This is a genomic window from Streptococcus sp. 68 (genome assembly GCF_013277415.1).
GTDB lineage: Bacteria > Bacillota > Bacilli > Lactobacillales > Streptococcaceae > Streptococcus.
Genome location: NZ_VMMX01000010.1, coordinates 173014 through 215954, shown reverse-complemented (window position 1 = coordinate 215954; position 42941 = coordinate 173014). Strand labels below are relative to the sequence as shown.

Annotated in this window: 46 protein-coding genes and 3 pseudogenes (1 of these 49 running past the window's edge); 14 read left to right on the top strand and 35 right to left on the bottom strand. The window is 40.0% G+C overall.

Features of this window, described 5'->3' with window-relative positions; all coding sequences use genetic code 11:
- Positions 1 to 11 precede the first annotated feature (11 nt).
- The 12 genes and pseudogenes from HT720_RS05785 to tsaB form a co-directional block, all read right to left on the bottom strand.
- The gene (locus HT720_RS05785) at positions 12 to 335 is read right to left on the bottom strand and encodes an AzlD domain-containing protein (protein ID WP_050207620.1); all 324 of its coding nucleotides are present in this window, start codon (positions 333 to 335) and stop codon (positions 12 to 14) included.
- A complete protein-coding gene (locus tag HT720_RS05780; RefSeq protein WP_173274945.1) occupies positions 325 to 1020 on the bottom strand; it encodes an AzlC family ABC transporter permease in 696 nt (231 codons plus the stop codon). Before HT720_RS05780 ends, HT720_RS05785 begins: the two co-directional genes overlap by 11 nt.
- A 158-nt stretch (positions 1021 to 1178) precedes the next feature.
- On the bottom strand, positions 1179 to 2405 hold the full coding sequence (locus tag HT720_RS05775) for an MFS transporter (protein WP_173274944.1): 1227 nt from the start codon (positions 2403 to 2405) through the stop codon (positions 1179 to 1181).
- A gap of 150 nt (positions 2406 to 2555) precedes the next feature.
- On the bottom strand, positions 2556 to 2840 hold the full coding sequence (locus HT720_RS05770; RefSeq protein WP_173274943.1) for a bacteriocin immunity protein: 285 nt from the start codon (positions 2838 to 2840) through the stop codon (positions 2556 to 2558).
- Positions 2841 to 3070: 230 nt separating this feature from the next.
- Positions 3071 to 3286: pseudogene (locus HT720_RS05765) on the bottom strand (Rgg/GadR/MutR family transcriptional regulator); the annotation flags it as partial.
- Between the two features lie 73 nt (positions 3287 to 3359).
- Positions 3360 to 4027: pseudogene (locus HT720_RS05760) on the bottom strand (lysostaphin resistance A-like protein).
- A gap of 11 nt (positions 4028 to 4038) precedes the next feature.
- Complete coding sequence (locus HT720_RS05755; RefSeq protein ID WP_061766830.1) at positions 4039 to 4713, bottom strand: type II CAAX endopeptidase family protein; 675 nt, start codon at positions 4711 to 4713, stop codon at positions 4039 to 4041.
- 18 nt (positions 4714 to 4731) lie between these two features.
- The gene (locus HT720_RS05750) at positions 4732 to 4953 is read right to left on the bottom strand and encodes a hypothetical protein (protein ID WP_173274942.1); all 222 of its coding nucleotides are present in this window, start codon (positions 4951 to 4953) and stop codon (positions 4732 to 4734) included.
- Positions 4954 to 5238: 285 nt separating this feature from the next.
- Positions 5239 to 6102 carry an XRE/MutR family transcriptional regulator gene (locus tag HT720_RS05745; protein ID WP_173274941.1) on the bottom strand — a complete coding sequence of 288 codons (864 nt, stop codon included), beginning with the start codon at positions 6100 to 6102 and terminating at the stop codon, positions 5239 to 5241.
- A 106-nt stretch (positions 6103 to 6208) separates the two neighbouring features.
- Positions 6209 to 7219 carry a tRNA (adenosine(37)-N6)-threonylcarbamoyltransferase complex transferase subunit TsaD gene (gene tsaD, locus HT720_RS05740; protein WP_173274940.1) on the bottom strand — a complete coding sequence of 337 codons (1011 nt, stop codon included), beginning with the start codon at positions 7217 to 7219 and terminating at the stop codon, positions 6209 to 6211.
- Positions 7209 to 7646 (bottom strand): ribosomal protein S18-alanine N-acetyltransferase, encoded by a 438-nt coding sequence (rimI, locus tag HT720_RS05735; protein ID WP_173274939.1) that lies wholly within the window; start codon positions 7644 to 7646, stop codon positions 7209 to 7211. Before rimI ends, tsaD begins: the two co-directional genes overlap by 11 nt.
- Positions 7643 to 8326 carry a tRNA (adenosine(37)-N6)-threonylcarbamoyltransferase complex dimerization subunit type 1 TsaB gene (gene tsaB, locus HT720_RS05730; protein WP_050136988.1) on the bottom strand — a complete coding sequence of 228 codons (684 nt, stop codon included), beginning with the start codon at positions 8324 to 8326 and terminating at the stop codon, positions 7643 to 7645. Before tsaB ends, rimI begins: the two co-directional genes overlap by 4 nt.
- 177 nt (positions 8327 to 8503) lie before the next feature.
- On the opposite strand from tsaB, the gene cibA reads away from it, so the two are divergent.
- Both cibA and cibB read left to right on the top strand, forming a co-directional pair.
- Positions 8504 to 8689 carry a fratricide two-peptide bacteriocin subunit CibA gene (cibA, locus tag HT720_RS05725; protein ID WP_000180841.1) on the top strand — a complete coding sequence of 62 codons (186 nt, stop codon included), beginning with the start codon at positions 8504 to 8506 and terminating at the stop codon, positions 8687 to 8689.
- A gap of 1 nt (position 8690) precedes the next feature.
- On the top strand, positions 8691 to 8843 hold the full coding sequence (gene cibB / locus HT720_RS05720; RefSeq protein ID WP_000974044.1) for a fratricide two-peptide bacteriocin subunit CibB: 153 nt from the start codon (positions 8691 to 8693) through the stop codon (positions 8841 to 8843).
- A 302-nt stretch (positions 8844 to 9145) separates the two neighbouring features.
- On the opposite strand, the gene HT720_RS05715 is transcribed toward cibB, so the two are convergent.
- Positions 9146 to 9361, bottom strand: coding sequence for a hypothetical protein (locus HT720_RS05715; RefSeq protein WP_050973707.1), 216 nt, complete (start codon positions 9359 to 9361; stop codon positions 9146 to 9148).
- Positions 9362 to 9640: 279 nt separating this feature from the next.
- Here HT720_RS05715 and HT720_RS05710 point away from each other — a divergent pair, with 279 nt between their 5' ends.
- A complete protein-coding gene (locus HT720_RS05710; RefSeq protein ID WP_000639571.1) occupies positions 9641 to 9874 on the top strand; it encodes a DNA-dependent RNA polymerase subunit epsilon in 234 nt (77 codons plus the stop codon).
- A 1-nt stretch (position 9875) separates the two neighbouring features.
- The gene (locus HT720_RS05705) at positions 9876 to 11555 is read left to right on the top strand and encodes a ribonuclease J (protein ID WP_050205233.1); all 1680 of its coding nucleotides are present in this window, start codon (positions 9876 to 9878) and stop codon (positions 11553 to 11555) included.
- A gap of 37 nt (positions 11556 to 11592) precedes the next feature.
- Here HT720_RS05705 and mnmG read toward each other — a convergent pair whose 3' ends face one another.
- The 11 genes from mnmG to HT720_RS05650 form a co-directional block, all read right to left on the bottom strand.
- Entirely contained in the window at positions 11593 to 13506 is a 1914-nt protein-coding gene (gene mnmG, locus HT720_RS05700) for a tRNA uridine-5-carboxymethylaminomethyl(34) synthesis enzyme MnmG (RefSeq protein ID WP_173274938.1), read from the bottom strand.
- Between the two features lie 9 nt (positions 13507 to 13515).
- Positions 13516 to 13971, bottom strand: coding sequence for an NUDIX hydrolase (locus HT720_RS05695; protein ID WP_173274937.1), 456 nt, complete (start codon positions 13969 to 13971; stop codon positions 13516 to 13518).
- A gap of 140 nt (positions 13972 to 14111) precedes the next feature.
- The gene (gene mnmA / locus HT720_RS05690; RefSeq protein WP_173274936.1) at positions 14112 to 15233 is read right to left on the bottom strand and encodes a tRNA 2-thiouridine(34) synthase MnmA; all 1122 of its coding nucleotides are present in this window, start codon (positions 15231 to 15233) and stop codon (positions 14112 to 14114) included.
- A 381-nt stretch (positions 15234 to 15614) separates the two neighbouring features.
- On the bottom strand, positions 15615 to 17006 hold the full coding sequence (gene argH, locus HT720_RS05685) for an argininosuccinate lyase (RefSeq protein WP_173270164.1): 1392 nt from the start codon (positions 17004 to 17006) through the stop codon (positions 15615 to 15617).
- 28 nt (positions 17007 to 17034) lie between these two features.
- Positions 17035 to 18231 (bottom strand): argininosuccinate synthase, encoded by a 1197-nt coding sequence (locus tag HT720_RS05680; protein ID WP_173274935.1) that lies wholly within the window; start codon positions 18229 to 18231, stop codon positions 17035 to 17037.
- A gap of 16 nt (positions 18232 to 18247) precedes the next feature.
- Positions 18248 to 19054: an ABC transporter substrate-binding protein gene (locus tag HT720_RS05675; RefSeq protein WP_001038472.1), complete on the bottom strand. Its 807-nt coding sequence runs from the start codon at positions 19052 to 19054 to the stop codon at positions 18248 to 18250.
- A 206-nt stretch (positions 19055 to 19260) separates the two neighbouring features.
- A complete protein-coding gene (locus HT720_RS05670; RefSeq protein WP_049513039.1) occupies positions 19261 to 19902 on the bottom strand; it encodes an ABC transporter ATP-binding protein in 642 nt (213 codons plus the stop codon).
- Positions 19899 to 22007 carry an amino acid ABC transporter permease gene (locus tag HT720_RS05665; RefSeq protein ID WP_049513038.1) on the bottom strand — a complete coding sequence of 703 codons (2109 nt, stop codon included), beginning with the start codon at positions 22005 to 22007 and terminating at the stop codon, positions 19899 to 19901. The genes HT720_RS05670 and HT720_RS05665 overlap by 4 nt, the downstream gene beginning before the upstream one ends.
- 285 nt (positions 22008 to 22292) lie before the next feature.
- Positions 22293 to 22880 (bottom strand): hypothetical protein, encoded by a 588-nt coding sequence (locus tag HT720_RS05660; protein ID WP_049513036.1) that lies wholly within the window; start codon positions 22878 to 22880, stop codon positions 22293 to 22295.
- 503 nt (positions 22881 to 23383) lie between these two features.
- Complete coding sequence (locus HT720_RS05655) at positions 23384 to 24112, bottom strand: ABC transporter permease (protein ID WP_049513034.1); 729 nt, start codon at positions 24110 to 24112, stop codon at positions 23384 to 23386.
- A 15-nt stretch (positions 24113 to 24127) separates the two neighbouring features.
- On the bottom strand, positions 24128 to 24973 hold the full coding sequence (locus tag HT720_RS05650) for an ABC transporter ATP-binding protein (RefSeq protein ID WP_080976835.1): 846 nt from the start codon (positions 24971 to 24973) through the stop codon (positions 24128 to 24130).
- 180 nt (positions 24974 to 25153) lie between these two features.
- Here HT720_RS05650 and HT720_RS05645 point away from each other — a divergent pair, with 180 nt between their 5' ends.
- Complete coding sequence (locus HT720_RS05645) at positions 25154 to 26017, top strand: helix-turn-helix transcriptional regulator (RefSeq protein ID WP_049513032.1); 864 nt, start codon at positions 25154 to 25156, stop codon at positions 26015 to 26017.
- Positions 26018 to 26067: 50 nt separating this feature from the next.
- Here the strand turns inward: HT720_RS05645 and HT720_RS05640 are convergent, their stop codons facing one another.
- On the bottom strand, positions 26068 to 26691 hold the full coding sequence (locus HT720_RS05640; RefSeq protein ID WP_023934467.1) for a LysM domain-containing protein: 624 nt from the start codon (positions 26689 to 26691) through the stop codon (positions 26068 to 26070).
- Between the two features lie 240 nt (positions 26692 to 26931).
- Here HT720_RS05640 and sdaAB point away from each other — a divergent pair, with 240 nt between their 5' ends.
- Genes sdaAB through HT720_RS05625 form a run of 3 tightly spaced genes read left to right on the top strand, consistent with a single transcriptional unit; the run spans position 26932 to position 29138 of the window.
- Positions 26932 to 27603 carry an L-serine ammonia-lyase, iron-sulfur-dependent subunit beta gene (sdaAB, locus tag HT720_RS05635; RefSeq protein WP_000838912.1) on the top strand — a complete coding sequence of 224 codons (672 nt, stop codon included), beginning with the start codon at positions 26932 to 26934 and terminating at the stop codon, positions 27601 to 27603.
- An 8-nt stretch (positions 27604 to 27611) separates the two neighbouring features.
- Positions 27612 to 28484: an L-serine ammonia-lyase, iron-sulfur-dependent, subunit alpha gene (gene sdaAA, locus HT720_RS05630; protein ID WP_049521384.1), complete on the top strand. Its 873-nt coding sequence runs from the start codon at positions 27612 to 27614 to the stop codon at positions 28482 to 28484.
- Between the two features lie 21 nt (positions 28485 to 28505).
- Complete coding sequence (locus HT720_RS05625) at positions 28506 to 29138, top strand: HAD hydrolase-like protein (RefSeq protein ID WP_173274934.1); 633 nt, start codon at positions 28506 to 28508, stop codon at positions 29136 to 29138.
- 111 nt (positions 29139 to 29249) lie between these two features.
- Here HT720_RS05625 and HT720_RS05620 read toward each other — a convergent pair whose 3' ends face one another.
- The 3 genes and pseudogenes from HT720_RS05620 to HT720_RS10405 all read right to left on the bottom strand — a co-directional run.
- Complete coding sequence (locus HT720_RS05620; RefSeq protein ID WP_173274933.1) at positions 29250 to 31100, bottom strand: nucleoside-diphosphate sugar epimerase/dehydratase; 1851 nt, start codon at positions 31098 to 31100, stop codon at positions 29250 to 29252.
- 191 nt (positions 31101 to 31291) lie between these two features.
- Positions 31292 to 32092 (bottom strand): glycosyltransferase, encoded by an 801-nt coding sequence (locus HT720_RS05615; protein WP_188111078.1) that lies wholly within the window; start codon positions 32090 to 32092, stop codon positions 31292 to 31294.
- Positions 32072 to 32219, bottom strand: a pseudogene (locus HT720_RS10405) (glycosyltransferase family 2 protein); the annotation flags it as partial. The gene HT720_RS05615 and the pseudogene HT720_RS10405, both read right to left, overlap by 21 nt.
- A gap of 57 nt (positions 32220 to 32276) precedes the next feature.
- Between HT720_RS10405 and HT720_RS05610 the strand changes: the two are divergent.
- The 5 genes from HT720_RS05610 to HT720_RS05590 all read left to right on the top strand — a co-directional run bounded on the left by HT720_RS05610 (position 32277) and on the right by HT720_RS05590 (position 36519).
- Positions 32277 to 33443: an MFS transporter gene (locus HT720_RS05610; protein WP_173274931.1), complete on the top strand. Its 1167-nt coding sequence runs from the start codon at positions 32277 to 32279 to the stop codon at positions 33441 to 33443.
- A gap of 138 nt (positions 33444 to 33581) precedes the next feature.
- Positions 33582 to 33908: a PadR family transcriptional regulator gene (locus HT720_RS05605; RefSeq protein ID WP_023941403.1), complete on the top strand. Its 327-nt coding sequence runs from the start codon at positions 33582 to 33584 to the stop codon at positions 33906 to 33908.
- Positions 33895 to 34488: a DUF1700 domain-containing protein gene (locus HT720_RS05600; RefSeq protein WP_172925421.1), complete on the top strand. Its 594-nt coding sequence runs from the start codon at positions 33895 to 33897 to the stop codon at positions 34486 to 34488. The genes HT720_RS05605 and HT720_RS05600 overlap by 14 nt, the downstream gene beginning before the upstream one ends.
- Positions 34481 to 35392 (top strand): DUF4097 domain-containing protein, encoded by a 912-nt coding sequence (locus tag HT720_RS05595; protein ID WP_173274930.1) that lies wholly within the window; start codon positions 34481 to 34483, stop codon positions 35390 to 35392. Before HT720_RS05600 ends, HT720_RS05595 begins: the two co-directional genes overlap by 8 nt.
- A gap of 62 nt (positions 35393 to 35454) precedes the next feature.
- Positions 35455 to 36519 (top strand): DUF6574 domain-containing protein, encoded by a 1065-nt coding sequence (locus tag HT720_RS05590; RefSeq protein WP_173274929.1) that lies wholly within the window; start codon positions 35455 to 35457, stop codon positions 36517 to 36519.
- Positions 36520 to 36695: 176 nt separating this feature from the next.
- Here the strand turns inward: HT720_RS05590 and HT720_RS05585 are convergent, their stop codons facing one another.
- From HT720_RS05585 to HT720_RS05555, 7 genes are all read right to left on the bottom strand, one after another.
- Positions 36696 to 37556, bottom strand: a complete 861-nt coding sequence (locus HT720_RS05585; RefSeq protein WP_173253419.1) for a DUF4299 family protein — start codon at positions 37554 to 37556, stop codon at positions 36696 to 36698.
- Between the two features lie 121 nt (positions 37557 to 37677).
- The gene (locus HT720_RS05580; protein WP_173253420.1) at positions 37678 to 38664 is read right to left on the bottom strand and encodes a rhodanese-related sulfurtransferase; all 987 of its coding nucleotides are present in this window, start codon (positions 38662 to 38664) and stop codon (positions 37678 to 37680) included.
- A 195-nt stretch (positions 38665 to 38859) separates the two neighbouring features.
- Positions 38860 to 40053 carry an OFA family MFS transporter gene (locus tag HT720_RS05575; protein WP_173270177.1) on the bottom strand — a complete coding sequence of 398 codons (1194 nt, stop codon included), beginning with the start codon at positions 40051 to 40053 and terminating at the stop codon, positions 38860 to 38862.
- 538 nt (positions 40054 to 40591) lie between these two features.
- Positions 40592 to 40840 (bottom strand): immunity protein BlpZ, encoded by a 249-nt coding sequence (gene blpZ, locus HT720_RS05570; RefSeq protein WP_112444786.1) that lies wholly within the window; start codon positions 40838 to 40840, stop codon positions 40592 to 40594.
- 79 nt (positions 40841 to 40919) lie between these two features.
- Complete coding sequence (locus HT720_RS05565; RefSeq protein ID WP_173213201.1) at positions 40920 to 41138, bottom strand: hypothetical protein; 219 nt, start codon at positions 41136 to 41138, stop codon at positions 40920 to 40922.
- 5 nt (positions 41139 to 41143) lie between these two features.
- Entirely contained in the window at positions 41144 to 41518 is a 375-nt protein-coding gene (locus HT720_RS05560) for an immunity protein (RefSeq protein ID WP_173253422.1), read from the bottom strand.
- Between the two features lie 51 nt (positions 41519 to 41569).
- Positions 41570 to 41797 (bottom strand): Blp family class II bacteriocin, encoded by a 228-nt coding sequence (locus HT720_RS05555; protein ID WP_112444780.1) that lies wholly within the window; start codon positions 41795 to 41797, stop codon positions 41570 to 41572.
- 307 nt (positions 41798 to 42104) lie between these two features.
- Between HT720_RS05555 and blpA the strand changes: the two genes are divergently transcribed.
- On the top strand, positions 42105 to 42941 hold the 5' portion of the coding sequence (gene blpA, locus HT720_RS05550) for a peptide cleavage/export ABC transporter BlpA (RefSeq protein WP_173274928.1). Its footprint extends 1317 nt past the window's final position; 837 of the gene's 2154 nt are visible here — the first part of the coding sequence; it begins with the start codon at positions 42105 to 42107; its stop codon lies beyond the right edge, outside the window.

Here is a 42941-nt window from a genome sequence, read left to right as displayed (position 1 = left end):
TTCGAAGAGTATTAAAAGACCAAACGCAAGACTGCAATTAAGACCACTCCAAAGAGAACCGTACCGACTAGATTGCGGTAGCGAAAGGCCACCCAAGCCGTTGGAAAGACTGCTAAGAAGTCCAGCCATTTGATTTGAGGAAGGTTCCCAACCTTACCTGTCACTACGCTTGAAAGAATCAAGGCAAAGATAATAGAAACGGGCAAGAACTTCAAAAAACGCTCAACGATTGCAGGCAAACCCTTATACTTGACCAAGATGAAGGGAATCATACGGGGAATCCAAGTCACAAGACCAGAGAAAATAACTGCTAATAAAAGATACTTACTGACCATCTAACACCACCCCCATGCTACAACCAAGTAGCGTCGCAAAGAGAACAGCTAGTGACTGAGACACCACTGTCAAGAGTAAAAAGAAGGACACCGCAACAACTGCTAGAATAATAAGCAGATCGCGGACAGGAATCCGTCTTTGCATAATCTGGAATTGCGAAGCAAAAATGCCGATGAACATCCCAACCAGGGCAAAATCCAATCCAAAGATTTCTGGATTTGGCAGCAGGCCACCCAGAGCCGTTCCGACTACTGTTCCCACAAACCAAGCCACATAGCTGTTGAGATTGTTTCCGTGCATCCACATAGGATTGACCTTGTCTGTATGGGCCAATTCACCCATCAAAACGCCATAAGTCTCATCTGTCAAGAGGCTAGACATACCGATATTTTGCCAGAGACTGGTATGACGGAAATAGGTTGACGCATGCAAGCTCAACAAAAAGAGACGCAAATTGATCAAAAAAACCGTCATAGCAATAGCTGCTACAGGTGCTTGAACCGCAATCAGGGCCAACATGGCAAACTGGGCACTCCCAGCATAAACAAAGAGGCTCATCAAGCCCATCTCTACAGGTGTCACATAGGGCGCACCGATAATTCCACAGGCCAGCCCGATACTGACATAACCAAGGGCCGTTGGCATAGCTGCCTGCGCTCCCTCCCAAAATCCTTTTTCTTTCATCTTTCTCCTCATATTATCTTAATAAATGGGCTGAATCAGTTCCAGCCACAGCATGGACTATTATAACACATTCAGGAAAGAGAAAAAAGTCTGCTGATTGTAGCTATCATAAAAAGACTGGCAATCCAGTCTCAAACATATATTATAGAAATTCTCCGCTAGATACTTTCACGAATATTCAAGAGCATGGCAAAGGCAACTAGAAGAAATAGCAATAAAACAAAGCTAACTGCCAGAGTTCCAAAGCTAGTAGCAATGGTCACCAAAGCTATTGTAAATAAGCTAGGTAAAACAACCGTAATGGCACCGATAGAAGATTGAACTGCTCCCATTGACTCCTCAGGTATTTGTTTAAAGACGACTTCTTGCAATCTAGGAGAGAGAATACCCGCGAAAAAGGCATCCAAGGTACTAAAGATGAGAATCCAATCAAAACGAACTGTGGCAAATCCTACTAGAAGAAGCAACTGGATGACAAGTGAGGCATAGAGAGCTGTTTTTATAGAAATCATATTTTTCAGATAGCCACTTACAAGGCTTCCGACAATCAGGGCTGACAGTTCAAAAGTGGATAGCAAGGCAAGAGATTGACCTGTTTGTAAATTCAAAAAGGGTTGATTTCTCAAAAACAGAGTAGAAACAGGAACTGTAACATTTATCACTGCTTGACTAATAGAAATAATAAACAAAACCAAGAGCACCTTATTCATATTCCATATCAATTTCGATGATTGGAGCAAATGCTGGCAAAAGGATTTTACAGAGAGTCCTTTTTGATAGCTAATCGTTTTTTCTACTTTCAAGAGGTCAGTTTTTATGAATAGGATACCTAAAAATGCGATTAAAAATGTAAGAGCGTTCAGTAAGGAAATAAACTGGATAGATAGAATACCTAGTAAGACTCCTCCTAGAATATTACTGATTGTTTTTACTAAGCTAACAGTTGACTGTTTAAATCCAATAGCTTCTGCCAGATGGTCTTGTCCAATAATTCTAATGAAAATCGGAGTGAGCATGGCGCCTGAAAAATAACTCAATGTGTCAGACAAGAGGTTAATCAGACAAATAAATGCTACTAATACTAAGGAAAAGGACTGCCCTGAAAGTGATAAAGAAACGATAGAGTAAAGCAAAAATTTTGCAAAACTAATGACTGTGTATTTCAAGACACGATGATGTTGAAAATCCGCCAAAACTCCCAGAAAGATTTGTAGAACTTGGGGAAGAGTTTCTGAAATCGTGATGAGTAAAATCGCCAGAGGGGCAAAAGACGCATCTGCCACATAATTCAGGAAGGCCAGATAAAAAATCGTATCCCCAAGTGTTGAAATCCACTGGTTGATGGTTAATTGCCTAAAATCTCTATTTTGAAGAAATACTTTCATCACAACTCCTTTTTAAATTCCAGTTGGAATTTTTATTCCAGTGTATCAAAAACAAGACTTGGTTTGGCATTGAAATCCAAGTCTTGCTCATATATTTTTCATGTTAGATTCATTCATTATATAACCGTTAATACCGTATTTTATAATAAATCATATCTTAAAAATACCAGACCACACTATTCCCTGCTTGTATTTAGCTTCTTTCTTTTGTACAAATTTTGCTAAATCCAACAACTCTGTCGGCGGTTTACCTTTAAATCCCAACAATTCTTTAGAGATGGCAAATGAGAGACGTACAGCTAGCAAATCTTCATTACTACTAGAAAACTGTTTCGCTGTCTCCAGCAATTGCTTCCTAAATTCTTCCGTCAAGCTAATTTCTTTATTATTGTACAGGGAATGAATTAAAATTTGTAACTGACTCTGTTTTCCCATCGTTTACCTCATTTTATCTAGGACGCCAAGTTTCACTTTTAGTCCAACTATTTACAGTATGCTCAGAATTAAACATATACTGTCCGAATTCCCATCTATAAACCGCTTCTGCGACTTAGGATTTGCTTCAAGTGCTTTACAAGGATAGTATAACACAGAAATTGGCTTATTTTAGAAAATCGCATATTTGACATTTTTTCTCACAAAAATATCACATTTGCGATTGTTGACTAATCAATAAGTTCTTTGTATTGCTTCAAACGCAATTCGAAGAGGGCTAGCAATTGTGGATTTTCTAATACTTGCAGAGATTGGATAAAGTGTTCAATCTCTTTTTGATTGCTTCCTTTGGTTTGAAGGAAAATCTGCATTTTCTTTAAAAACTGCCACAATACTTTTTCAAAAACATCATACGGTCGTAACATCCTCTCCAGCTCAGCTTCAAATGAAAATTTCTTCATAGTAATTCAAAACTTTTTACCAAAATCAAATACTCTGAAATTTTCATCTTTTTAAATCCTAGTGTAATAACATCAAAATCTGACCAATGCCATTGTAGACTATATGCAGTCCAATAGGCCAATAAATGGACTTTGTCACTCTAAATAAGACTGCAAATATGAGTCCGCCACCCATATAGAAGACAAAGTCTGTCAATACCCAACCGTGATTACTAATGTGCGAGACCCCAAATAAAACAGCGGAACCAAGTACATCTAGCCCCCATTTCTTTCCTTTTTCCAGAGCAGTCATCACTAATCCACGATAAATCATGTCTTCAAAAATGGGACCTGCAATCACAGGATAAAAAAATACATCAAAAATGCCGTAGCTCCTGTAAAAGTAGGAGCAGCATGTTGATAAGAAATTTCATTTCGAGTAGGTGGGAAAAGAAAAAAGGTGACAAAATTCCAAGCAACAAAAGCAAGCAGAGCTAGGAAGGAATAGAAAAGATAAGATCCTTTAAACTTTCTACTATTGATTTTCTGCCATTTCCCAGACCAAATCATAGCAATAAGAGCAAATAAAACCACAAGAAAATTCAACATCATATCCGACAGATAATAGCCAAAGTCAGATAGCCCAGTAACAAGGTCGCTGCGTAAAACTAGAACACTGAACTTCTGGTCAGCAATGATAAGCAGAACAACTACAATAAAATAGTATTTAGAAATTATCTTTTTCATATTTCATCTTTCTAATATCCAAACACCAATAAGCTCACAATAATTAAAAAGGTATTCCACAAGATGTGAAGTGCCATTGACCAATAAATTGAACGTGTATAACGAAAAAGAATACAGAGTAGCAGACCTGCTCCTGCATAAACGATGAAGTCTGTTAACACCCATCCATATTGTAAAACATGGATGAGACTAAAGAGTGCGGAAGAAATAATGGCATCAATATAGTATTTTTTAAATTTAGATAGGGCTGTCATCAGAAGGCCACGGAAAACTAACTCCTCAACTATCGGAGCAATAAGACTGCCATAGAGAATACGTGTCACAAAATAACTAATTCCCGTCAAATTGGCTACGGCTTCTTTTATAGCACTACTATTTTGTGTGCTGGGAAAGATCCTAGTCGTTATATTTACCCACAAAAACATCAATATAAAGGAAAGAAAGAAGATACCCAGATAGGACCAACGAAACTGAAATCGACCGTAATCTTTCCAACGTTGACTCTTAACAAGAAGCACAGTACTAGCAATTCCTTCAATTACTATCAATAAAATTTGAATCCCATAAAATCCAAAATCTGATAATTGATCCACAAACTCTAATCTCACTACTAAACTAAAAATCAAGTAATAAGACATAAGTACCAAAATGGTTCCTAGGTAAAATTTCGTTTCTCCCCTTTTCATAGTTTCTTCTCCTAAATATTAGTTACGGCGTTTTCCAAACAGTCCTTCAATCAGCCCATTAGTCCAATCAAATGCCCCATAAGGTCTGGGACTAATACCTCTACCTCCCCAAGCAGGCAAAGCACTGCCACCACAACCAATATTTTCACCTGCGCAAACCGTAGTGAAATTTCCACCATAGACCTTCTCCAACTCAGTTTCTGTCAATTCCATTGTTTCTGCAAATTGTAAATTTAACATCTTTTACACTCCTTCAATTATTTTATTTGTAAACCACTTCTGCGACCTAGGATTTGCTTCAAGTGCTTTACAAGGACAGTATAACACGAAAATTAGCTTATTTTAGAAAATCGCATATTTGACATTTTTTCTTGTAGCAATTTCTTATTTGCGATTTTGGTAGATTTGATTATTTCCCTGCTATAATAAAGTTATTACTAATGAGGAGGAAAGTAATTATGAAGAAACAAGTTTTAACATTATTGACAATCATCGCTGAGATTATTATCTTTTTCCCATTTCTAACTAATCGATAAGTTCTTTGTATTGCTGCAAACGTAATTCAAAAAGGGCTATCAATTGTGGATTTTCTAATACTTGCAGAGATTGGAGATAGCTTTCAATCTCTTTTTGATTGCTTCCTTTGGTTTGAAGGAAAATCTTCATTTTCTTTAAAAACTGCCACAATACTTTTTCAAAAACATCGTATGGACGAAGCATGCTCTCTAGCTCAGCTTCAAAAATTGGGATATAAGAGAAAAGTTTACGCTCCATGAGTTCTGATATAATATTCAGAAATCCACTTTTCATATACAGTCTATTATGTACCAACTCTTTAAATTCCTTGGATTTTTCAAGTAAGGAGGTTGATAAAAATATCAAATCTTGGTTGCTCAAGAAGGGCATGGTATTGCAAAAGAGATAGAGTTCAAACCAGGTCCAAGACTCAATAGCATAGAGGTAGGTAGTCAAAAATTCGCTATCCTCCTCTGCTAGCGGATAGCTTTTATCTAAGGAATGGATGGCATCTTTGATTACAATAGCATTCAAACGACGATAGGTCTCTGCCATCTGTTCTTGCTTGACCTCCTCTAATAGTTGCTCTAAACCAGCTATATCTTGGTGGGCAAAGCGATCCACAACCTTTCTACCAATTTGCATATGTAGGGATTCTTGATAATTGTTGAGCTTATGACCAAACTCATCAAAATTCATATTGATCCCTTGGATGGCTAGGATCAACTTATCCGCAGATAGCATAGACTGCCCTAGTTCGAACTTGGATAGCTGAGAAGCTGTTAGTCCACCACAAGCCACATCTGACTGCTTGAGCTTTCTAGCCAAACGTAATTCCTTGTAAAATTCCCCCAATTCCATTTTTTCAATCATCCTACCACCTCCTAGCTTTTGCATATTATATCATTATTTTTATAGTTTTGTCAAAATATTCTGACACTTTGGCGATTAAAAAAGCCAGCCTTAAGCTGACTCCATTTTATTCCATCGTATCAAAAGCAAGACTTGGTTTGGCATTGAGATCCAAGTTTGCAAAGTTTTCTTTGTTCCACTCGCTGACGCTGGCATAGGCAATCATACCTGCATTGTCTCCGCAGAGGCGCAGAGGTGGAATGATAACATTGACATCTGTGATTTCAGTTGCTAGGCGTTCTCTGAGACCTTTATTGGCTGCCACACCACCTGCCACGACTAGGGTTTTAACAGGGTATTTCTCCAAAGCCTTCTTAGTTTTTGCCATAAGAATATCCAATACAGCTGCTTGGAAGGAAGCACACAAATCCTCTGTAGACAGACTTTCTCCCTTTTGCTCGGCATTGTGATGAAGATTGATAAAGGCAGATTTCAAACCTGAGAACGAAAACTCCAGATTATCTTCCTTAATCATGGCACGGGGGAAATCATAAATATCCTGTCCCTGATGAGCTAGCTCGTCAATCTCACGACCGGCAGGATAGGTCAAGCCCATGACACGGCCAACCTTATCATAGGCCTCACCAACCGCGTCATCTCGAGTTTCCCCAACAATCTTGTAGTCACCAGCCTCAGAAACATAAACCAACTCTGTGTGTCCACCGCTGACCAAGAGTGCCAACAAAGGAAACTCCAAAGGCTCCACACTCTGAGCTGCCATGAGGTGACCAGCCATGTGATTAACAGGAATCAGCGGAAGTCCATGTGCCCAAGCAAAGGCCTTAGCAGCTGACAAGCCAACTAGCAAGGCTCCGACCAAGCCTGGTCCATAGGTAACCGCCACAGCTGTCACGTCCTCTTCGGTAATCCCTGCTTCTGCTAGCGCCTCCTCGATGCAGGCTGTAATGACCTCGACATGGTGACGACTGGCTACTTCTGGCACTACGCCCCCAAAACGTTTGTGACTCTCAATTTGACTGGCAATGACATTGGACAAAAGCTCATCGTCGTTTTTCAAGACGGCGACACTGGTCTCATCACAGGATGTCTCAAATGCTAAAATATATCTATCCTTCATCTATTTCTCTCTTCATGATAATGGCATCCTCGACTGGATCATGGTAGTAGGCCTTTCGCTCAGCGATGACCGCCATCTTTTCTTTCTTGTAAAATGCTTGCGCTCGTTGGTTTGACTTTCTGACTTCAAGGAAAATCTCCTTGTCTGTTGGCAATTGAGCAAACAAGGCCGAGGCAATCCCCTGACCCTGATAGGCTCCTTTAACAGCGATTTGCAAGACTTCTGCCTCAAAGATATTTTCCTGCACAGCTAGAAATCCAATCACTTCTGCCCCATCATAAGCTAGAGCATACCAAGTCTGGTCTTGGGACAGGTCTGCTTGGATTTGTTCCAACGTCCAAGGACTGACTGGGTAAACAGCTGCCATGACAGCGTAGATGTCTTGAGCCAAGTCAGGCTGTTGTTGGATTCGTTTGATTTCTATCATAGGCGTTTAATGTAAGACTCACCAGACTCGGTGTGGTTCTTGAGCCAGTTTTCCTCAGCCTCGACTCGTTTGAGGTAATTCGGCACAAAATCATGCAAGGAGTCTGCTTCCTTGTCCCAGGCCCAGAGAGCTAGATTAGCTGCATTTGGCAAGGTTTCTTTGAGATTAGTCCTTGGCAAGTGTTCTTGAATCTGCTCCACAAAGGGGCCAACTTCTCCGACAAAGGTAACTTGACTAGCACCCTTGATTAGCTCAATGACTCGCTCAAAAGGCAGGTGTGCTTCTGGCATGACAGGTTTGGCATTTTCATAAAATCCTGCATAAACATTGTTGCGACGCGCATCCATCAAAGGAACGAACAGACCTTCTTGTTGGTATGGCACCAGAGCCAAGAGACTCGACATACCAACCAACTCAATGTTCAGAGTATGAGCCAGCGTCTTAGCAGTGGCTACCGCGATTCGCAAGCCTGTGTAGCTACCTGGTCCTTCCGCCACCACGATTCGGTCCAAGTCCTTGGGTATCCAATCCAAACTCGCCATCAAAAAATCGATGGCAGGCATGAGGGTAATACTGTGATTTTTCTTGATGTTAATCGTCGTCTCGGCAAGAACCTGCTTATCCTCTAAAATAGCGAGAGAAAGAGCCTTGCTAGACGTATCAAAAGCTAATACTTTCATAACACATTCCTATCTTTTTGTCTGCTTACTATTATACTACAAAAGCTGGCACATGGGAATTTTCTTTATCCCTAAACAAGAGTGCCCTCACTTAACTAAAAATAATTTAAAAAAATGTTCACTTTTCCTTTTCTTTTCCGAATATAAAAGTGAACAAGAAAAAAGGAGGAAAGTTCAATGACAAATTTTGACGTTCTTGACAATCAATTTTTATCCTTATCTGAAAATGAATTATCAGATATTGATGGCGGTCTCGCTCCCTTGGTTATCTTTGGAGTAGCAGTATCTTGGAAAGCTATTGCAGGTGGAACAGCACTTATAGGTTCTGGTTTGGCAGCTGGTTATTTTTTAGGAGGAGATTAATATGATGAAAGATTTGAACAACTATTGTGAAATTTCTAATAAGGAATTGCAAGAAATAAAGGGTGGCTTTGGTGTAGGTGTTGGTATCGCTTTATTTATGGCAGGTTATACCATTGGAAAAGACCTTCGTAAAAAGTTTGGTAAATCATGCTAGATAAGAAACACATTTTTAGAAGGATAAATTTTATTATCTTTATCTCTTATAGTTTGCTCAGCATTCTCAATGATTTAAACATTACTACTATCCCTTTACCAATCGATTTATCTGTTTGTATTGTTTTATTTTTATGCTTCAACTCTATTTTTGAACAGAACAATGACTCCCATAAAAATAATAAGCTCTGAAAATTCCATTGTCATGTCATTTTAGAAAAATGCAAAGACCACCTCATCTTGATAGATGGGGTGGAATTTTCTTTATTCCCAAACAAAAATGCCCCAGCATGAGCAGGGCATCTAAGCATTTAATCCAAAGTAAAATACAAACCAAACGACATAGGTTACGAGGAGGAGAAAAATCGAGTAGAGAGTCACAAAGGTAATTTTCCACAAGAACTTGCTTTGTCGTTGTTCCAGTTTGGCAAATAGAAGATTCCCCGCATAAACGCAAGCAACAAAAACAATAAAAGCTACCAAGCGAGCTCCGATAGCAAAAGCAAATAAGTTATACATAGGGCAACCTCCTTGACTTAAAAACTATATGGAATTATGACAAACAATAAAACTCATTTCCATTATCAAAATAACATATTTTCTTTATTTTTGCAAACGTTTACTAAAGAAGCCGGCCTGTGACTTTCTCGTTTCCGTCTTTTACTAATTTTTCATTTTGTGGTATAATTGAAATAATTGTAACGAATCAAGGTCAATCTAGACACAAAATGGAATGAAATCAAGCAAATCTATGCTAAAAGTTTGGAATAAGCTGACCTGTAAATAGAAAGGAACTATATGATTTACAAAGTTTTTTATCAAGAAACAAAAGAACGTAGCCCACGTCGTGAAACTACACGCGCACTTTACCTAGACATCGATGCCAACTCAGAACTTGAGGGCCGTATCGCTGCTCGCCAACTTGTCGAAGAAAATCGCCCAGAGTACAATATCGAGTATATCGAACTCTTGTCTGACAAATTGCTAGATTACGAAAAAGAAACTGGCGCCTTCGAAATTACGGAGTTCTAATATGGCCTACACTCTTAAACCTGAAGAAGTCGGCGTTTTTGCCATCGGTGGTCTGGGAGAAATCGGGAAAAACACTTACGGGATTGAATACCAAGATGAGATTATCATCGTCGATGCTGGGATTAAATTCCCAGAAGATGACTTGCTGGGTATCGACTACGTTATTCCTGATTACTCTTACATCGTAGACAACATCGACCGCGTCAAGGCTGTCTTAATCACACACGGACACGAGGACCACATCGGTGGGATTCCATTCCTGCTCAAGCAAGCAAATGTCCCTATCTATGCTGGACCGCTTGCCTTGGCTTTGATCCGTGGGAAACTCGAAGAACACGGCCTCTTGCGCAACGCCAAACTTTACGAAATCAACCACAACACTGAGTTGACCTTTAAAAATCTCAAGGCAACTTTCTTTAGAACGACTCACTCTATTCCAGAACCTTTGGGGATTGTCATTCATACTCCTCAAGGGAAAATTGTCTGTACGGGTGACTTCAAGTTTGACTTAACACCAGTTGGTGAACCAGCAGATTTGCACCGTATGGCAGCTCTTGGTGAAGACGGTGTACTCTGTCTCCTGTCTGACTCGACAAATGCAGAAATTCCAACCTTTACCAACTCTGAAAAAGTCGTTGGCCAGTCCATCATGAAGATTATCCAAGGCATAGAGGGACGTATCATCTTTGCATCCTTTGCCTCAAATATCTTCCGTCTCCAGCAAGCAACAGAAGCTGCTGTTAAGACTGGGCGCAAGATCGCTGTCTTTGGTCGTTCTATGGAAAAGGCCATTGTCAACGGAATCGATCTTGGCTACATCAAAGCTCCTAAGGGAACCTTTATCGAGCCAAATGAAATCAAAGACTACCCTGCAGGAGAAATTCTGATCCTCTGTACAGGTAGCCAGGGTGAGCCGATGGCAGCCCTCTCTCGTATCGCCAACGGAACCCACCGTCAGGTACAACTCCAACCAGGTGATACAGTTATCTTCTCTTCAAGTCCAATCCCTGGAAATACGACTAGCGTCAACAAGCTGATCAACATCATTTCTGAAGCTGGTGTCGAAGTTATCCACGGTAAAGTGAATAATATCCATACATCTGGACACGGTGGTCAGCAAGAGCAAAAACTCATGCTCCGCTTGATTAAGCCAAAATACTTCATGCCTGTCCACGGTGAATACCGCATGCAAAAAGTCCACGCTGGACTAGCGGTAGATACTGGTGTTGAGAAGGACAATATCTTTATCATGAGCAATGGTGATGTGCTTGCCCTTACTGCTGACTCAGCTCGTATTGCAGGTCATTTCAACGCCCAAGATATCTATGTCGATGGAAATCGTATCGGTGAAATCGGTGCTGCTGTCCTCAAAGATCGTCGTGATCTATCTGAAGACGGTGTCGTTCTGGCAGTCGCAACTGTTGACTTCAAATCACAGATGATTCTATCTGGTCCAGACATCCTCAGCCGAGGCTTTGTCTACATGAGAGAATCTGGCGACTTGATTCGCCAAAGCCAGCGAATCCTCTTCAATGCCATTCGTATCGCACTGAAAAACAAGGACGCTAGCGTTCAATCTGTCAATGGTGCCATTGTCAACGCTATTCGCCCCTTCCTCTATGAAAATACAGAACGTGAACCGATCATCATCCCTATGATCCTCACACCAGATGAAGAATAAATCATAAAACAGCCCCGATTTTCGGAGCTGTTTTTCTCTATGCTTTCTTTTCTTGATTTTTAGAAATACTACGATTTTTACCTTCCAGATACACCATCAAAATAGAAATATCTGCTGGGTTTACTCCCGAAATACGGCTGGCTTGACCAATAGTTTCTGGATTGATAAGTTTGAACTTCTGGCGAGCTTCTGTCGCGATAGAATCAATATCATCCCAGTCGATATTGGCTGGAATGCGTTTTTCTTCCATGCGTTTCATCTTAGCAACCTGGTCCATGGCTTTGGAAATATAGCCTTCATACTTGATTTCTGTTTCAATCAATTCGATAATCTTGTCATCCAAGTCCTCTGCAGCTGGTCCGATGAAGGCCACCACATCTTGATAAGAAACTTCTGGACGGCGAAGGAATTCCTTGGCTGTCACTGCATCGGTCAACGGCTTGAAGCCCATCTCCTCAACCTTAGCATTGGTTTCTTTGACTGGCTTAAGTTTGATGCTATCTAGTCGCTTCATCTCATTTTCAAATTGATTTTTCTTGATTTCAAAGCGAGCCCAGCGTTCATCATCCACAAGACCAATCTCACGTCCCATCTCCGTCAAACGCATATCAGCATTGTCATGGCGGAGGATGAGGCGGTATTCAGCTCGACTGGTCAAGAGACGGTAGGGTTCAATGGTTCCCTTGGTCACCAAGTCATCAATCATCACTCCGATATAACCGTCACTGCGCTTCAAAATCAACTCAGGCTTGCCTTGGATTTTCAGAGCCGCGTTGATACCAGCGATAATCCCTTGGCCTGCCGCCTCTTCGTAACCTGACGTTCCATTTGTCTGACCAGCAGTGAAAAGTCCTGAGATTTTCTTGGTTTCCAAAGTCGCACGCAACTGGTGAGGCAAGACCATATCATACTCAATGGCATAACCTGTCCGCATCATCTCTGCATTTTCCAAACCTTTGATGGAATGAACCAAGTCACGCTGGACATCCTCAGGCAGACTGGTTGAAAGTCCTTGAACATAGACTTCCTCAGTATTGCGCCCTTCTGGCTCAAGGAAGAGTTGGTGACGTTCCTTGTCCGCAAAGCGCACAATCTTGTCCTCAATCGATGGGCAGTAACGAGGTCCCACTCCCTTGACCACACCTGTAAACATAGGCGCACGGTGGAGGTTATTTTGGATAATCTCATGACTGGTACCATTGGTATAGGTCAACCAGCATGGCACTTGGTCCTTGACATAATCCTCATCACGTGAAGTGTATGAAAAATGATTAGGCGCTTCGTCTCCTGGCTGAATCTCGGTCACGTCATAATTGATAGAAGAAGCCTTGACACGTGGAGGCGTTCCTGTCTTGAAACGACCGATTTCGAGGCCCAATTCCTTGAGATTGTCAGCAAGATTAATAGAAGCCAAGCTGTGGTTAGGACCTGATGAATACTTAAGGTCTCCAATGATAATTTCCCCACGGAGGGCGGTCCCTGTCGTCACGATAACAGCCTTGGCAGCATACTCTTGATGGGTCGCTGTACGAACACCGACAACCTTGCCATCTTCCACCAAAATCTCATCAATCATGGTTTGACGAAGGGTCAGATTTTCTTGATTTTCAACCGTCTTGCGCATTTCCTTGGAGTAAAGCTCCTTGTCAGCCTGCGCACGAAGGGCACGGACAGCTGGCCCCTTCCCTGTGTTGAGCATCTTCATCTGGATGTAAGTCTTGTCAATGGTTTTGGCCATTTCACCACCGAGGGCATCAACTTCACGCACGACAATCCCCTTGGCAGAACCACCGATAGAGGGGTTACAAGGCATGAAAGCCAGCATTTCAATGTTGATGGTCGCAAGCAAGACCTTACAGCCCATACGGCTAGCGGCCAAGGAAGCCTCGACCCCAGCGTGTCCCGCACCAATTACAATAATATCGTATTCTTCAGTAAAATGATAAGTCATATTTCTCTCCTATTCCTCAAGATGGATGTGTCTTAGTTGGCCGTCCCAATCTTGCAGGGCTATTTTTAAAAAGGCTGGAACTAGATTGATACCCTCAAGCTTGTCTATGTCAATCCATTCACAGGGCTGCCTTTTCTCATCTTCCTGCATGGTCAATGGGGCATCTTCAAGCAAGTCCGCCAAATAATGAAACTCGATATTGTGATAGGAAACACCGTCCTGTTCAAAACGATTTTCAACCACAAAAGCTAGCTGCCCAGCTTGAGCTTTGACACCCAGTTCTTCCTTCACTTCACGGACTACCGCGTCTTCCGTGCTTTCATTGACTTGAATCGCACCACCAATTGTGTAATACTTGCCCTTATCTTTGGTGACTAGAAGCTTACGATTTTGGACAATCAAAGCTGTCGCTCGAACACCAAAAACCGTATTTCCTACTTTTGTCCGAAAGTCTTGTTGAGTCATTTTTATCCTTTCCTCTAAACGACACAAAAACAGTCAAAACTCCAAAGAAGTGCAGGACAAAAAAGCCTGCAACATCCATGAGCTTTGACCATCATTTCTATTGCTTTTATTATTGTAGCAAATTGAGAAAATTTGTCAATCTAAATGTACTGACAAACTTGTCCATCGCGGTAGGCATTGTCAATCAAACCACCACCGAGACACTCTTCGCCATCGTAAAAGACAACTGCCTGTCCTGGTGTGATGGCGCGTTGCGGTTCTGCAAAGATAACCTCTGCCTTATCTCCTTTGACATGGACGGTCACCTTAGAATCAGGCTGACGATAGCGGAATTTAGCCGTACATTCGAGCGTAAACTCCTCTGGCATATCACGAGTAAAGTGGATTTGGCTAGCTTCTAGGCTGGTTGACATGAGCGAATCATGGTAGAAACCTTGGCCTACATAGAGAATATTCTTGCTTAGGTCTTTTCCGACAACGAACCAAGGTGCATTGTCACCACCGTGTTGCCCACCGATACCAAGTCCACCACGCTGACCAATCGTATAGTACATAAGACCTGTATGCTCCCCCATATCGCGACCATCCACAGTCATCATGCGACCAGGCTGAGCTGGCAGGTAGTTGCTGAGGAAGTTTTTAAAGTTCTTTTCTCCGATAAAGCAAATCCCTGTCGAGTCTTTCTTCTTGGCAGTTGCAAGGCCTGCTTCTTCTGCTAGTCTGCGAACTTCAGGCTTTTCCAAATGTCCTAGTGGGAACATGGTTTTTTGAAGTTGTTCTTGCGAAAGTTGGCTGAGGAAATAGGTTTGGTCCTTGCCATTGTCCACGCCACGAAGCATGTGAACAATGCCATCCTCATCACGCGCCACTCGAGCATAGTGCCCAGTCGCTACATAGTCTGCCCCCAAGGTCATGGCATAGTCCAAAAAGGCCTTGAATTTGATTTCCTTGTTACACATAACATCTGGATTTGGCGTACGCCCTGCACGGTATTCCGCTAGGAAATACTCAAAAACGCGGTCCCAGTACTCTTTTTCAAAATTGACAGAGTAGTAAGGAATGCCAATCTGGTCTGCCACCGCAGCCACATCCTTGTAATCTTCGGTCGCCGTACAGACGCCGTTTTCGTCTGTGTCGTCCCAGTTCTTCATGAAGATACCGATCACATCGTAGCCCCGCTCCTTGAGCAAAAGAGCCGTCACCGACGAATCAACACCACCACTCATCCCCACGACAACACGTGTTTTAGAGTTATCACTCATGGTAAGTCTCCCATCTATTCGTTTATTTATACCCCTCAAAATTCTATTTACTATGACTTTCAATAGAATTTCTTCGAGTATAGTCATTTCGTTTGCTTTTAATAGTAAAATGGTCTGGGAGACCATTTTAGCCTATCATCTTAAAATAAAAATATGATAGGTAACGAGTCGCAAGCATAACTTGAATTAGCTCAGCTTGCATCTCATTTCGAGTTAACGACGTAATAAAAGATAAACGAAATGACTAGTTCACGATTGAAGGTCGTGTGTGCTTCACGATTGAAGGTCGCTTGAGCAGTATTCATTATAACATGCTTGGTTGGAGAAGACAAGAAAGAGGCTGTCAATAGACCAACCTCTTATTCTAAACCTATCAATCTATCACTTTCTAGCTTCATTCGCTTTCTTAGCTACTGCAATTTGGTATTTCACTTGGTCAAATCCTGTACCTCCCAAGGAATTTCGTCTTTGAACAGCAGTTTTAGGTTGCAAGTAGACATAAATATCCTCGGCAATGAGGGAATGATAGGTTTGTAATTCCTCCAAAGTCCAATCTTGAATATTTTTAGCAGACTTGATAGAATCTAGCACTAATCTTCCCACAACCTCATGAGCTTCTCTAAATGGCAAGCCTTTCCCTGCCAAATAATCTGCTAACTCAGTTGCATTTGAAAAGTCCTTCTCTGTCGACTCTTGCATTTTTTCCTTGTTTACCTGCAAACTAGATAACATACCTGCCAACACATCGAGGGAATTTAAAATCGTTTCGACCGTATCAAACATTCCTTCCTTATCCTCTTGCAAATCCTTATTATAAGCTAAAGGCAAGGACTTCATGACTGTCAACAGTCCAAACAGATTCCCATAGACTCTACCAGTCTTTCCTCGAATCAACTCAGCCATATCTGGATTTTTCTTTTGGGGCATAATAGAGGAACCTGTTGTAAACGTATCTGACAAGGTAATGAATTGGTACTCAAAACTACACCAATTGATCATTTCTTCGCAAAAACGGCTCATATGCATCATGAGTATGCTGGCATTGGATAGAAATTCTAAGATAAAATCGCGGTCACTAACAGCATCCAAAGAATTTGTATAAGGTTGCTTAAACTCCAGCAAATCGCTAGATAATTGGCGATCAATGGGGAAAGTCGTTCCTGCCAAAGCTGCCGCACCTAGAGGGCATAGGTCTGTATGCTGCTGGTTAAATTCAAAACGTTCACTGTCTCTTTGAAACATATTGTAGTAAGCCATCAGGTGGTGGGCAAAACTAATAGGCTGGGCATGTTGCAGATGGGTATAGCCCGGCATGATCGTCTCCACATGATTTTCCGCCAAGTCTAATAAAACACCCTTGAGATGAGTCAGCTTATCTAGGACATGACCTAGTTGCTCCTTGAGATACAAGTGCATATCTGTCGCAACTTGGTCATTTCGAGAACGAGCCGTATGTAACTTCCCTGCAAGGGGACCGATTTTTTCTGTCAGCAACACTTCCATATTCATATGAATATCTTCGTTTGCAATATCAAAGTCAAGTTGGCCTGCCTCTAGCTCTTCTAAAAGCTCTTTCAAGCCTGCTTGAATCTTTTCTGACTCATTCAAACTCAAAATGCCCGTCTGACCCAACATCTGAACGTGGGCTAAAGAACCAATCACGTCAAATTTAGCTAATTTCTGGTCAAAAGATATACTCGCACCAAAGCGCTCTACCCAGTCTTCGACAGTACCTTCAAATCGACCACCCCATAATTTTGTATTCTTAGCCATATCACATCCACCTCTCTATCCAATCGCCCTATTTGGCACTTTTTTGAACCTCAGAATGAACCTTGGTTGGAAGTCCCCACAACTTAATAAAGCCAACAGCCGCATCTTGGTCAAAGGTATCTGCACTAGTATACGTCGCCAAATTTTCATCGTAAAGAGAATTTGGTGATTTCCGAGCCACGACCTGAGCGCTTCCCTTATACAGTTTGACTTTTGCAGTCCCATTGACAACTTTTTGAGTCTCTTTAATATAAGCAATCAAGGCTTGTGTAGCCGGACTAAACCACAAAGCATTATAAATGAGATTTGATAATTCATTTTCTATGATTGGTTTAAAATGAGCCACTTCTCTCACAAGCGTCAAATCCTCAATTTCCTTATGAGCTGTCAGCAGAGTCACTGCCCCTGGGCACTCATAGATTTCTCTTGATTTAATCCCAACCAAGCGATTTTCCACGTGGTCAATCCGTCCGACCCCATGTTTCCCAGATATTTCATTGAGTTTTTGAATCAAATCTGCCAATTTTAACCCTTCTCCATTGAGGGAAACTGGAACACCTTCACTAAACTCAATCTCAATGTATTCTGGCATATCTGGAGCTTGCTCTGGAGAAGTTGTGATGCCAAAGGCTTCTTCTGGAGCCTGATTCCACGGATTTTCCAAAATACCACACTCATTGGCACGTCCCCAAAGATTTTGGTCGACAGAGTAGGGATTGTCAAGGTCAGCAGGAACAGGCACCCCATTTTCCTTGGCATAATGTATTTCTTCCTCCCGAGACCATTTCCATTCACGAACTGGAGCAATCACTTTTAAATTGGGATCCAAGGCTGCAATCGATACTTCAAAACGTACTTGGTCATTCCCCTTACCTGTACAACCATGAGCAATTGTAGTCGCTCCTGTCTGATGCGCTATTTCAACCAATTTTTTAGAAATAAGAGGGCGGCTCAAGGCAGATACCAAGGGATACTTTTGTTCATAATAGGCATGTGACTGAAGAGCCACTAGCACATAATCTGTAGCAAATTCGTCCTTAACATCAATGACATGAGATTCGACTGCTCCAACCTGGAGAGCCTTATCATGGATGAAATCCAAGTCTTTCCCTTCACCCACATCCATACAAACTGCAACAACATCATAGTCTTTCTTTAGCCAGATAATAGCAACTGATGTGTCTAAACCGCCAGAATAGGCCAAAATTACTTTTTCTTTACTCATGTTCTTTTCCTTCTTTCTATTTTTCAATGGATGCTTTAAAGGCATCCTCAATGAGTTTGTCTAATTCTCCAGACTCCTTCAACTTTTGAATGGTTTTATCGACTGCCTCTTTCAATTCCTTGCTATCTTTTTTCATGGCGACCGCGTAGGAATCATCTTGCTCTTTTTCAAAATTGAGGTCTGCGATTGCTAAATCAGGATTATTTTCCACAAATCCCTTGGCAACTGGTTCTTCAAAGATAACGGCATCCACTTGTCCTGATTTTAAATCTGTGATTAAATTCCCATTTTTAGGCAGAGATACGAGGGAAGAATTTTGTAGCAAATCTTTCGCCATCGTCTCTTGAATCGAACCTTTCTGCGCTCCAACCTTTTTCTGCGCCAAGTCGTTTACAGACTGATAAGTGGCCAAGTCAGATTTTTTGACAATGAGTTTATTTTTTGAAGTATAGTAGGGAATTGAAAAATCGAACACCTTGCTCCGTTCATCTGTCTTAGAAACACCAGATATGGCAAGATCGGCTTTTCCTGATTGAACACTAGCCAGTACATTGTCAAAACTCATGGGAGATAGTTCCAATTCGACACCTAGTTCTGTTGCGATAGCCTTGGCTAATTCGATATCTGAACCCACAATCTGATTTTTCCCATCAACCACTTTTTGGTATTCAAATGGAGCAAAATCTGGATTGAGGGCTACAACCAATTTTCCTTTGGACTTGATAGCTTCAATTCCAGCCGATTGATTGTTACTACAAGCAAATAGTAGGGGGAGCATCACTAAACCAAACATCGTCATCAACACCTTCTTCATCTTATTCATAACAAAGCCTCCTTTATGTTTATTCTTTTTAGTTGTATAAATAATACTACTATCCTCATCGTTTGTCAAGCCTAAATTGAAAATTTTTTCAGTTTAAAACAAAAAAACCTAGAAATACTACATAAAAATGTCATTTCTAGGCGTATTTATGCTATTTCTCTCTGGAAAACATGAGTATTCAGTCAGTCAAAAGGAGCTGAACGAACTCATTTCCCCTCGCCCAATTCAATGATCCGATGACATTGTTGGGCTACATAAGCATCGTGGGTCACAATAATAACTGTTTTCCCTTCTCGATTCATCTCTAAGAGAAACTTCAAGACCAAATCTCTATTTTCAGGGTCCAGCGAACCTGTAGGTTCATCGGCTAAAATCAGCTGGCTGGGTTTTAAGATGGCTCTAGCAACTGCAATTCGTTGTTGTTCGCCACCAGACAACTCGGAGACCTTTTGATGCAAAGTAGCTGACAAACCTACTCTCTCTAAAATCTCTTCCACCTTTTTGAGCTTGTCTTTCTTGGACAATTTCACATATTTCAGCGCCAGCATAAGATTGTACTCGACCGTTTCATCATCAATCAGGGCAAAATTTTGAAACAGATAAGAGATATGTTCACGGATTATTGTTTGTGATTTAGCAGAATTGACCGCTAGATTTGTCTGACCAAAAATCTCATACCGTCCGCTATAATCACCATCTATCAAACCTAATAAATTTAACAAGGTCGACTTACCACTACCACTCTTGCCAACAATGGCTACCAAATCCCCCTGATCAATCCTGAGAGACAAGTGATCCAAAATCACTTTTCCCCCAATGATTTTGGTAATATTTTCCAACTCAATCATAAGATGCCCCCTTTCAATAACTCTACTAGACTTCTTTTCTCCATCCTAGAAGCCAAGCCTAGCACAAATAGTATATCCAAACATGTAAAACCTGCAAAAAGTAGGAGTGGCAAGAGCGCATGGGCAAAGAAAATCAAGACTAGAAGAGGCAGACTATAGCCCAGCAAGAGCAGAACGAGGAGAGGACGGTAGCGATCGACCAGTTTCCACCCCATAAACTTCTTGGTAATAATATCCCTGCGCTTCAACAAGAAAGTGGTAACGAGTAAAAAGTAGGAGACAATCATACTGAGAAGAGCAAATAAGGCAAAAAGAACGTTAAAATTACGAACAGAATCCCGATAGGTATCAACCATACCCTCTTGAATTGCTTGAATCGATGAAAATTTTAAATAATTTCCATCTGACAATTTCTCAACTAACTCTGTAATCTCTTTTTGATGTTGAACCGTATTTTCAATTTTAATCGGATTATTTAAGCCAGTTGTTGACAGGGAGGCTTTCTCATCCCACATCATATCAGAATCATTGACCAAGCTAATAATTGGATTGGAGAGATTTTCCTTTCGCTTATCACTATATGGGAAAAATGACCAATCTCCTTCATAATAGGCAATCTCGACATCCATCTCCTCTATCGTTCGTTTTTGCTGCTCTTCATACTTCATCGAATGAAAGGCAATTAACTTCCCCAAGAGCTGATTTTTATCTTCTTCACCTTTCGTACTTGCTGGCATCAAAATAACTTTTTTAATACCGGTATCTGGTAGCTTGAATCCCTTGCTCTTTAGAAAATTGCGATTGGCATAGTAAACATCCACCGTATCTGTTAACTGATATTGCTGAATCTGTTCTGATTGGACAAAATTTTTTACAGGAAGACTGCTACTCTGCACATAGCCCGCCTGCGTTTTTTCTACCAAATCCTGATAAAATCGATAGAAATAATCTGTAGATTTCCCTGACCCTGCTAGCTCTTCTTGCCACAGATTATCATTGAGTTTGAAGGTTTCCAAGGTCAGGTAATTACCTTGACTTACCCACTGTTGCTGATAAGCAAGTTCTTTGTTTTCTTGTTCTAAACTTCTGCCCACCCCAATCAGTAAGGCCGTCAGTAAAATAGTTGTCCCTATTTTCATCACATAATTGAAGATAAGACCAAGTTTGACAGATGAAAAACCTTTCAACATGGAACTGACTGTCATTTTCTGAATCATCAGGTAGGTCAGCCAACTGATGAACAAATACAACTGTAAAAGTAGAAATTGGGATAAGAGTAAACTTGGGAACAAAAGTTTTGGTCTATAGTCCAGCACTAAAAATAGTCCCAAGTCAATGACAAGACTTCCACCCAAGAGAAGATAAAAATTAGTCTTTACAAAACCAGCTAAAATCGCCCTGCTTTGAAAACCAAGTAACTTTTGAACCCCCACTCGTTTCATCTCCATCATCGGCTGATAAACTGTCATTAAAATCACAAGCAAGATTGCCAAGATAAAGATAATGATAGATAGTAACAACTCTTGATTTAGCACTCCAACCTGACTTCGGTAAGTGGGTTCTAATAAAATCGTCTTATCTATCTGGAAAAAATCACTCCACTTTTGTAGAATGGTATCACGATCTATCTCTTTGCTGGAGGTAATCATGTAGCGCCCATTTACAGTATGGGATTTATCCTCAATATAGGATCGAAAGGTCTGGAGTCGAATGAGTTTCACCTTTAAAAAGGTGGGAATGGTTCCTAGATTATTGGGAAGGTCCTGGTTGCTATAGACTCCCTTCTCATTCTTTGAAAAATCAAGAGAAGTCAGACCGAACTCCTGATAGGGGAAGGTTTCCTTATTAAAAACACCAGCCTTGACGGCCTCATCGCCATTATCTACTTTGATAATAGAGACCTTGTCTTGACTTGCAACCTCTTCAAAAAACTGGAGAATCGTTTCTGTCGGTTTAGTGACATCTTTCAAGTACAAGTCAAATGAATAAGTTGTCTTGCCCATCTCCTGAATCCGCACTATTTCTCGTGTAACATTTACATTCAGGACAAAAAACGTAGTACACAGCAAGAGCAAGAGCATACAAAGATGACTGATTTTTTTCATAGAGATACCTCCCGTGAAGAGACGAAAGCGAGATAGGTGCAGGTACTTTTTATTTTTTACTAAATTTTAAATAGGTGTAAATAAATCCTGCACTTATAGCCAGAGTTGTCCACCATTTAAAATCAATATTCAAAAGTGAAAAGATTACAAAACTGATGATTAGCGAGGCTAAAAGATAGACAATGATTAAAATTTTATTTTTCATAGGAATTGCCTTTCTAAATAGATTCTAGTATTTACAGCTCATTTGTAAAGTTTACAATAAGCCACTAGAGCAATCGTCTATCAGAATGTTCTTTTATCTGTTAATAATCCGAGAAAATCTTGTCGTTTCAAGTCGGAGAAATGTTTGGTAGAAAGACTTCCTTTTTGAAGTCCATCATCTCTAACCTGTAAATAATAGCTATGTTGGCTTGTTTTAATTGTCAAAAAATCGCCAAATATAAAAACTCTTTTCCAGTTACGAATCTCAAATTCTTTCATCTCTGATTTTAGAATGCGGATAAGTCCTTGCCGCAAATCACGATGATGCTCACTTGTGAAAGTCATCCCATTCCCAAGATTTCTTATCAGTAGTTCATCTGGAGTCACCATCACCAGCGCTATTTTAGTTAAGAAAATTTCAACTGTTGGTGGTAAAATCGCCAAATCAAACCAGGGATGTAGGTAGCGATAGGCTAAGAAATAATGAGGCTCCTCACCCAATCCTAGTTGTTTATATAAGTCCTTGACCTCACTATCTAACCTCGTTTCAAAAGACACATCCGAATGCGCTTCTTCCTTCTTCTGATTAAAATAACGCATCCAGACTAGGAAACCTATAAAGACTAGGACAAATATTCCTGATAAAAGATATTTTAAATTGTAGTTCATCACTTAACCTCCTGATTCACGCTTCTGCCTAAAACAGAGGCCTATCTATTTTGAAAAAATTTCCATAACAACTTTAAATAAGACTGGTAATATTGTATCAAGCTAGAATTCTTTCTTTTCTAGCTGCATCATAATTCTTTGCTGAATACAAAGTTAAGGGCACTGTATTTGTTAACGCTTACACAATCCCTACTTTACCTATATTATAAATCAACATATATAACCTGTCAAGCAATTAAAGAAAAATATTAAATATTTTCAAGTAGTTTCAGTCTTGAATACAATCAAGTTGAAAGGAATACCGTGTGGTTTTTGAATTTTTGAAGTTTCATAGGTCAGTTTGTTGGATAATGTTATAAGAAAATTCATGCTCATCAATAGAAGGCTTAATTCCCCTACAATTATCTGTTTACCTCTGTTATACATTCTAATTTTCTTTAGTCAGCGCAACATCTTTTTATTTTTTGCTGGATTTTAAGTCTTCAAAATAATACTAAACGAAACTAAAATGAATACTCCTTACTTTTCTTGAGAGTGAAAAAATACAATAAGATGATTGTAGTGATTACCACAAGATACTGACTAATAGACATCGTATTTGAAGCCACAAATACAGGTAAAGAATAAAAAGGAAGAAGTTCAATTGCTTTGATAAACAAATCATTACTAGTATTCATCATAATCGTATTTAATATATTAGGGACAAAGAGTAGTAAAGCTACTAAAATACCAAATACCAAGCCACTTTTCAATTTGTATAAATAGAAAATGTAAGATAATAGAAAATAAACTAGGACTAACAAAATTGTATTGACTACAATGGCTACTATAAAATCTAATCCTAAAGCACCTGGAACACCCAATTTACTTACGATGACTAGTAACACAATACCATTCAAAGCATAAATAATGGAAACTGAGATGGCATATAGAAAATTAGACAAGACGTAAATCATCCGATTTTTCTGTTGATTATAAAATAAACTGATCGTATTGTGGGAAAAATCCCTGCTAATAATTCGGTTAGCATGTATAACAGCCATTAACATACCGAGCATAGCATAAAAGTTTGAAATATGCTTAATACCAAGTGATGTCCCTTGAGTATTTAGAATAAAGAATGTAACCAATATCGGCGGTATAAACGAGATAATCAAACCGAGATATATTACGCCTGATGAATATAAATCCCTTATATTTTCTTTAAGAAAATTCAATTTATTTAATTTCATGATTATAACCTTCCTTTATTTTGAACGATTTAGATAAATATCTTTAAGCGTCTCTTTTTTAGTTTCAAAATCAACTACTTTAATAGAGTTTTCATTAAAAAATTTAAAAAGCTCACTACTTTGAATATTACCAGACATAGTAATTTTCAGTCCCTCTGCCTGAACAATATCCCCAAATTCTTGTTTGGTAATGAAAATGTCTCTATCTGTAGCTGATGAAAAAGCTATCTCAAACAAGCAATTATGACTATCTTTTCCTACTTTTTGAAATGTCAAAAGCCCGTTCTCCAAGAAAAGAACCCTCTCACAAATTTCTTCAATATCTTCTAATTTATGACTCGATATTAAAATTCCCACATTTTCATGTAAAGCTAAATTTTTTAGAACCGCTAAAACTATTTGTGACGATTCAATATCTAAACCATTAGTCGGCTCATCTAAAATCAATATATCAGGTTCCGTAACAAGAGTTAGAAGCAAAGCTAATTTTTGTTTTGTACCCAAAGAATAGGTCTTTACTTTTTTATTAATAGACTGAGTCAAATCTAACTCTTGGATCAAACTTCCAAATCTTTCTTGATTGTAGTCAACACCATATAAATTTGACAAATATTTTAAATTCTCTAAACCTGTTTTAGATAAAAATAATTTTGGTTCTTCGATTAAATACCCAACATTATCACTACTTATAATATTCCCTGAAGTCGGTTGATTATTCTGAACAAGAATTTTCATCAACGTACTCTTACCAACTCCATTTCTCCCTACTAGACCAACAATTTCACCCTTGTTAAGTGCAAAATTTATATCTTTGAGAATGATTGAATGACCATAATGCTTACTTACATTTATAACTTCCATTTTTTATTCCTCCCTGTATTTTGTATCTACAGTATACCTCTTCTTTACTCTATTTTAAAATTAGTTAACTTTTTTCACACATTATTTTAGTTTTCTTTTTTACTATTCCTGTTATTATGATACAATGTTTTTAATTGGATTTTATTATTTGTTAACTTTTTTCACGAAAAGGAGAAAATTATGCGTTATGATTTTGGAAAGGTCTATAAAGAAATACGTGAATCAAAAGGCTTGACTCAAGAAGAGGTCTGTGGAAATGTCCTCTCAAGAACTAGCCTATCAAAGATTGAAAGTGGCAAGGCAACTCCAAAATATGAAAATATGGAATTTCTTCTCCGTCAAATCAATATGAGTTTTGAAGAGTTTGACTACATCTGCCATCTCTATCAGCCGAGCCAACGAACAGAAATCATGCAAACTTATCTCAATATGACTTCTATAATTGGTAGTAGTAGTCTAGTTCATTTTTTTGAAACATGCCAAGACTATCTCAAAACCCACTACGACCTGCCTATAGAAGAAATAAGGGATATGCTGGAAATTGTCATTCATATCCGTCAACATGGTACAGAGCAACTGTCAGACCAAGTAAAACAGACTATCACAAAACTTTGGGAAAAAATTGAAAAACAAGATACATGGTATGAGAGTGACCTGAAAATCCTCAATACCATTCTTTTCAGTTTTCCCATTGAACACCTCCATCTCATCACTGGAAAAATATTGCAACGCTTGGAAATCTATAAAAACTATCAACATTTATATGACTTGCGAATGACAATCCTACTCAACCTTTCCACACTCTATCTATACAATCAAGATAAAAACATATGCCAACAAATCTGCGATACTTTACTAGAGGATGCCAAGAAAAAGAAAAAATATGATAGCTTGGCTATCGCCTATGTCCGTATCGGGATTTGTAGGGATGACGCTAGACTTATCCAAAAAGGGTTCTCCCTTCTGGAGCTGACCGAGGAAACTTCTATGCTGTCTCATCTCAAAAAAGAAGTGGAGATCTATTATCAATCGAAGAAAAGATAAAAAGTCGAGGGAGTTCCTCGACCTTTTCATATTATTCTGTTCGTTAGTTCTTAATACCAGCCGTTGTTAAGCCAGAAGTTTTTGGCGGCTGTCCATGAACCGTAACGTCCTGCAACGTAGGCATCTGCTACACGTTCTTGGTTTTCAGCTGAGTAGTCACCGTTCAAGTATGAATCTGTCAATTGGTAACGTCCGATGTAACGTCCATTTGTAGCTGTGTAGCTACCGCCTGATTCTTTTTGAGCGATCCATTCTTTAGCTTCTGCTTCAGATCCGCTGACAGTTGAAGCAACTGTTTCTTCTGCTACTGTTTCACTTACTACTGGAGTTTCTTCTGCTACTTCTGTAGTTTCTGTCACTGTAGCTGAAACAGCCTCATCTTGAGCTGCTGGAGCTGCATAAGTCGTTGGCGCTGGTGTTGAAGCAGGCGCTACAGGGCCATCAATAACCAACTCTTGACCAACATAAATCAAATGAATGTTTTCAATGTGGTTGTTTTCTGCTAATTTCTCAACAGTTGTGTTGTGAGTTTCAGCGATTTCTGAAAGTGTATCACCTTCTTTAACAGTGTAAGTTGATGATTCTTGAGCAGATACAAATGATGGAGCAAATACTGCAAACAAGGCAGCTACTCCTGCAAGAGTTGTTTTAATCTTTTTAGTTGTTGATTTCATATTTGAAAATTCTCCTTCTTTCTATAGTTCTATCATACCCTTTAAATATTACCGTTTCTTGACACTTTTATGTAGAAATATTACAAAATTATTTTTTATTTCCCTAAATAATGTGTTTTTTGTCATAAAAGATACTATTTTTATGCTATTTGTAGTGTAAAAAGGTTTTCATCCACAATTAAAGCCAAGACCCTCATTCTTTGATATAATAGAGATAAGAATTTTTATAAGGGGAAACTGATGAAATCACTTCGTTTTCAATCTGTCTTTGATATCATCGGACCAGTTATGATTGGCCCATCTAGTAGCCATACAGCTGGTGCTGTCCGTATTGGGAAGATTGTCTCTTCCATTTTTGATGATACTCCGACAGAAGTCGAATTCCAACTTTTTAACTCATTTGCCAAGACCTATCGTGGTCACGGGACAGACCTAGCCCTTGTTGCAGGTATTTTGGGCATGGATACAGATGATCCTGAAATCCCAAACAGTCTGGAGATTGCCCACAAACGTGGTATCAAGATTGTCTGGACTATTCAAAAAGACAGCAATGCTCCGCATCCTAATACCACTAAAATTACCGTTAAAAATGCCCATAAAACTATCAGTGTGACTGGCATTTCTATCGGGGGAGGGAATATTCAGGTAACCGAACTCAATGGCTTTGCCGTCTCTCTCAATATGAATACACCGACTATCATCATTGTTCATCAAGATATTCCAGGTATGATTGCCCTCGTTACGGAGGCCCTTTCACGCTATGGTATCAATATCGCCCAGATGAATGTCACTCGTGAAAAAGCTGGTGAAAAAGCCATTATGATTATCGAAGTTGACAGTCGCAACTGTGATGAGGCTATCGAAGAAATTCGAAAAATCCCTCATCTCCACAATGTCAATTTCTTTAAATAGGAGGAAGCATGTTTTATTCTATCAAAGAATTGGTCGAGCAGGCAGAACTAGACTTTCAAGGAAATGTCGCAGAACTCATGATTACAACAGAGTTTGAATTGACCGGTCGCGAACGTGAAGAAGTCTTCCTTCTCATGGAACGCAATCTGGAAGTCATGAAAGCCTCTGTCCAACTCGGCCTCAATGAAAATAAATCTCGTAGTGGCCTGACAGGTGGAGATGCTGCCAAATTGGATCACTACATAAAAAACGGAAAAACTCTGTCAGATTATACGATTCTCTCGGCTGCCCGAAATGCCATCGCAGTCAATGAACACAATGCCAAAATGGGCTTGGTCTGTGCCACTCCGACCGCTGGAAGTGCTGGCTGTCTCCCTTCCGTTCTCACTGCTGCTATTGAAAAATTAGACCTCAGCCATGAGCAACAACTGGATTTCCTCTTTGCTGCTGGTGCCTTTGGACTAGTCATCGCAAACAATGCCTCTATCTCAGGTGCTGAGGGTGGGTGTCAAGCTGAAGTTGGTTCAGCCTCTGCTATGAGTGCTGCCGCCTTGACTCTGGCTGCAGGTGGAACACCTTATCAAGCCAGTCAAGCTATTGCCTTTGTCATTAAAAACATGCTGGGCCTCATCTGTGACCCTGTTGCAGGTTTGGTCGAAGTTCCCTGTGTCAAACGCAATGCTATGGGAGCTAGCTTTGCCTTCATCGCAGCTGACATGGCCCTGGCAGGTATCGAATCTAAAATCCCTGTGGATGAAGTTATCGATGCCATGTACCAAGTGGGTTCAAGCATGCCAACTGCCTTTCGTGAAACAGCTGAAGGTGGACTTGCGGCCACCCCTACTGGTCGTCGCCTCCAAAAAGAAATTTTCGGAGAATAAGCTTATCAAATAGGAGAAACCATGACCTCTATCACAGCTATCTTTTTCGATCTGGATGGAACCCTCGTTGACAGTTCTATCGGGATTCACAATGCCTTTACCCATACCTTTAAAGAGCTAGGAGTGCCTAGCCCTGATGCCAAAACGATTCGTGGTTTTATGGGACCGCCTCTCGAAAGTAGTTTTACGACCTGCCTGCCTAAAGAACAAATCTCTGAAGCCGTGCAGATATACCGTTCTTACTACAAGGCAAAAGGCATCCATGAAGCTCAACTCTTTCCTCAGATTGTAGACTTGCTTGAGGAGTTATCGAGCAGTTATCCACTCTACATCACCACTACAAAGAATACTCCAACCGCTCAGGATATGACTAAAAACTTGGGCATCTATCATTTCTTTGATGGCATTTATGGTTCCAGCCCTGAAGCACCCCAGAAGGCAGATGTCATTCGCCAAGCCTTGCAGACACATCAACTAGCACCAGAACAAGCCATCATCATCGGAGATACTAAGTTTGATATGCTAGGAGCTCAAGAAACAGGCATTCAGAAGTTGGCCGTCACTTGGGGATTTGGAGAGCAAGCAGACTTGCTACACTATCAACCAGATTATATCGCCCACAAACCATTAGAGGTTTTGGCGTATTTTCAATAACATAGACTGGGTAACAACTCCATTTCAGAAGAAAATGAGGCAATCTATACATAACAACACGCATATTACCAAGGTTCTTATGAACAACTTGATAATATGCGTTTTTCTTTTTTATTCAACGTGGGTTGTTTGATTGGCAAAGGCGATAATGGCTTGCTTCAACTCATCTCCACTGAGAGTGCGGAACTCTTCAATTTTTTGATTGATGGATTCTAAAGGCATGACATTAACCTTACCAACGAAAATCTTATCCATAACCTGGTTATCAACCAATTCGGTCGAAACCAAGAGTTCTTCGTAGAGTTTTTCACCTGGACGGATTCCAACTTCAACGATTGGAATTTCGCTTTCGGTGTGGCCACTTAGAAGGACCATTTTCTTGGCCAAGTCATAAATCTTGACTGGTTTGCCCATATCAAGGATAAAGACTTCTCCATCTTTAGCATACGCACCAGCATGGATAACCAGACGACTAGCTTCTGGAATGGTCATAAAGTAACGGGTCATGCGGAAGTCTGTCACCGTTACAGGCCCACCTTCAGCAATCTGACGTTCAAAGACTGGAATAACACTACCACGGCTACCAAGAACATTCCCAAAACGAACTGCACAGTAGGTTGATTGGCTACGTTGGTTAAAACCAGTGACAATCAACTCAGCCACACGCTTGGTTGCTCCCATAACATTGGGTGGATTGACCGCCTTATCTGTCGAAATCATAACCATCTTAGGTACTTTGGCTTCATCAACAGCCTTAGCAACATTGTAGGTTCCACGAATATTGTTTTTAAAGGCTTCTTTTGGATTACGCTCCATCATAGGAACGTGCTTGTGGGCAGCCGCATGATAAACAATAGCTGGCTTGTACTGCTCAAAGACTTGCAACAAACGATCATAGTCTTGAATATCGGCAATAACTGGTACATAATCAATCCCTTGGAACTTACGAATCAATTCATGATAAACAAGGTAGATTGAATTTTCACCGTGACCAAGCAAGACGATGCGTTCAGGATTGAAACGACTAACTTGGCGACAGATTTCAGAACCAATTGAACCACCAGCACCTGTAACCAAGATTGTTTTTCCAGTAAGTTCTGCGCCCAGACGCGATTCGTCAAGACGAATTTCCTGACGTCCCAAAAGGTCTGTGATATCAATCTTCTGGAAGCCTCCACCTGCTTGGTGAAGTCCCTGAACAACCGTTTCAACTTTAGGCATCTTGTAACATTTGACACCCAGTTTGTTACACATCTGCAAGATACGTTCATATTCTGACGGGTCAAGCGACGGAATCGCAACGATAACACGCTCTATTTGATGACGTTTGGCTAATTCAGGCAGATCATCATATGAACCCAAAACAGGAATTCCACCAAGTTTTTGGCCCTTTTTCTTAGCATCCTTGTCCAAAATACCAACAAGTTCCAAATCACTGGTTGGATGTTGGTAACTATCCATAAAAAGGGCCCCACCATCACCAGCACCGATCAAGAAGGTCCGACGATGTTCTCCATCACCACTGCCTTTTTTGCGTCTAGAGTAGATTAACTGCCAAGTAATCCGCGGCAATAAAATCAGGAAGGTACTCAACAAGATAAAGAGAATGATGAAACGGATGGAGAAGAGTGGCAAGAAGGCATAGCAGATACTATATGACAAGACACTGCTGGCAGTCACACCAAAAAAGATTTTCATGAAATCCGTAATCTTGCTGTAACGACTGATACTAGCATTCAACCCCCAAAATCCAATCATCAATTGATAGAACAGGAAGGCCAAACTCGTATAGATAATGTAGTCAACAGGTGCTGGGTTAATTAGTCCGTAAAATAAGATATAAGATACAATGATGGAAACCACCATACTGAAAATATCAAATATGCCCCAGAAGACTTGTTTTTGTTGTTTATTTAAAATTTCCACCAGATCAATCACATAATCTGTGAGTTTTTTATTCATAGAAATTTACTCCTCCTTAAAAGAGCCGGATGATTATGCTCAATGAAAATCAAAGAGCAAACTAGGAAACTAGCCGCAGGCTGTACTTGAGTACGGCAAGGCGACGTTGACGCGGTTTGAATTTGATTTTCGAAGAGCATTATATTGTTATTATAACACTTTTTCTAAAGTTTACGATTTGCTACAATCTTTTACTTGCTTTTTCGTAACAGTTTCATAAAAATAAACTGTCTGACAAATCCTGGACAAAGGGCGACTACCATCTGAATCGCAACACTCTTGGCATACTCCATGTAAGAAATTTGCCCTCTCTTCAGCATTCGTTGACGAGCCTGACGATAGAGTTTGAGATAACGCAGTCCTCCACGACGCTCAAACATCCCTGCCCCGACACGAACCTTACACAAGATTTGATCCAAATTTCCAGTCTTGGCTCCTGCAGCAATCATATTGAGCCAGAGGAGGTCATCTTCCATATAAAGCCCATCCTCATAGTTGCCTGCCTTGAGAACCATATCCTTCTTGAACATGACAGTCATGTGGTTAAAGGCACTTCTCATCCTTTGATAAGCTACAATATCTGCATGTTGAGTCGGCACACGACGGTAAGAAACAATCTCATCAGGATTGTCAATAAACTCTGCAATATGTCCACCTAATAGGTCGAGGTTGTCCTTCTCCATTAGCTGAACCTGTTTCTCAAAACGATCTGGAACAGCTATATCATCCGTATCCATACGGGCAATAATATCGTACTGACACTGCAAAACACCCTGTCGAAGAGCCAGACCCAAACCTTGATTCTGCTCAAGAGGACAGCGTTTCACTGGAATTTCAGACTCAGCCTCCACCTGGTCTAACACCTGATAGAGCTCAGGTGTCAAAGGTCCATCCTCAACCAGAACCAACTCGCTCGGTTTCAGGGTCTGATTTTGAACACTCTCAATAGCATCCTTTAAAAATGTCGGATTTTCCTTGATATAGACCGACATCAATACGCTGATTTTTTGCTTTTCAGACACAGTTTTTCTCCAATGTATAGATTTCCTTCCACTATTTTATCATAATTTTCAAGACTTTCCCATTTTTATCTTGAAAGCCAGAAACCTTACTTGACATTATAGTGAAAAAGCCTTAAAATAAGCTGTTATTAAAATCAGCTAGAAGAGGTATTTTATGAAAAAGCAATCACTCTTTTTTGTTCCAGGTATTATCCTGATTGGTGTTTCCTTGCGGACTCCTTTTACTGTTTTACCCATTATTTTGGGAGATATTTCGCAAGGTCTGGGGGTAGAAGTTAGTTCACTTGGTGTCTTGACCAGCCTGCCTCTCCTCATGTTCACCCTCTTCTCGCTATTTTCTACCCGACTGGCTCAGAAAATCGGCTTGGAGCATCTCTTTACCTACAGCCTCTTCTTCTTGACCATTGGCTCACTTATTCGACTAATCAATCTGCCCCTGCTCTATCTAGGAACCTTGATGGTTGGGGCAAGTATCGCAGTCATCAATGTGCTGCTTCCTAGTCTTATTCAGGCCAATCAACCAAAGAAAATTGGTTTTCTGACCACCTTATATGTAACGTCTATGGGGATTGCGACAGCTCTGGCTTCCTATCTGGCTGTGCCTATTACACAAGCCAGTTCTTGGAAAGGACTTATCCTCCTCCTCACCCTACTCTGTCTAGCAACTTTTTTGGTCTGGCTCCCAAATCACCGCTACAATCACAGACTGGCTCCACAAACCAAACAAAAAAGCCAAACAAAGGTCATGCGTAATAAACAGGTCTGGGCAGTGATTGTCTTTGCAGGTTTTCAATCCTTGCTCTTTTACACTGCTATGACCTGGCTACCTACCATGGCTATCCACGCAGGCCTATCCAGCCACGAAGCTGGCTTGCTGACATCTATCTTCTCGCTGATCAGCATTCCTTTTTCAATGACCATCCCAAGCCTGACAACCAGCTTGTCAACTCGCAACCGTCAGCTCATGCTCACTTTGGTTTCACTAGCTGGTGTGGTCGGCATTTCCATGCTCTTTTTACCAGTCGGTAATTTCATTTACTGGCTTGCCATCCATCTCCTCATCGGAACCGCAACCAGCGCCCTCTTCCCCTATCTCATGGTCAACTTTTCACTTAAGACAAGCGCCCCTGAAAAGACTGCCCAATTGTCTGGCTTATCTCAAACAGGAGGCTATATTCTAGCGGCCTTTGGGCCAACCCTCTTTGGTTACAGTTTTGACCTTTTCCACTCTTGGGTACCAGCTGTAGCTGCCCTCTTGCTCGTCGATATTCTGATGACTGTGGCCCTCTTTACAGTGGACAGAGCTGATAAAATCCTCTAAACTTCTAGTTTTTCCTAGAAGTTTTTTATATATAAAAATTTTACACATTTCTCTTGACAGGGCTTTCTTTTAGATGTACAATGTATGTGTAGAAAAATTATATATAAAAATCCTACACATTAGAAAAGGAGGTTTCCCATGTACTTTCCAACATCCTCTGCCTTGATTGAATTTCTCATCTTGGCCGTACTGGAAAAAGGGGATTCTTATGGTTATGAGATTAGCCAAACCATTAAGCTGATCGCTAATATCAAAGAATCCACACTCTATCCCATTCTCAAAAAATTGGAAGGCAATAGCTTTCTGACAACCTATTCTAGAGAGTTCCAAGGTCGCATGCGCAAATACTACTCCTTGACAAATGGTGGTATAGAACAGCTCGTGACCCTAAAAGATGAATGGGCACTCTATACAGACACCATCAATGGCATCATAGAAGGGAGTATCCGCCATGACAAGAACTGAATACCTGACTCAGCTAGAACTCTATCTCAAAAAACTGCCTGAAGCTGACCAAATTGAAGCCATGGACTATTTCAGGGAACTCTTTGATGATGCTGGAGTCGAAGGAGAAGAAGAACTTATCGCTAGCTTGGGAACTCCCAAAGAAGCGGCCCACGAAGTCCTCTCTAATCTTCTCGATAAAAAAATCAATGAGGCACCCGCTCAAAAAAATAACCGACAAATTTTGCATATCGCCTTATTAGCCCTCCTTGCAGCACCCATCGGGATTCCTCTGGGAATCGCCATCCTCGTGACCCTGTTCGCAATCCTTGTGGCAGCCTTGACTGTCATCTTGGCTTTCTTTGCGGTTTCCATACTGGGTATCATCGGCGGATTCCTATTTTTAGTTGAAAGTTTCACTGTCCTAGCCCAAGCCAAACCAGCCTTTATCTTGATTTTTGGTTCTGGTTTACTGGCTATCGGTGCTTCTTCACTAGTCTTACTAGGTATTTCCTATGTAGCCCGCTTCTTCGGTCTACTCATTGTTCGCTTGGTGCAATTTGTTCTTAAAAAAGGAAAGAGAGGTGACCAGCATGCGTAAATTGACAAAAGGATTTCTCATTTTTGGTGTGGTGACTACCGTTATCGGCTTTATCCTGCTTTTTGTAGGGATCCAATCTGACGGGATTAAGAGCCTACTTGCCATGTCCAAGGAGCCTGTCTATGATAGTCGGATGGAAGAGCTGACCTTTGGTAAGGAAGTCGAAAACCTAGAGATTACTCTCCACCAACACGCGCTGACCATCACAGACTCTTTCGATGATCAAATCCACATTTCTTACCATCCATCACTTTCTGCTCACCATGATCTTATCACCAATCAGAACGATAGAACTCTGAGTCTCACTGATAAGAAACTGTCTGAAAGTCCATTTATCTCTTCTGGAATTGATGGGATTCTCCATATTGTAAGTAGTTCATCTAATCGTTTTAATGATGTCATCATCGGACTACCGAAAGGGAGAACTCTAAAAGGGATCAACATCTCAGCCAATCGCGGACAAACCACCATCATAAATGCTAGCCTTGAAAATGCGACCCTCAATACAAACAGCTATATCCTCCGAATTGAAGGAAGCCGTATCAAAAACAGTAAACTCACAACGCCCAATATCGTCAATATCTTTGATACAGATTTTACAGATAGTCAGCTAGAATCAACAGAAAATCACTTCCACGCTGAAAATATCCAAGTCCATGGTAAGGTTGAACTGATTGCCAAAGATTATCTCCGAATCATCCTAGACCAGAAAGAAAGCCAACGAATTAATTGGGACGTCTCAAGTAACTATGGGTCTATCTTCCAATTCACAAGAGAAGAGCCTGAATCAAGAGGCACGGAATTAAGCAACCCTTACAAAACTGAAAAAACCGATGTCAAGAATCAACTCATTGCGAGATCTGATGATGATATTGAGCTAATATCCACACCAAGCAGACGTTGACAAAAACGCTTACATCTGCTACTATGGAAGCATATTTATCTAACTAAAAAGGAGGTTCTACCATGAAACAAGAATGGTTTGAAAGTAATGATTTTGTAAAAACAACAAGCAAGAACAAGCCTGAAGAGCAAGCTCAAGAGGTTGCAGACAAGGCTGAAGAAACGATAGCCGATCTCGATACACCAATTGAAAAAAATACTCAAGTAGAGGAGGAAGTCTCTCAAGCTGAGGTCGAATTGGAAAGCCAGCAAGAAGAGAAAATTGAAACTCCTGAAGGCGGTGAAGCGAGAACAGAAATAGAAGAAAAGAAAGCATCTAATTCTACTGAAGAAGAGCCAGACCTTTCTAAAGAAACAGAAAAAGTCACTATAGCTGAAGAGAGTCCAGAAGCACTTCCTCAGCAAAAAACAACTACGAAAGAGCCACTTCTTCTCAGTAAATCCTTAGAAAGTCCTTATATTCCCGACCAAGCTCCAAAATCTACGGATAGATGGAAAGAGCAAGTGCTTGATTTTTGGTCTTGGCTAGTGGAGGCTCTCAAATCTCCTACAAGCAAGCTTGAAACAAGTAGCACACACAGCTACACAGCCTTTCTCTTGCTCATTCTGTTTTCTGCATCTTCCTTTTTCTTTAGTATCTACCACATCAAACATGCTTACTATGGACATATAGCAACTATGCATAATCACTTCCCTGAACAATTTGCTTCATTAAATCTCTTTTCGATTATCTCTATCCTAGTAGCAACAACACTCTTCTTCTTTTCATTCCTCTTGGGCAGTTTCGTTGTGAGACGATTTATCTACCAAGAAAAGGACTGGACGCTAGAAAAGGTTCTCCAACAATATAGTCAACTCTTGGCAATTCCAATCTTCCTAACTGCCATTGCTAGTTTCTTTGCCTTCTTTGATAGCCTACGATTTTCAGCCCTTTTGTGTGTGATTAGCATTGGAATCATTCTGCTTGCTAGCCTCCATATCATTACGAGACCTAGTCAAGCAAGTGAAACCGACTCCTTCTATCAGTTATTCTTATCTGTCCTTGTGAACGGAGTCATTATCCTCCTCTTCTTTGTAGCTGAAGTGGCACTGATTGGGGATTATCTCCGTATCTTAACCTTTCTTTAAACTTCATACTATTCGAAAATCTCTTCAAACCACGTCAGCTTCGCCTTACCGTAGATATATGTTCCTGACTTTGTCAGTCTTATCTACAANNTTTGATTTTCATTGAGTAGCAATCCTGTCTTCCATGGCAGGATTTTTTATATATCAAAAAGCAAGTCGATTGACCTGCTTCTGCTTTACTCTTCTTGTGCTAATGCTTTAAAATCTTTGTCTAAGATGGGTTGTATTTCTAATTGATTGGCATCTAGTTGGTGGTAAGATTCTGATGGTAATGACTCTAGGAATTTTGCATAGTCCAAGCGAGCGATGGCTTCATAGTCTTCTGGTTTAGAGCCATCTCCTGTAATTTGAACCAAGTCGATTTCCCACTGGACTTCCTTATCCACCAATTGCTCCATATAGGCTACAGGAACAAATGGTTCTCTCGGCAACACTGTCTTGACTCCTTGAGCCAGATGGTAAACGCCATGCACTTGCCCTCCTCCATCCTGATAGAAGGAAACTCTTGCAAAGTAGGCATCTGTCTCTTGAACCGCACGTACACGCGCTTCAAATTGAGCCAAGCCATCTTCCTCTAAAAAGCTTTTCAAATCCTCATGACTAAAGAAAACAGGATTAAAAATTCCTTGGCAAATCGTAAAATGGGCTACAGTGTCTGCTAGATAGGCTTGAATACTTGCCTGGAAATACGCTTCAAAATCAAAACCATCTAGTCCTTCAATCTCAGTTCCTGTATAAGCAAGCAGGGCATCTAAAAACGACTTGATAATCCGCCAGTCTGTCTTCGTTAATAGGTCAGGAAGATCGATACGGTAAGCCTTTTGACCATCAGCATAGCTAACTTTAAAGAGAAATTGTGATTGCCCCACTATCGCACACTCGATATATTCGAGACGGTTAAGAGGCTGACGGAGATAGACTGCATCATAGCTATGTGACTCCAAGCCATCTACCAAGGCCAAGATCGACTTGGCAGTCAAAATCTCCTGTTCTCCTAAAATGCTCTGTTTATTTGGAATAAAAAATGTTTTCGCCATAACTGGGCTCCTTTGAAATCGTTTACATACAGTATACCTTATTTTCCTGAAAGATACAGAAACAAACTTTAGATTTTTGAGTACAAAGCATAGAAAAACAGCCCCTGAGGACTGTTTGATCTTATACAGTAGCTGCTTGATCCAAGCTTTCACCGATAGCGGCTAGGCGCTCGATCACTTCAGCTTGTGTCAATTCATTTTCTGAAACATAGCGGTTACGTGGGTGAACACGGCACTCGTGTGAGCATCCACGAAGGTACTTGTCTTCATTTTCTTCTGACGTCAGGATGCGACGATTACAGAATGGATTTCCACAGTTGACATAACGTTCACATGGTGTTCCATCAAACCAGTCTTTCCCTACGATAGTTGGGTTGACATGGTTGACATCTACGGCGATACGCTCGTCAAAGACGTACATTTTCCCATCCCAAAGCTCACCTTGGACTTCTGGGTCTTTACCGTAAGTTGCGATTCCTCCGTGCAATTGACCAACATCTTTGTAACCTTCACGAACCATCCAGCCTGAGAATTTCTCACAGCGAACGCCACCTGTACAGTAAACCACGACACGCTTGTCCATGAATTTTTCCTTGTTATCACGAACCCATTGTGGCAATTCACGGAAGTTGCGGATGTCTGGTCGGATAGCCCCACGGAAATGTCCTAGGTCGTACTCATAATCGTTACGTGTGTCAAGGACAACGGTATCTTTATCAAGAAGGGCTTCTTTGAACTCTTTTGGAGACAAGTAAGCACCTGTTGTTTCAAGTGGGTTAATGTCATTGTCAAAGTCGTTGTCTTCCAAACCAAGGTGGACAATCTCTTTCTTGTAGCGAACAAACATCTTCTTGAAAGCTTGTTCACTTTCTTCGTCAATTTTGAACCAGAGGTCTTCCATGCCTGGGATGCTGTGAACGTAGTCCATGTATTTTTGAGTTGTTTCATAGTCACCTGAAACTGTTCCGTTAATTCCCTCGTCAGCGACTAGGATACGGCCTTTAAGGCCGATTGATTTACAGAAAGCCAAGTGGTCTGCAGCAAATTGCTCTGCATTTTCAATTGGAGTATAAAGGTAGTAAAGTAAGACACGAATATCTTTTGCCATAAGATTTGTTCTCTTTTCTATTCTTAAATTTTCTAAATTTTTTATTTATCCATACTAGTATACCTGCTTGAGAAAACGAATGCAATTTATTTGACTGGAAATTGCTATATTTCAATTTAGAAAAAAATTTCTTGTACACTACACTTAGTATCAATCATATTTTAAAAAATCCTTGGATTTTCCAAGGATTCATTTTTAAACTTTTTTAGCTTTAGCCATATAGAACAGTTGGAGTAGAATACCAAGGATAGCCATGCCGATAACGATAAAGAAGGCCATTGTATAATCTCCTTGGTTTTCCTGTGCAAGACGTGCTCCTAACTGAGGACCAGCAATAGCAGCTACGCCATAAGCAGTAAACATCCATCCATAGTTTGTCCCTACGTATGTAACTCCCCAGTTTTCAGCAGTAATTCCTGGGAATGAACCGAGGAAGCCTCCAAATGACAAGGCAACCATCATAATTCCAAGGATGGCCAAGATGCTTCCAGGACCTTTGAATAAGGCTGTGAGCAACAAACCAGTAGCAACCGCTCCAAACATGGCAATAACGGTAGGATAGCGACCAATCTTATCAGATACCGTACCCCAGAAGATACGACCAAATGTATTAGCGATAGATACCAGCATAACGAATAGTGTAGCTTCTCCTACAAGTTTATACTGGTCAGAAATTGATGCTGCAGTACCGATAATCATCATTCCACCAGTAGCACCAAGAACGTAAATCAACCATAGAAGCCAGTAATTTCCATCACGAAGCATTTCTTTGTAAGTTTTACCTTCTGGTTGAGCTGTTCCAGCTGCCGACGCTGCTGCAGGAGCTTTTTCCATTACCAATGAAGAAGTGCAAATAACAATTAGAAGAATGATACCCAATACTTTGAATGTTGAGTAAACACCCATAGAAGCAATCAAAGCTTTGGCAACTGGACCGATAATGAGCGGGCCTAACCCGAAACCTGCTGCTGTCAAACCACCAGCTAAACCTTTTTTATCTGGGAACCACTTAGTGGCAACTGAAGTAGATGCTCCATAAGCTGAACCAATACCAAGTCCTAGGACAACCCCGTAAGTGAGGTACAGGACTGGAAGAGAAGTAGCAAATCCAGTAGCAAACATACCAGCACCGAATAGAATACCACCTAGGAATACAAATTTCTTAGGTCCTGCTGAATCAACCTTAGGACCGAAAATAATCATACCAACAGGTACCATTGCAAAAGAAATACTAAAGGCCAAAGAAGTTTGGGCTTGAACCCATCCTTGACTAGCATTGGTTTCTAGCAGCGCCTTTTGAAAGACTGACCAGGCGTAACCAGCACCTAGAGATAGATTCGTTAAAATGGCTGCTGCCAAAATTAACCATCGATTGGGTGTTTTTTTCATTTGAATAACCTCATGTAAAATTTCTTGTTCCTAAAAAGAATAGAGAACAACTTTTATCATTTTTTCACCTACCTCGTTTAAATTGATCATTCTATAAATTTTTAAGTATATAGAACTGTGTAAATGACATACATCTATATACGACTGCTTAAAAATTTGTATCTATAGATCTCTTAAATCAGAACAAGATGAATTTTCACAATGTTAAGCGCTTTCATTGTACTCTTATTATAAGCTACTTTATTCTAAAAATCTACTTAAGAAAAATTAATAAAGATATAAGAAATTTTAATATTTTAATCATCTGTTATCATTTTAATATTGTTTATATCATCTAATTCGGATAATTATCTAAATAAGGTAAAAAACCACTGCCCTCCCCAGACCAACCTGAGGAAAGCAGTGATTCTTATTTTAGGAGTTAGGAATGAATGTAAGGAGCTACATTTGACGTTACTATACTAAAAATCAAAAACAAGGTATAATCTTTATTGAAAACGACCATAAAGATAACCACTTAAACACTAAGTACACCTTCCTACAAGTCATCCTTTACCTCCAATCTCTCTAAAACAAACCATTTTAATAACCAAAACCCGACAACATAGCCAGCCCCTAAGAATATAGCTATAAAAGCTAGCATGGGATTCAGGAAAGAAAAAACCACTACAGATACAAAGGTTAGCACAAAAACATTAAATGCAATGGTGTCAGAAGCCAAGACTAGAATATAGGGTGTCAACCAGTCTAAGATTTTTGAATATGGAAAAAATAAGTGTTTATACATGATACGTTCCTATACAGTATAGAGAGTATAAGCGTAAAGAGATACCCAGATTAATAATTCTATATCCTAACTAAATCCTCTAATGTGGCCATAAAACTGAAGCTGCCGCCCCACCAGCTGCACAAATTAAATAAATCTGCGGAGTTGGGAAGGGGATTGTCTGTGCACAAAGCGAAAGCCCCTCAACTGCACCACCTACTCCACTTAAAAATCTGTCTGCAAGTTGTTTATCACCAGCTGTTATCATTGTTAATTTTTCATCGGATAAAATGATAAAATTATTTACTGATTGTTCCATTCTTTTCACACTTTCTTTGTTAAATTAATTTGGCTAGTAGACAAAAGATAAACTAAGGCATTAAAGACAATGAAAATATTTCCATAAAGTAAAATCAGTCTCTCATCCAAACCAAGATAAAGTTTTACCGCCAAAAAGATGAGCAAAAGAATTTGAAACCATACCGTTTTTCCAAAAATAAATTTAAAGCGTTTTTGAATGTCTGATTCCTTGATTTTTACCGCCAAACCTTTATTAGCAAGAAGGAAAACTCCTGCTTCAAATAAGCCACTGTAGAGAACAATCCACCCAATCGATACATTCGAGATTTTCAAAAATGTACCTAAAAGAATATCCAAAACACTACTCAAGAAAATAATAAGAAATAATCTGTATTTCATATAAATCACCTCCTTTTACTACTATTTCCAATCTACTATATCGCTAAAAGTTTAACTTGCTCTAAAAGCTCCCCAAGCCGCTGTACAAAACTGTGCTCCTAAAACCCCGCCGGCAAGAGTTCCCACAACTGGGATAACACTCCCCAGAGCTGCACCTCCTATTGTACAAATTCCTAATGCTTGAACAACTTCTCCAGCCCCTACTTTATCTCCACCTTCAACACGAGCAAGCATTTCATTATCCATAACAGAAAATTGTGACATCATTTTTGTATCCATGACAAATACTCCTTTTTATTTTTAATTTTTGTCCTGTTGCAACCTTGACAACATCAATATATCATAATTAACTAATATCATTTTTTAAAATCATAAAATGTCTTTTTTTCATCACGAAATGTTTTTAATAAATTTTATCAAAGCCTAAAACTAATATATACTATCATCAACTATAAAAATCGATGGTTCATCTTACTTAATAAAAATTACTGTTCATGACAATATAAATACCATTTACGATTTAACAAGAAGTTTTTTAGCAAAGTTTGGCATAATAGACATATACACTATATGAAAGGAATTGCCAATGACTTCTTATAAACGTACATTTGTTCCTCAAATAGATGCTAGAGACTGTGGTGTTGCTGCCTTAGCCTCGATTGCTAAATTCTATGGTTCAGATTTTTCTCTAGCTCACTTGAGAGAACTTGCAAAGACCAATAAAGAAGGGACGACTGCTCTTGGCATTGTAAAAGCCGCTGATGAAATGGGCTTTGAAACAAGACCTGTTCAAGCAGATAAAACTCTCTTTGATATGAGTGATGTCCCCTATCCTTTTATCGTTCACGTTAACAAAGAAGGAAAACTCCAACATTACTATGTTGTCTATCAAACAAAGAAAGACTATCTGATTATTGGTGATCCTGACTCTTCTGTAAAAATCACCAAAATGTCAAAAGAACGCTTTTTCTCTGAATGGACTGGAGTAGCTATTTTTCTAGCTCCCAAACCCAGCTATCAACCCCATAAAGATAAAAAGAATGGCCTACTAAGCTTCCTTCCTCTGATTTTCAAACAAAAATCTCTCATTGCTTACATTGTTCTCTCAAGCTTATTGGTCACGATTATCAATATAGGTGGTTCTTATTATCTTCAAGGAATCTTGGATGAATACATTCCAAATCAGATGAAATCAACTTTAGGAATCATCTCAGTTGGTCTGGTTATCACCTATATCCTCCAACAAGTCATGAGCTTCTCCAGAGATTATCTCCTAACCGTTCTGAGCCAGAGATTAAGCATTGATGTGATTTTATCCTATATTCGCCATATTTTTGAACTTCCTATGTCTTTCTTTGCGACACGTCGTACAGGAGAAATCATTTCACGGTTCACAGATGCTAACTCTATTATAGATGCCTTG

Coding starts and splice junctions, on each gene's coding strand:
- HT720_RS05785 (WP_050207620.1), bottom strand. CDS start 335: ATGGTCAGTAAGTATCTTTTATTAGCAGTTATTTTCTCTGGTCTTGTG.
- HT720_RS05780 (WP_173274945.1), bottom strand. CDS start 1,020: ATGAAAGAAAAAGGATTTTGGGAGGGAGCGCAGGCAGCTATGCCAACG.
- HT720_RS05775 (WP_173274944.1), bottom strand. CDS start 2,405: ATGAAAGTATTTCTTCAAAATAGAGATTTTAGGCAATTAACCATCAAC.
- HT720_RS05770 (WP_173274943.1), bottom strand. CDS start 2,840: ATGGGAAAACAGAGTCAGTTACAAATTTTAATTCATTCCCTGTACAAT.
- HT720_RS05755 (WP_061766830.1), bottom strand. CDS start 4,713: ATGAAAAGGGGAGAAACGAAATTTTACCTAGGAACCATTTTGGTACTT.
- HT720_RS05750 (WP_173274942.1), bottom strand. CDS start 4,953: ATGTTAAATTTACAATTTGCAGAAACAATGGAATTGACAGAAACTGAG.
- HT720_RS05745 (WP_173274941.1), bottom strand. CDS start 6,102: ATGATTGAAAAAATGGAATTGGGGGAATTTTACAAGGAATTACGTTTG.
- tsaD (WP_173274940.1), bottom strand. CDS start 7,219: ATGAAGGATAGATATATTTTAGCATTTGAGACATCCTGTGATGAGACC.
- rimI (WP_173274939.1), bottom strand. CDS start 7,646: ATGATAGAAATCAAACGAATCCAACAACAGCCTGACTTGGCTCAAGAC.
- tsaB (WP_050136988.1), bottom strand. CDS start 8,326: ATGAAAGTATTAGCTTTTGATACGTCTAGCAAGGCTCTTTCTCTCGCT.
- cibA (WP_000180841.1), top strand. CDS start 8,504: ATGACAAATTTTGACGTTCTTGACAATCAATTTTTATCCTTATCTGAA.
- cibB (WP_000974044.1), top strand. CDS start 8,691: ATGATGAAAGATTTGAACAACTATTGTGAAATTTCTAATAAGGAATTG.
- HT720_RS05715 (WP_050973707.1), bottom strand. CDS start 9,361: ATGTATAACTTATTTGCTTTTGCTATCGGAGCTCGCTTGGTAGCTTTT.
- HT720_RS05710 (WP_000639571.1), top strand. CDS start 9,641: ATGATTTACAAAGTTTTTTATCAAGAAACAAAAGAACGTAGCCCACGT.
- HT720_RS05705 (WP_050205233.1), top strand. CDS start 9,876: ATGGCCTACACTCTTAAACCTGAAGAAGTCGGCGTTTTTGCCATCGGT.
- mnmG (WP_173274938.1), bottom strand. CDS start 13,506: ATGACTTATCATTTTACTGAAGAATACGATATTATTGTAATTGGTGCG.
- HT720_RS05695 (WP_173274937.1), bottom strand. CDS start 13,971: ATGACTCAACAAGACTTTCGGACAAAAGTAGGAAATACGGTTTTTGGT.
- mnmA (WP_173274936.1), bottom strand. CDS start 15,233: ATGAGTGATAACTCTAAAACACGTGTTGTCGTGGGGATGAGTGGTGGT.
- argH (WP_173270164.1), bottom strand. CDS start 17,006: ATGGCTAAGAATACAAAATTATGGGGTGGTCGATTTGAAGGTACTGTC.
- HT720_RS05680 (WP_173274935.1), bottom strand. CDS start 18,231: ATGAGTAAAGAAAAAGTAATTTTGGCCTATTCTGGCGGTTTAGACACA.
- HT720_RS05675 (WP_001038472.1), bottom strand. CDS start 19,054: ATGAATAAGATGAAGAAGGTGTTGATGACGATGTTTGGTTTAGTGATG.
- HT720_RS05670 (WP_049513039.1), bottom strand. CDS start 19,902: ATGATTGAGTTGGAAAATATTACCAAAATCATTGGGGGAAAAGTGATT.
- HT720_RS05665 (WP_049513038.1), bottom strand. CDS start 22,007: ATGAAAAAAATCAGTCATCTTTGTATGCTCTTGCTCTTGCTGTGTACT.
- HT720_RS05660 (WP_049513036.1), bottom strand. CDS start 22,880: ATGAACTACAATTTAAAATATCTTTTATCAGGAATATTTGTCCTAGTC.
- HT720_RS05655 (WP_049513034.1), bottom strand. CDS start 24,112: ATGAAATTAAATAAATTGAATTTTCTTAAAGAAAATATAAGGGATTTA.
- HT720_RS05650 (WP_080976835.1), bottom strand. CDS start 24,973: ATGGAAGTTATAAATGTAAGTAAGCATTATGGTCATTCAATCATTCTC.
- HT720_RS05645 (WP_049513032.1), top strand. CDS start 25,154: ATGCGTTATGATTTTGGAAAGGTCTATAAAGAAATACGTGAATCAAAA.
- HT720_RS05640 (WP_023934467.1), bottom strand. CDS start 26,691: ATGAAATCAACAACTAAAAAGATTAAAACAACTCTTGCAGGAGTAGCT.
- sdaAB (WP_000838912.1), top strand. CDS start 26,932: ATGAAATCACTTCGTTTTCAATCTGTCTTTGATATCATCGGACCAGTT.
- sdaAA (WP_049521384.1), top strand. CDS start 27,612: ATGTTTTATTCTATCAAAGAATTGGTCGAGCAGGCAGAACTAGACTTT.
- HT720_RS05625 (WP_173274934.1), top strand. CDS start 28,506: ATGACCTCTATCACAGCTATCTTTTTCGATCTGGATGGAACCCTCGTT.
- HT720_RS05620 (WP_173274933.1), bottom strand. CDS start 31,100: ATGAATAAAAAACTCACAGATTATGTGATTGATCTGGTGGAAATTTTA.
- HT720_RS05615 (WP_188111078.1), bottom strand. CDS start 32,092: ATGTCGGTCTATATCAAGGAAAATCCGACATTTTTAAAGGATGCTATT.
- HT720_RS05610 (WP_173274931.1), top strand. CDS start 32,277: ATGAAAAAGCAATCACTCTTTTTTGTTCCAGGTATTATCCTGATTGGT.
- HT720_RS05605 (WP_023941403.1), top strand. CDS start 33,582: ATGTACTTTCCAACATCCTCTGCCTTGATTGAATTTCTCATCTTGGCC.
- HT720_RS05600 (WP_172925421.1), top strand. CDS start 33,895: ATGACAAGAACTGAATACCTGACTCAGCTAGAACTCTATCTCAAAAAA.
- HT720_RS05595 (WP_173274930.1), top strand. CDS start 34,481: ATGCGTAAATTGACAAAAGGATTTCTCATTTTTGGTGTGGTGACTACC.
- HT720_RS05590 (WP_173274929.1), top strand. CDS start 35,455: ATGAAACAAGAATGGTTTGAAAGTAATGATTTTGTAAAAACAACAAGC.
- HT720_RS05585 (WP_173253419.1), bottom strand. CDS start 37,556: ATGGCGAAAACATTTTTTATTCCAAATAAACAGAGCATTTTAGGAGAA.
- HT720_RS05580 (WP_173253420.1), bottom strand. CDS start 38,664: ATGGCAAAAGATATTCGTGTCTTACTTTACTACCTTTATACTCCAATT.
- HT720_RS05575 (WP_173270177.1), bottom strand. CDS start 40,053: ATGAAAAAAACACCCAATCGATGGTTAATTTTGGCAGCAGCCATTTTA.
- blpZ (WP_112444786.1), bottom strand. CDS start 40,840: ATGTATAAACACTTATTTTTTCCATATTCAAAAATCTTAGACTGGTTG.
- HT720_RS05565 (WP_173213201.1), bottom strand. CDS start 41,138: ATGGAACAATCAGTAAATAATTTTATCATTTTATCCGATGAAAAATTA.
- HT720_RS05560 (WP_173253422.1), bottom strand. CDS start 41,518: ATGAAATACAGATTATTTCTTATTATTTTCTTGAGTAGTGTTTTGGAT.
- HT720_RS05555 (WP_112444780.1), bottom strand. CDS start 41,797: ATGGATACAAAAATGATGTCACAATTTTCTGTTATGGATAATGAAATG.